The following is a 57,671-nucleotide window of genomic DNA, read 5'->3' on the forward strand; positions in this document are numbered from 1 at the left end:
ACAAAGAATCAAAGAAAAGACTATCAACATAAGTTGAGTCTGGAACTGGCAAGGGAATATGATGTAGTCTGTGTAGAAGACTTAAACATGAAAAGCATGAGTAGGAGCCTCCATCTGGGAAAAGGGGTGATGGATAATGGATTTGGGAACTTCTGTAATCTCTTGGAATATAAACTGAGAGACAGGGGAAAGAAGCTCTTAAAAATCAATCGCTATTATCCTTCCAGTAAAACCTGTAGTAAATGCGGAAAAATAAAGAGGGAACTTTCCTTAGCAGAGAGAAGCTATCGATGTGAATGTGGGAATCAGTTAGACAGAGATGTAAATGCTGCAATCAATATCCGGGAAGAAGGAAAAAGAATGCTAAGTGCGTGACTGTACGAAAATAAAAGAACACAAACCGTAGGGCATACGGGGATAGCCTGCAGATACTTATTCCATTGGGAATATTGAACAGGAAGCCCCCACTTCAGAATGATAGCATTCAAGTGGTGGGAGCATGTCACAAGCAAGAAGGATATGATTGCTGTAAATATGGGTTGTGTACATTGGAGCATCGATACCTCTGAGGAGGGAAGATGGGTTAAAGCCTTGTTTTGGAAAAAGTAAGCCAAACAGGTACAAAAGAGAGCGAGGTAGATGATTACGAGCCACGCATCGAGACGAATGTCTTTCAGAATCTGAATACGGTCGAAGGCTAAGGCGCCGCATAAACTTAGGAATGCTGTCATACCGCTTTGCAATGCGGATATTGTGACAGCATCTATTTTTTTCTTTCACGTGTTTCATGGGTTTATTTTACCATATCTTTTGGAGTCTGTGGTATACTAAAAAATAAGGAAAAATCAGAGAGGTCTAAGAGATGATTAATAAAACAGTAAAGAAGGTGTTAAAAGCCTTATCTTATAACGACGTCGAGCTTGAAAAGTCCAGAAGTATTGCAAATATTAAAGCTCTTGATCCTATGAAGCTGTTTCATACAAAAGTAGATTTACGGATTCATAATGAAGGACATCAAATTCCGATTCGTATTTTCTTTCCAGATAAAAGTATTCATTTGGAAGAGGATGGGGTATCGGATTTTCCGGCAGTTCTCTTCCTTCATGGTGGAGGGTGGGTAACAGATAGTGTTGATAATTACGAAAGAATTTGTGCCCGGCTTGCGAAAAACATCAATCAGATTGTTATAGCGGTGGAATATAGTCTGGCGCCGGAACATCCATTTCCGGCCGGATTAATGGATTGCTATTACGTAGCAAAATCAATTTTCCAAAAGCGCTTTTTTCTCAATATCAATCCGGAGCAGGTGACGCTTATGGGGGATAGTGCAGGAGGCAATCTGGCGGCAGCACTGTCTCTTATGGCAAGAGATAAGAAGGAGTTTGAGGTGAAAAGACAAATTCTAATCTATCCAGCAGTGAATAGCGACTATTCAGAAACATCGCCTTATCCATCGGTTCAGGAAAATGGAAAGGATTATATCTTGACAAGGGGAAGACTACGGGATTACATAAACTTATATGCAGGAAAAGAAGAAGATAAAGAGAATCCTTACTTTGCCCCAATTAAGGAAAAAGATTTGACAAATCAGCCTGAGACATTGATTATTACAGCAGAGTTAGATCCTTTAAGAGATGAGGGAGAGGACTATGGTAAAAAGTTAAAAGAAGCTGGAAACAAAGTGGAGGTACATCGTATAAAAGACGCACCACATGGATTTTTTGCTTTAGGAATTAAGGCTTTCCATGTGAAAGAAAGTTTTGAAATTATAAATGAATTTTTGCAAAGGACCCGTTTGAAATAAATATGAAAATCAGAAAACCAAAACCATGGAGAAAACTGGATAATAATGCACTGTTATTTGTTGCTAATAACAGTAAAAAGGATACAAAGGTATTTCGTTTTTACTGCGACCTTAAGGAAGATATCCGACCAGACAAACTACAACAGGCATTGGATAAGATAATCGAAATATATCCGTTGTTTTTAACCACATTAAGGAGGGGGCTTTTTTGGCATTATCTGGAAGAAAGTGACTTACATCCGAAGGTAGTGGAAGAATACAAAGACCCCTGTGCACCTCTCTATATTAAGGATAAATTTAACCTTCTTTTTGAGGTCACTTATTATAAAAAACGAATTAATTTTGAAGTGTTTCATGCTCTGACTGATGGGACAGGAGCAATGGAGTTTTTGAGAGAGTTAATCAAGCAATACCTGCTCCTGTGTCATGAAAAAGAGGGATTGCAGGATATTATGCTGACAAAAGAAAAAGTAACAATCCAAGATCAGGAAGATGATGCTTTTTCAAGGTATTATACGAAGACCTATAAAAAGAGTGGGCAAAAAAAGAAAAAAGCATATCAGGTCCAAAGAAATGCACCATCTTATAAGAAATTGCAAATCACGGAACATGTATTGTCTCTAAAGGATTTACTGGAAAAATCAAGAGAATTGGGTTGTTCATTAAGCGTGCTGTTAACGACAATCTATATCTGTGCCATTCACGAAGAGATGCCGAAACTACAAGAAAAGAAACCCCTTGTTATAATGGTGCCGGTAAACTTAAGAAAATTTTTCGCATCGGCATCTATGCTGAATTTCTTTGCTTTTATTGAACCAGAATATAATTTTAGTGAAAACAGTGATGATTTCATGGAAATTTTGGAGGCAGTGAAAAGGTACTATAAGGAAAACTTGACAGAAGAAAAGATGCTGACTCATATTAATAAATATTTTTCTCTGGAAAAGCATCCAATATTACGTTTCTTTCCATTGCTAATTAAAAACTGGGGAATCTATATTGGTGCAAGAAAAAGTAAAGATGATGTAACGGCTATTTTTTCAAATATGGGGGCAGTGGTGATGCCGGAAGAATACTGTGCCTATATAGAGAGCTTCGGAGTCTACACCAATACACCTAAGGTAGAACTTACGATGTGTTCCTTTCAAGATGAAGTTACCTTGAGTTTTACTTCTCGTTTTGATACAACCAATATAAAGCGTAATTTTTATCGGATTTTAGACTCCCTATCCATATCAGCGGAAGAAAAAGAAAGTGAGTTTCCGGAGAGCGATACACCAGAGCTAAAAGGGCTTATGATTTATAAGTGGTTTTCCTTTTTCTGTATTTTAGCCTGCGTTATCTGTCTTGGAATTAACGTTTTAGTTACAAAGAACAGCTGGTGGTCAGTCATTGTAATTGCAGGAACGGGAAGCTTTTGGATGGCTTTATCAATCGGATATTATAAACGGCATAATCTTTTAAAGGATATTATGTGGCTTTATATATTGATTACTTGTGGAAGTATTGTATGGGATGTATACTATGGATTTTTGGGATGGTCCGTGGACTATGTATTTCCTGCAATTAGTATTGTGGTTTTAATCGGAATGTTAATTGTTTCAAAAATACAGGCTCACTCCGCAAAGGAATATATGATTTATTTTCTAATGGCGGCAAGCTATAGTGTAGTTGTTTCTATCGTACTAATGGCAGTGGGAATCATAAAGAAATTACAATTTTCGGTGGTTTCATCAAGCATTGGATTCTTAGTTGTTATCGTCTTGATGATTTTCCGTTGGAAAGATTTTAAGGAAGAGCTACAAAAGAAATTTCATCTGTAAAAGAGGAGAGATTTGTGTTAAAAGAAATTATTGAAAAAATTTTTGGAAAAAAGAGTCGGTTTATCACGACAAAGGAAGAGTTAGAAAAAGAGTTTGAAGAAGTTACTTTTCAGGGAAAAGGAAGCTTTTTTGAATCGGATTTGCAAAATATTTATCTTTACTTAATTGAGTCAACAACCAGGATTAAGGAAACCTCTTATGTAAGAGGAAAATACAAAGGAATTCTTTTTGAAAGAGGGGATATTAGTTTTCCGGGATATGAAGGTGAGGTTTATAAAATAGAACTTATGGATAGCTACGAGGAAGCTTATCTGTTAAGTGCCCATTTACAGAATACACGTTTTATTGATTACAAAAAGGTGCCAGCTAAGCCATTTCCACAAGTGGATATAGGAGATGAAGTTTGGAAATACGTTGGAACGCCCCTTACAGATATTAATACCTTGATTTTTCAAAAAGAAGGAAAAATTCAAGCCCCCATTTTGAAAGGAATCCAGAGGATCCGAAATTATGTGAAAACACCCATTGGAGCCTATTTGAAGGAAAAGACACTTTATCTATTTATTCCCAATGGAGAAGAACCTATTTTAGAGGGGACGAAGCATATTAAAAGAATAATCGACGCATTAAAAATCGAATCCTAATTTAGGATTCGATTTTGTGTATCAGTAGTCCGCTTAACAGCTTTGGTTCAAACCAAGTGGATTTGGGGGGCATTAGCTTATTGGCATCTGCCACGGCAAACAGATCATAGATTGAGGTGGGATACATGGCAAAGGCACATACGCAGTCTGTATTTACCCGCATCTCAAGCTCTTTCAATCCGCGGATTCCGCCGATAAATGCGATTCGTTCGTCTGTTTTTGGATCTTCAATCCCAAAGAGAGGGGCAAGAATTTCCCGTTGTAAAAATGCTACGTCCAGGGCTTCAACAGCATCACTCTTTTGAAAGGACTCTTTTTCCTGCAATAAATACCAGGTGTTGTCTAGGAGCATTGAAAAAGTTCCAGGCTTGCTTGGAGCAATTTTTTTTGTGTCCATCTGGAGTACATCGCACACTTTTTTGATACCCTCTAAAATCGAGGATGCCATATAATAGGGTTGCTTTTTCAGGACACGGTTGTAATCCATGATATAAAGCTCATCTGCAGGGAATAAAACAGACAGGAAGTAGTTAAATTCCTCTGTTCCAGTATAGTGGGGATATTTTTCTCTGCGCATTTTAGAGACAGCAACTGCCGAAGCTGCCCGGTGATGTCCATCTGCAATGTAGGTGGAAGGGATTTCTCCAAACAAATCAACAAGAAGTTGAATTGTGGAGGTATCTGATATTTTCCACATACGCTGGGTTACCTGGTCCTCTGACACAAAATCATAGAGAGGAGTATTCATCTTTGCCTTTGTGACGATCTCTTTGATTCTCTGATTCGGAGGATAAGCCAAAAAGATTGGTCCGCTCTGGGCGTTGCAAGTGTTTACGTGGTTTATTCGATCCTTTTCTTTTGAGGAGACCGTTTTTTCATGTTTCTTAATTACATTATTTAGGTAGTCATCTACAGAAGAACAAACAGCAAGACCGGTTTGAGTTCTTTCGTTAAAAGTTTGTTCGTAGATGTAAAAGCATTCTTCTTGTTCCATTTGGAAGAATTTTTTTTCTTCCATTTCCTTCAAAAGTCTTCCACCTTCCTGATAGACTTTCTCACTATACATATCCACGTTCCTATCAAACTGAGTTTCTGGTCGGTCAATATTTAGAAAGGAAAGAGGATGCTCTTTGGTGTAGGAATAAGCTTCTTCCCTGCTATATACATCGTAAGGAAGAGCCGCAATTTTATCTGTATATTCGGTAGTGGGTCTTAGAGCCTTAAAGGGTTTAATGACTGCCATATTGATTCTCCTTTTAAAGTATTTGTACTTAACTTATCACAGTAGATAAAGTTTCGCCACAAAAATTATGAATTCGAATAAAATTTTAGATTATGATATAATGACCCAGAAGAAAGGACGTATGTGAAAATGAGGTCTTTGTTAAAATATTTGAAGGGGTATAAGGTTGAAAGTGTTATTGCCCCACTCTTTAAAATGTTAGAAGCAAGTTTTGAATTAATTGTGCCATTGATTACGGCAAGAATTATAGATATTGGAATTGCAGACCGGGATAAAAGCTTTATCTTACACCAGTGCATAATACTGGTTTTACTAGGGGTTGTGGGTCTGATCTGTTCCTTGACTGCACAATATTTTGCAGCAAAATCTTCTATGGGGATGGGTGCAAATATTCGAAAAGCGATGTATCATCATGTGAATACTTTTTCTTATGAAGAGTTAGATTTGATAAAGCCATCGACTCTGATTAATCGTATCACGGGAGACGTGAATCAAGTGCAAAATGGGGTGAATCTCTTTTTGCGTCTCTTTATGCGTGCTCCGTTTATTGTGATTGGAGCAATCTTTATGGCAAGTACAATTAGCCTTCGTCTAACGGGCATCTTTCTGTTGGCGATGATTTTAATTGGGACATCTATTTTTTTAATTGTGAAAATAACAGTAAAGCTGTATACGAAAGTCCAGGAGCATTTTGACGCAATTGTTCTTCATACAAGAGAAAGCTACAGTGGAGCGAGAGTGATTAGAGCTTTTCACAAGGAAAGGAAGGAGCAGGAAGCTTTTAAGGAAGAGGGAGAGCTTTTAAACAGGTTTCAAATTCAATCGGGAAGAATATCGGCTCTTCTGAATCCTTTGACGACCAGTATTACGAATATTGGTATCATCAGTCTTTTGATTTTAGGAGGAAAAGAGGTTTATCGCGGTGCCTTGAGCCAAGGTGAAGTGGTTGCTCTTATCAACTACATGTCACAAATCCTTCTGGCTCTTTTAATTCTGGTGAATCTTGTTGTTTCAATCACAAAAGCCTTGGCAAGTGGGAAAAGGGTAGCAGAGGTTCTGGCATTACAGCCAAGGATGCAGGAAGGCAAAGAGACGACAGGACTGGGAAAGGCAGAAGGGATTTCTTTTAAGGGAGTAAGTTTTTCTTATCCAAATTCGGATGAAACCGCTATTGAGAATGTAGAGTTTTCCATCCCTAGGGGAGAAACAATAGGTATAATAGGTGGAACAGGCGCTGGTAAAACCACATTGATTAATTTAATTCCAAGGTTATATGATGCGACCAAGGGAGAGGTTCTATTAGATGGGCGAAAGGTTCAAGAGTATACGTATAAACGATTAAGGGCAAGGGTGTCAATCGTACCTCAAAGATCAGTTTTGTTTTCTGGTACAATTCGGGAGAATATGCAGTGGAGAAAAGAGAGTGCTTCAGATGAAGAAATATGGGAGGCATTAGAAATCGCTCAGGCAAAAGAGTTTGTTATGGAAAAGCAGGAAGGCTTGGATGGAATTGTACAGGGAGGAGGCAGGAATTTCTCGGGGGGACAAAGACAGAGGTTATGTATTGCAAGAGCATTGATAGGGAAACCAGATATTTTGATTTTAGATGATAGTGCATCAGCGTTGGATTATGCTACAGATGCAGCCCTTCGAAAAGCGTTGCGGAGAGTAGGGAAAGAATTAACAACCATTATTGTGTCACAAAGGGTTGCATCAATCAAGCATGGAGATGTGATTTTTGTAATGGATGAAGGAAGAATTCAGGACATTGGAAATCACGAAGAGTTACGAAGGACAAGTGAAATATATCAGGAATTGTGTCGGACGCAATTAGGAAAGGGGGAAGCCTTATGAGAGGAAAAAGAATACAGTCTCTGCTAAAGCCTTTTCGTATTCCAATATGCTTAATGATTTTATTTTCCTGTATTTTTGTAGGGACTACTCTTTACACACCTATATTGATTGGAAAAGGAGTGGATCATATTTTTGGTCCTGGGCAGGTGGATTTTCCGGGGCTGTCTAAAATTGTAATCCTCTATTTGGTGACGATTGGAGTAGCAGCACTTAGTCAGTGGTTTATTGGTCTTTTGACGAATCATATCACATATAACATAACAAAAAACCTGCGAAACGATGCTTTTGCACACATGGAAAAGTTGCCAATGGAATACTTAGACCAGCATCAACCAGGTGAAATAATCAGTCGTATTGTGACAGACGTAGAGCAGTTTGGAGATGGCCTGCTTATGGGATTCACCCAGTTGTTTACAGGAATCCTGACAATTGTAGGCACGCTGTTGTTTATGCTGCTTTTAAATCCTAAGATTACTCTTCTGGTAGTAATGATTACACCGGTGTCATTTTTATTTGCAGGACTTGTTGCCAGAAAGACTTATTTTTTATTCAAGGATCAGTCGAAAAGCCGCGGAGAACTGACGGCTTTTACAGAAGAAATGATTGGTAACCAGCATGTTGTGAAGGCGTTTTCAAGAGAAGAGAAGAATGAAACGATCTTTAACCAGATCAATGAGAAGTTGAGAAAGGTGAGTGTATCAGGAACCTTTTTCTCTTCGGTAGTAAATCCAGGAACTCGCTTTGTGAATGGTTTGGTATTTACAGGAGTTTGCATATACGGAGCCTTTGTGGTTATGAGGGGCGGGATTAGTGTAGGTGAGCTGGTGAGCTTTATGAATTATGCCAACCAATACACAAAACCCTTTAATGAAATCTCCGGAGTGGTAACAGAGTTTCAGAATGCATTGGCCTGCATAGGAAGAGTATTTGATTTTCTCGATGAGGACGTGGTAAAGCCAGACGGATCAGAGGCGAAGATACTTACAAATATAGAAGGGGAAATTGAATTTGAAAAAGTGGCTTTTTCTTATGTAAAGGAAAAGGAATTCATAAAGGATTTGGATTTCCTGGCAGAGCCAGGTGAACGTATTGCCTTGGTGGGACCGACCGGGTGCGGAAAAACCACCTTGATTAATTTGTTAATGCGCTTCTACGAGATCGATGAAGGAAAGATTTACATTGATCAGCAAGACACGAAGGAAATAAAGCGTGGGGCACTACGTGAGAGCTTTGGTATGGTTTTGCAAGATACATGGCTAAAGAGCGGAACCATTGCTGAAAATATTGGATATGGGAAGGAAGGTGCTACAGAAGAAGAAATAATAAATGCAGCAAAGCTGGCAAGAGCCCATAGCTTTATTCAGAAAATGCCAAGAAAATACGACACTCTTATTTCCATGAATGAAGAAAATCTTTCCCAGGGACAAAAGCAACTGTTGTCAATTGCCCGTGTTTTTCTGGCCAAGCCTCCAATGCTTATTTTAGATGAAGCTACGTCTTCCATTGATACATTAACAGAAATACGTGTTCAGAGGGCTCTGGAGGAGTTGATGAAGGGAAGAACCAGTATCGTTGTTGCGCACCGCCTTTCGACGATTGAGAATGCAGACAAAATTTTGGTCATGAACAAGGGAAACATTGTGGAGACGGGAAGACACAACGAACTGCTTCGTAAAGATGGATTTTATGCAAAGCTTTACAACAGTCAATTTGTTGTTGAGTAGAATTCATACAAAAATAGGAGAGTATATCTGAGGAGTAGACAAATTGAGGATGAATGAAAAAGACTTTCTCTATATACTTTGGAAGGACATATCCAACTTCTTATATCCTGTAAGAAATGCATTCGCAATCGTGCAGTCGCACAGTTTGAATTTCTTCTGAAAAAATAACAAGGGATCGGTACTGCTTTATCAAGCAATACGGATCCCTTGAAGTTATTTCCCTAAACGAATGTTTTCCAGCTCTGCATTTAATTCCTTTGGAGCGTGATCCAACAGATAGTTTTTCGTTCCAGAGGAGAAGGAGTCTGTCTTTTTTTGAATCTCTTTTCTTGTGTTTTCGATCTCTTCGTATAGTTCAGAAGCAGAAAAGAGATAACTTCCTTTGCCCCTTGTAATAATCTGTTCCAGGTAATCGGAGGTGGCAACCGTTACTTTATGCTTTCTTCCAATTTTGTGAACGGTTTTTTCAATGTATTGGTCAGCAGTTTCCGCTTCTTTCGTGTAAACAATATAAAGGTTTTTATATTCCAGGATTTCCTCAGGATGGCCAGCAAGCTTATAAGCATCAAAAACAACGATGGTGGTTATTCCTTTATACCCTTGATAATTGCTGATGATATCAATGAGCTTTTCTCTGGCAGCATCCAGATTTTCTTCGGCAAGTTCTTTTAGGCTGTCCCAGGCGTAGATGATATTATAGCCGTCAATCAGGAGATATTCCTCCAGCTTTTTTGGCTCTTGATAAACGGGCTCTTTGGGAGGAGAAAGACGGAGAGATTCTCTGCTGGGCTTTTTAGGTTCCCCATAGGTACGAATAAAGATTTCTTCTAACTCGGCATCCTCTTCCTGGGTGCTTCGGTGCACAGGAGGCGTCATAGAAGCTTTTTGATTAGGGGTATCGATTGGTTTGGAGTCCTCCTTTATCTGGATATGCATGGAAGCGTCTGCTTTATCCCAGGGAATCGTTCTGCCGGCACCGTGATGGGTAAATACAGATGAAGACGGAGAGTCTTTTTCAATATCATAGTCTGCATTCTCCAAGACCTCCTTTTCATTATGGCAGGGGAAATATCCAAGAAAGGAGAGAAAAAGCTTTCCTTCTCCACCAGTGTAGGAAGAAAGAGTAATTCCATAGTGGTGGATGGTAGCAAGAGGTGCTTTTCCTTCAATGACAGCGCGATCTTGCTCGGTTATTGGGGGGGGATATGTTCCGCTCATCCCATCAATATCCGATAAGGCTCTTCCTAAATAAGAAAGAGGTAAAGAAATCTGAAAACGTAAAAAAGGTTCTAGAAGGAGAGCCTGGGATTTCCGCAGGCCCTGTCGGAGAGCCCGATAGGTGGCCTCTCTAAAATCTCCGCCGGAGGTGTGTTTGATATGAGCCCGTCCGGCAATTAAGGTGATTTTTATATCTGTAATAGGATAACCAGCTAAAACTCCGGCGTGTTCCTTTTCTTTTAAGTGGGTCAGGATGAGGTTTTGCCAGTTTTTATCTAATTCATCTTCGTTTACCTTGGATGAAAATGACATTCCTTCTCCAGCTGGGGCAGGTTCCATTAAAAGATGAACTTCAGCGTAATGACGGAGAGGCTCAAAGTGTCCGGAACCAATTACGGTATCTGTAATGGTTTCTTTGTAAAGAATAGAACCTTCGGAAAAGTCTATATCGATTTGAAACCGTTCTTGCAGCAGTGCTTTTAAAATTTCGGTTTGAATTTCGCCCATTACGTGTACAAGAATTTCTTTTTTCTCTTCTTGCCACTGCAATTTCAGAGTAGGTTCCTCTTCTTCTAATAGGGAAAATTTCTCATATATTTTAAACGGATCTACATCTGGTGAATGGATAACTTTGTAGGTAAGAAGGGGTTTCAGGCTTTGGAAATCAGAAGGGGGATGGGTTTCTTTCAAACCAGTAAAGGCAACAATCATTCCGCTATAGGCGACAGGCATTAATTCGTATTTATCACCAGAGTAGAGGCGAATCTGATCGATTTTTTCATTCTCGATAAAAGATTTCACAGAGAATTCCCCTCCTGTAATTTTTGCATGGGTAAGGCGGGTTCCTTTTTCGTCTCTTGATATTTTGTAAACCACCATTTGAGCCGTTGAGCCATAGGAAGGAAAAAAGAGGAAATCCTTTAGCCCCAGAAGGAGCTCTTGGATGCCGGAATCTTTTAAGGCAGAGCCACTGTATACAGGGAAGAATTTCCGCTTTTGAATACCTTCCTGAATGATTCTGGTGTTTAGCTTTCCGGTTTGTAAAAAGGAATCCAAGTATGCCTCGTCAGAAAGGGCGAGACTTTCATAAAAGACTTCGTCATGATCTCCATCAAAATAAATACATCCCTCATCCAGATTTTCGCGAAGATCGGCTAAAAGAGCCGTTTTAGATTGCGCAGTCAAATCCATTTTATTTAAAAAGAGAAAAGTAGGTATTTGATGCTTTTTCAAAAGCTCCCACAAAGTTTTCGTATGGCTTTGGACGCCTTCATTTCCGTTTATTACCAAAAGAGCATAGTCTAATACCATAAGGGTACGCTCTGTTTCAGTTGAAAAATCCACATGTCCAGGAGTATCTAAAAGAGTAATTTGATAATCTCCCAAAGGGAAAACTGCTTGTTTGGAAAAGACGGTAATGCCTCTTTTGCGTTCAATCGAATTGGTATCTAAAAATGTATTTTTATGGTCCACCCTGCCCTTTTGTGCGAGAGCGCCACAGGTGTAAAGTATACTTTCTGAAAGTGTGGTTTTTCCAGCATCTACGTGGGCAAGGATTCCGAGTGTAATTGGTTTCATGTTTTATCCCTTCTTGTTTGTTCTAGTCTATAGTTTAGACAAAGTTATTCGATTTGTAAATGGACAGAAGAACATTTATAATGAGTACAAAGAATGGGAGGTGGTTCCATGAGTAAAGAGGTATACATTGAAAGAGAGAATCTGCCCTTTCAAAGTCTTCTAAGAGATGAGGAATTGGCAGAAGAGATGCAAGAGGTATTGGACAAGTACCAAATCTTGATGGAAAAGCTAAGAAAAATCAAAGGAACATTTCGTCAGATGTATTTGCTAGGGGAAGATTATTTGCCTGCAGAAGTAATTGAGGAGCTTGGCGGTATAATGAGAAAGGAGGATGAGAGACATCCAATTCGACTTGGGGAAGCGTATCCATTTTTAAATGAGAAAAGCTGGAGAATAGGAGCAGAGGAAATCAGCTATTTTAAAGTGACATTGTGGAAGGGGGAAGAGACGTTTTCTTTAAGAGAGATTATACAAGAAGAAAATTCAAAGTTTACCCTGATATTTTCCACAATAGAGGCAGGAGAAATCCATCACACTTTTTTGAACGAGGAGGAGATGCTTGTGGCAATAAAGAGTTTATTTCTGAAAGGTGAAGTGACAATATAGAGCTTTAAAAAAGCGATTACTAAGCCGTGATAGCGTGGCAAAAAAACATTTCCGAAAACAAAAGAAAAAATATTAAAAGATAGAATTGATATTATAAATGACATATGATAATCTTAAAAAGAAGCAGATAGTGTATGTTGTGGATAGTAACTAAGGTGATACAGCGTAAAGATAAGGGGTTACTAATTTTAATTGGGAGGTTCTTAACATGAAAAATAAAAATATTTTTTTGGTAATAGGTATTTTAATATTTGTTATTTCATATATGATTAATCGGTTCGTTGTGAAAATAATAGATCCGGTATACATCGTTATATTGCTTGTTTCCATTTTTTTTGTGATAGTAGGTATGGTAAGTATAAGAATATCATAAGAATATATACCTTCGATCTTTTGACGTTTGAATAAATATCCTTTGATTACTTTGGTTTTCTATGCTATGATGACTTAATGTGTCTTGAAACGAAGCAATAGTAGAAAGTGAGAAATATGCAAGAATTATTATTTGAATCATTAAATGTAAAAGAAGAGTTAAAAAGAGCGGTAAAGGATATGGGGTTTGTAGAAGCGACTCCAGTTCAGTCAAAAAGCATTGCGCCAATGTTAGAAGGTAGAGATATGGTAGTGCAGGCGCCTACAGGAACAGGAAAGACTTGTGCCTTTGGGATTCCAATTATGGAAGCAATGAAGGAAGAGGATTCTTTTGTAAAAGCCTTAATCCTGAGCCCTACAAGAGAATTGGCGGTACAGATAACGAATGAACTGATGAAGCTTAATAAATATATGTCTTCCATCAGAATACTGGCTGTTTACGGGGGACAAAGCATTGACAGACAGATTATGGCATTGAGAAAAAAACCACAGATTATTGTGGCAACTCCAGGTCGGTTAATGGATCATATGAGAAGAAAAACCATACGATTAGACCGTTTAGAGCAGCTTATCCTGGATGAAGCAGATGAAATGCTTAATATGGGATTCCGGGAGGATATTGATGAGATATTAGAGTCCGTGCCAAAAGAGCGTCAGACAGTATTGTTTTCCGCTACAATGTCACAAGATATCTTAAGAATATCCAATCGTTACCTTACAGATCCAGTAAAAATACAAATTACAAAATCGGAGATAACAGTACCTTCGATTAAACAATATTATCTGGAAGTCAGCCCAGATGATAAGATGGATTTACTGGCACGATTAATTGATGTAAATGATTTTAAATTATCTATGGTTTTCTGTAATACGAAGAGAATGGTAGATGAGCTCTCCCACGAAATGACTGCACGAGGCTATCTTTCTGAGGGAATCCATGGTGATATGAATCAGGCGCAAAGAGACCGGGTAATGAGAAATTTTAAAGAGGGAAGAGCTGATATACTTATTGCAACTGATGTTGCAGCCAGAGGAATTGATGTTAAGGGTGTGGAAGCAGTCTTTAACTATGATATTCCTGATGATGTAGAGTATTATGTGCATCGAATCGGGCGAACAGGAAGAGCAAAGGAAGAAGGCGTTTCTTACTCTTTCGCTACAAGACGTGACATGTATCGTTTAAAGGAAATTATGAATTATACCAAAGCGAAGATTGTATTTGTTACAGCGCCTAAGGTATCAGAGATTGCCGATGTTCGTACGCAAAGAGCACTAGCGGATATCCGAAAAGTAATGAAGAAGGCAAAGCTTGACCGTTATGCGAAATCCATAGAGGAATTCTTAAGTGAAGAAGAAAATCAGGATTATACCATTTTGGATTTGGCGTCAGCATTTCTTTCCAGGGAAGTAGGTGCAGAGCAGCTTCGTGAAATAGAAGGACCTGGTAAGAAAAGAGATCGGGATCGTGGCGGCAACAAAAAGAGTGTGCGTCTCTTTATCAATATTGGTAAATTGGATAAAATCAAGAAGAAACACATTGTTTTGCTGATCAGTGAGAAATGTAATGTAAAAGAAAAAATGATTGGTGATGTAGCTGTAATGGACAAGTTTTCTTTTGTAAATGTGCCGTCATCAAAGGCTCAAGAGATTCTGCATACCTTAAAAGGCCTTCGTTACAATGGCAGAAAATTAAATGTAGAAATTTCAAATAAACGTAAATAGTCATTTTACAAGTTGTTGGGGGAATGAAGTGATGGAAGCGTATATTACAATTTTAAAAGAAGAATTGGTGCCTGCGATGGGATGTACGGAGCCAATTGCATTGGCCTATGGCGCAGCTAAGCTCCGAGAGGCTCTGGGGGAAATACCGGAACGAATTGAAGTAGGAGCCAGTGGAAGTATCATTAAAAATGTAAAATCTGTAATCGTACCGAATACAGGGCACTTAAAAGGGATTGAAGCAGCGATTGCAGTTGGGATAATTGCAGGAAATGCCAGTAAGGAATTAGAGGTCATCCAGAAAGTATCCAAAGAACAAAAAGTTGAACTCAAGAACTATTTAGATAAAACTCCAATTTCTGTGAACTATCTGGATACGGATTTGAACTTTGATATTCAGATCAAAGGTTTTGGAAAGAAGGATGAAGCAGCAATTCGGATTGCAAACTATCACACGAATGTAGTCTATATCGAAAAGAATGGAGAGGTTTTATTTACGAAACCCTTTATTGGAGAAAGTGAAGAGGGACTAACAGACCGAAGCATTCTCAATATGACAGGAATTTATGAGTTTGCTACGACTTGTGAATTAACAGATGAAATAACGGGGTTGTTGGATCGTCAAATTCAATACAACATGGCAATTGCACAAGAGGGAATAGATGGCTCTTATGGTGCGAATATTGGCTCCGTTTTGTTGGGTGCTTATGGCAATGGAATCGAAAATAAAGCGGTGGCATATGCTTCTGCAGGTTCAGATGCCCGTATGAATGGGTGCGAAATGCCGGTTGTAATTAATTCTGGTTCAGGAAATCAAGGAATTACATGCTCGGTGCCAGTAATTGTGTATGGGCGGGAAACGAATGCATCGGAGGAGAGCATTTATCGGGCGCTTCTATTATCGAATCTAACAGCAATTCATCAGAAGACAGGAATTGGAAGACTCTCAGCATTTTGTGGAGCAGTCTGTGCAGGTGTGGCAGCAGGCGGTGGCATTGCTTATCTAAAAGGTGGGAAAAAGGACGAAGTATTTCATACAGTTGTCAATGGTCTTGCCATTGTATCTGGAATGGTTTGTGACGGGGCAAAAGCTTCATGTGCAGCAAAAATAGCCATGTCAATACAGTCAGGACTTTTGGGTTATCACATGTTTATTTGTGGCGAGGAGTTTAAAGGTGGTGACGGTATTATATCAAAAGGGATTGAGAATACGATTGTTAACATTGGACGCCTCGGGAAAAAGGGTATGCAGATAACAAACCAGGAGATTATACATATTATGTTGAACGATGGAAAGGAGAACTGTGGAGATGAAGGTAGTTGCGATTAATGGATCACCAAGAAAAGAAGGAAACTGTGAACAAAGCTTACAGATATTAGGAAAAGTTTTTGCGAAAGAAGGAATCAACTTTGAAGTGTTTCATCCTGGAACAAAGGTGAAGCCTTGTCTGGCCTGTTATCACTGCGTGAATAATCATAAGACAAGATGTGTGCAGGATAATGATGGTGTGAATGAGATTATTGAGGCCTGTAGTAAAGCTGACGCAATCGTTTTGGCATCACCAGTCTATCATGGAGGCATTGCAGGAAACATGAAATGCGTTTTAGATCGCCTGTTTTTAGCAGGTGGATGCGTGGATAATCAATTCCATCATAAGGTTGGAGCGGCTCTTGTGACTCTGCGGCGTTCAGGAGGAATGGAGACTTATCAACAATTGCTTGGAACAATGAATGCAATGGAAATGGTATTGGTGACTTCCGACTACTGGAATGCGGTTCATGGTGCGAATCCAGGAGAAATTCATGAGGACACAGAGGGCGTGGAAGTAATCGAGAAGCTTGGACGTAATATTTCATGGATGGTTAAAGTCCTAAAGGATACAAAGATACCAAAGCCTGAGACAAAGCCAAGGACAATGACGAATTTTATACGGTAAATAAGAGTGGAAAGTCTGGAGAAAAAGCTCCGGACTTTTTTTAGAAGTGCATTGACCGAATCGGTCAATAGTGGTATAACAAAGATAGAAGGCAAGGGGATAATGAAAGGACAGTAGACATGTATGAGAATTTTTTAAAGGCTCAAAAAGAGAAACAGGAAGAGGTGTTAAAGGCAGCATATAAAGAGTTTGGAATCTATGGATACCGAAAAACCTCGATTGAGCAGATCGCAAAGAGTGCAGGTGTATCTAAAGGGATGATATTCCACTATTTCTCGAATAAAGTAATGCTATTTGAATATTTGGTGGAGGAAGGAAATCGAACCATGATCTGGTATTTTGAAAAGATAGATGACAAAGTACTGAAAACAGATTTTATAGAGCGGCTTCGAAATGCGACGAAGCTGAAAATGGATTTGTACATTCGGTATCCCTATATACTGGAATTTTATACAATGCTTTATATGCATCCGGAGAATTTGAAGGTATCAGATAAGGTGGCAATGCAATATCAGGAGTTAATGGATTTTCGAGAAGAGAAAATGAAGATTATTTATCAAAGTGATAGCGATGCAGTGAAAGCGAAAAAATACATTCAGTACATCATAGATGGATTCTCCAGAGAGGTTATTGAGGTTGTAAAGAGCAAGCCACTGGCAGAGATCAATTTGGAGCCGTATTGGACAGAATTTGATGAGATATTAGATGATATGAAAAGCTTTTTATATCTGGCAAAGGAAGGGAGTAGAGTAGATGAATAATTCAATTGTAGAAGTAAAAGATGTAACAAAGAGGTTTGGGAAATTCAAGGCATTGGATGGAATTAATATGACACTGGAGCAAGGAGAGATATGTGGGTTTATTGGACCAAATGGCGCAGGGAAAACAACGACCATCCGTATTCTTATGGGGATGATTAATGCCAGTGAAGGAAGGGCTGAAATATTTGGAAAAGATGCATGGAAGGATGCAGTGGAACTTCATAAGCGTATTGCCTTTGTGCCGGGAGATGTTAATCTTTGGCCCAATTTAACGGGTGGAGAAGTGATTGACTTATTCTTGCGCTTGCGAAAAGGAAAGAATAAAAAGTATCAGGAAGAGCTTATTGATAGGTTTGACTTTAATCCCCGAAAGAAATGCCGTACGTATTCAAAGGGAAACAGGCAAAAAGTGGCACTAGTTGCAGCTCTTTCAGCAGAGGCAGACCTTTATATTTTAGATGAGCCAACATCAGGACTGGATCCGCTTATGGAAAGTGTATTTCAAGAGACCATGCGAGAGGTTAAAAAGGCAGGAAAGACCGTCTTATTATCGAGCCATATACTCTCCGAAGTAGAAGAACTCTGCGATAAAGTGACGATTATAAAGCAAGGGAAAATAATTGAATCGGGCAGCTTGGAAGAACTGAGACATCTTACACGAACCTCAATTGTTGTGAAGACAAAAGAAGACCTGACAGAGATGAAAGGTATTCAGGGTATTTATGAGCTTCAGGAGGATGAAAAGGGAAGCCTTCATTTTAGTGTAGAAAGTGAAATGTTAGGTGAGGTGATACAATACTTAGGAAGCCGGCAGATTACAGATTTGAAATGTATGCCGCCAACATTGGAAGAGCTCTTTATGAGTCATTATAAGGAGGTGTAGCTATGTATAAAGACTTGTTTGCCGGAGGCAGTATACTGACAAAGCTGATTATGAGACGAGACCGCATACGACTGGTAATCTGGATTTTTGGAATTGCAGGATTTGTGGCAGCTCTGGTACCAGTAATTAAAGAGTTTTTTGCGGAAGGAGACGAAGTAAGGGTGATGCTTGAAATGATGCAAAACCCGGCAATGATTGCTATTATTGGACCAGTATATGGAGCAGAGCATTATACGACTGGGGCGGCCCATGCCAATATGATGTTATTGTTTTCTGTCATCATAGGCGCTATAATGAACATTTTTCTTATTGCACGGCATACGAGACAGGATGAAGAATTAGGGAGATTGGAAATCATTCGCGCACTTCCCGTAGGCAGATTATGTAATCTGGCATCCTGTTTGTGGACAGCACTTTGCATCAATGGAATATTAGGTGTGACAACAGGATATGCACTGAACTGTTTTCGGGAGGCAGGGATGGACTTGGGTGGATGCATGCTTTTTGGAGCCGGTATCGGAAGTGTAGGTATGTTTTTTGGTGCTTTGACAGCAGTATTTGCACAGATTTCATCCAATAACCGAAAAGTTATGGGATTTTCCTTCCTAAGCCTTTTTCTTTTCTATATTCTGAGGGCAATAGGAGACGTAAAGATAGAAGAGCTATCTTTGATTTCTCCACTGGGTCTGGTGCTGCGCACGAAAACTTTTGTGGAAAATAACTGGTGGCCAATTGTGATTATTTTGGGAATGTCAATCATACTCTCTTTAGTTGCTTTGCTGTTGGCAATGAGAAGAGATCTTGGAAGTGGACTGATTGCAGAGAAAGAAGGAAAGAGCCATGGAGGAGGGCTACTCTCCTCGCCTATGGGATTGTCCTTAAAGCTAATGAGCACAGCCATTATCATTTGGATGCTTGTAGTTTTTATCTTTGCAGCTATGTATGGGTCTATATTTGGAGATTTGGACGAATTTCTTGCAAATAATGCACTCCTAATGGGGATTTTTGCTGGAACGGATTTTAGCTTGATTGACCAGTTTATTACTTTGTTGGTTGCGGTGATGAGCATGATAGCTGCAATTCCAGTAATTTCTTTTATGAATCGTATTTCCAGTGAGGAAAGGCATGGATATGCAGAACAGATTCTGACAAAGTCTGTGTCAAGAGGAGCTCAATTTTTTGCATATTTAATCCCGACATTGGCTGTAAGTGTGGTTTTTCAACTGTTAACAGCTCTTGGGTTCTATGTGGCAGGAAGCGCGGTAAGCGATGAAATACCAAGCCTTAAACAGTTTGTGCAGGCAAGTCTTGCATATCTTCCGGCTTTTTTCGTAATCATCGGAGTTGCCGGAATGTTAATTGCTTTTCTACCGGGAAAAACATCCCTTTCCTACCTTTATTTAGGATATTCTTTCTTTGCAGTTTATTTTGGAGAACTGATTAAGTTACCGGAATGGATGAAGAAATTAACTCCATTTGGACACGTTAGCCGCTATCCGGTGGAAGAGATAAAAGTTCTCCCCTTAGTTATTATGACATTGCTTGGTGTTGGATTGCTGGCAATTAGTTCTATTGGATATCGAAAAAGAGATATGGAGTTTTCTTAAAATCTGATATATAATAGTAGTAATAGTGAGCAAGGAGGAGCGAATATGCAGGTGGGCGTAGGATATAGTGACAGTCCGGAAACGACAAAAGCCGGAACAGAAGCGGCTCTTATGGCGCTGTCAAAAGTGGGCACGGATAAGAGCTGTGATTTTGTGTTGCTGTTTAGCACGGCAATGCATGAAGCTATTATCCTTAAAGAAGCCGTACTGAGTGTGGTGGGAAGAGAAATTCCTATTTATGGCGGTGGTGCGGCAGGAATTATAACAAATGATTTCTACGGTTATGCAGGAGGTCAAGTTGGTGTTGCTTGTATATGGCTAGAAGAAGTTCAGTCAACGGTTGTAACAAAGGGTGACTTAACCTTGGGTGAGGAAGAAGTAGGACGTGGCTTGGGACGACAATTAAGTGATTTGGATGTGGAAAAGATTACGCCATTAATTTTATTCTATGATGCAGTCAATGAAGCCGGTAAAGATTCACGTCTTACGATGGCAACACACTTGCTAAAGGGAATAGAGAAAGAGCTGGGTTTTTTACCCAGAATTATGGGAGCTGGATTACAAGGGAATCATTCCGGGGCCTCATATCCTCAATTTTATAAAAATGAATTAGTAGAAAATCAGGCGATGATTCTGAAATTTTCTAAGAATCTTCAAATTGATCGGGTAATTATGCATGGATGTAAACCTGCCAGTAGGTATTACACTGTAACGAAAGCAGATGGACCCGTAATTCTGGAAATCAATGGACAAAAAGCACTCCCCTTTATGGAGAAGTTATTTGACAACAAAATAGAAGGAAAGGATTTTCCGTTTTTCTTGATTTTAGGAATCAATCATGGGGATAAATGGGAAGAATATGTAGAAGAAAACTATGCCAGCCGTCTTTGTCTGGACATTGACAAAGAACGTGGCGGCATTGTGATGTTTGAACCAGATATGGTGGAGGGTACGAAGTTTCAGATTATGTACCGATCCCTCAATCTGGACTATATGAAGCCTAAAATTGATGAGGTGTTTCACAAGCTGGGAAATAATAAGCCAGTATTTGCTATGTACATTGATTGTGCGGGACGGTGTGCCGGATATGGTGGTACGGAGCTAGAGGATGCAGATGTACTTCAAAAGATTATCGGCGAGAGAGTTCCACTTCTGGGAATGTATACAGGAGTAGAAGTTGCTCCCTTAGGCGGAGAACCAAGAGGTTTGGATTGGACAGGAGTTTTTTGTCTGTTTTCCGTCAATGAAGATGGCAGTGAGAATATAGGGGATGAAAAAGCTTGGTCTGAAAAGAAATATCGGGATGAGGACTACAGTCCCAGTACAGAAGATGCTCTTCTGATGAGTGAAAAGAACCTTACGAAGATATTAGAGCTGGACAAGCAGTTTATGGGGATTCGCCATGAGCTGGAATTAAAGCGTAGAGGCTTCCAGCTTCTTTCAGAGCTTTCTGTATTTCTTCAAGGCAAATCCAGCTACAACAGTGTGTTTGTACCGGTTGCAAAACAAATCAATGCCGCCCTTAACATGGAAAAGACGGCAGTTTTGATACCGAAAGGAAAAACAGGTCTTTTTGTGACGAACGTACTACAAGGATTTACGACAGATGAAAAAGTTCAGATGGCAGGACAGCTGATTTCTATTGATGCAGAAATTCAGCAGGCAAAGACCCCAATCATAATAACAGGTGCAAGTGACCCGAAGAAGTTCGCAAACATCCGTGAGACCTTGAAAATGCCCTATTTTATATCCATACCAATCATCAGTCAGAATAAGTTGGTAGCAATACTTATTACAGGGAGAACCATAGAGCAAGAGCCTTTCTACAGAAGGCTGGGAAATGGTGAGGCAGAGACCATTCAGTCGATAGGTGCTCTTTTGGCAGCAGTTATTACAAATCAAAGTCTCGAATCAGCAGAAGAACGAGCAAGAGTTATGTTAGATAGTATGCCAATACCTTGTCTTTTTTGGGATGAAAACGGGCATTTAACAGATTGTAATGAAGCAGCCTTGAGGTTGTTTGCTGTCAGTCAAAAAGAAGAGGTAATTGATAATATTGAGTTTTTTTCTCCGAAATTTCAAAAGGATGGAAGACTTTCGAAAGATGCCTCCAGGGAATATGTGCTGAACGCCTTTTTCCAAGGTGGTATGAAATACGAATGGACTTTCCGGAATAATAGAGGAGATCGTATTCCGGCAGAAGTAACAACGGTGCGTGTGCCAAAGGGTGATGGATACACAATTGCTGGATATATCCAGGATCTCAGAAATCAACATGCAGCAATTGAAGAACTGCAAAGATCCAAGGATCTGGCAGAGGAAAATGCCCGAATCAAAAATGAATTTCTCACTTCCATTAGTAAAGAGGTTCGTACTCCAATGAATGGAATTGTGGAGATGACAAGAATTGCAAGTACAATGGATATTCCAGAACGACACAAAAGCGTCTTTCATTTAGGGGCACAGTCAGTGGAATTACTGCTTACTACAATTAACAGTATTATGGATTATTCGAATTTAGAAACGGGAAAAATCGAATTAGAGGATAAGCTCTTTTCTATCAAAGATGTGATATATGGAATTCAAAAGCTATGGGAAGAGGAAGCAAAGAGTAAAGGTCTTTACTTTAAAGTTCTTGCAAGTGCCGGTACTCCAGAATTTGCTTACGGTGATGATGTGCGCCTCCAGCAAGCCATCTTTAATCTAGTGGCGAATGCGATTCAGTATACAAGAGAAGGTGGAATCACGCTACGTATCAGTACTTATGATGTGGAGTTAGAAAATCGGAAAATGTTTATTTTTGAGATTGAAGATACCGGCGTAGGAATTGACCCGGATCATCAAAAAGAACTTTTTCTGCCGTTGTCATCAAAAGGGATGACTCACAGACGGGACCGGGGAGGTCTTGGGATGGGCATAGCAATTGCAAGAAGCATTGCGATTTTGATGAATGGAGATATTGATTTGGTGAGTGAACCTGGAAAGGGAAGTACTTTTTCAATATCAGCTATGTTAGAAGTGCCAGAGCAATATCAAAAAGAACCCACTCAGGGAAATGTAGAGGCGGATTTTTCGGGGCTGCGTATTTTGGCTGTGGAAGATAATAGGATGAACCAGATGATTTTAAGAGAAATTATTGAAAGTGCTGGTGGAGAAGTTATAATTGCCGGGAATGGATTAGATGCTTTGAAGGCAGCAGCAAAAGAGTCCTTTGATTTGATTTTGATGGATCGGGATATGCCGGGAATGGATGGATTGACAGCTGCAACGAAGATAAAGGAAGACTCCCGCTACAAAGATGTGCCCATTATTGCTCTTTTGTTAAACCCGAGTGAAGAAGAAATAGAAGAAGTGAAAAATAACCACATGCAGGATGTGATTACAAAACCGGTAGAGGTTGAAGAGGTATATGGTGTAATTAACAAATGGCGTTAGGGTGAAAATATGAAGAAAAGATTTACGTATTTGTCAAGAGATCGAAGAACTAAAATTCATGCTATTGAGTGGATTCCATCTGGAGAAATTCAGGGAATATTAATGGTTTGCCATGGAATGGTTGAACACATAGCACGTTATGATGAGTTTGCCTCTTATCTTGCCGCGTACAATATTCTTGTGGTAGGACAAGACTTATTGGGACATGGAAAGTCGGTAAGAGAAAAGAAGTATTTGGGCTATTTTAGTGAAGGTGACGGAAATCAAATATTGGTGGATGATTTACGCTTTCTTCAAAGGATGGTGCAAAAAAAATATCCTCATATCCCATGTTTTTTCATGGGACATAGCATGGGTTCCTTCTTGGTTAGACAGTATATGGGAACTTATAGTGAAGACCTTTCGGGGGTGATTTTAATGGGAACAGGATTTTATCCAACACCCCTATTACTTGCTGGCAGAATGCTTTGTCAAATTCTTATAAAGCTGAAAGGGAGTTACTTTAGAAGTCGATTTATTAACCAGCTGGCTATGGGCAGCTATAATCGACACTTTAAGCCGAACACTTCCAAAGTAGACTGGGTCACATCCGAGAGGATACAAAGGGTAAAGTATAAAAATGATCCTTATTGTAATTTTGTTTTTACGGTAAATGGATATGATCAAATGTTTGCAGGAATGATTCGCATGAATCGAAGAAGGGCACGCAAGCACATACGAAATACATTTCCTCTTCTCTTGGTATCCGGTAAAATGGATGCTGTGGGAAATTTTGGAAAAGGTGTAAAAAAAATAAGCCGCCTTTATCAAAAGGCTGGCTTAAAGGATGTCCGAATGATACTCTATCCAAAAGTCAGGCATGAGATTATAATGGATCGTTCCAAACACATTGTATACCAGGATATATTAAGTTGGCTGAGGCTACGCCTTAATGCCGCCAATTAATAAATTGATATAGTTTAAAACGATGGAATCAAACTGTTCTGATTCATAGAGCTTATTTTCTAAGCAAGATACAATGAAGCCAGTCATGGAACTTAAAATCATCCAAGTGGTTCCGGCGACATAAGGTTTAAACTCCATAGAGTGAGATCCTTGTTTAAGTTGCTCGTCAAAGATTTCCATCCCAGACATGTGTGGCATTGAATTCTGATTTCTTGCGGCGAACATTTCGTTTACACCACTGTACATAATCGCTTTTGTCATCTCAGGTTCGCGGATGAAGTTGTAAATAAACATTTGCATTTGGGCCCGGATCTGATCCTCGTGAGTGGTTTTTGGATACCCTTTAGATAAAGTTATTGCATCAAGCATTATCTTGTAATATAAGGTGTCGGCCATATCTGCGATAACATCTTTCTTGGTTTTATAAAACAAACGAAGTGTGGGAAGTTGTAAGTCAAGAGTCTGAGCAACTTTTCTTAAAGAGAAGTTCTCATAACCATCTTGTGTAATCAACGCTACAGAAGTATCAATAATTTTTTTTCGAAGCCCTTGTTTTTCATCAAGGGTAATAGCAGTGTTCCCCATTTTTTACCTCCAATTTTATGCCTAGGGATACCTTACAACTGGAAAATGGGATAGTCAAGAAAAAAATAACCAAATAAATCGTATAATACGACGAAAGGATTGTAACTATGGATCAAAGTGGATTTACGGATCTGATGTCTGCATTTTGGGTCAGTACCATGGAAAAACTAAACAATAATGTGAATCGAATGGAGGTGATAACAGATGTAATCAAAGATGTCTGCCGTTACTTTAACTTTGGATGCAGCTTTGTTTATACAGGAGACTTCAAAAAAGAAATCACCTTGTTTAGTTCCTATCGAGCTTATCTGAATTTCGAGCATTTAAAAACAACAATTTGTTTAAAGGAAGAGCTCTCAAAAGAAGAGTATCGTGAGTTTAACCGATCAAAACGAATTATGTATAACCGAAACAATGAAGTGACAAATTTAGCGGAAAAATTTTCAACACTTTTTAATGCCAAAAATTTGATTGCTGTTCCAATTCGTGGGAGTAACAATGAATTGATTGCTCTTATTGGTATGGCTGACCGAAGAGTAGAAAGCCGTGAAGGAGATCAAGATGCAACTTTTGCATACTACATATTAAAAGTATTAGGAAATTACTTAAAAGTACATTTGTCAGAGGAAGAAGCAAAAGGTACATTGAATGTGCTCAATAGTGTGATTAATAATACCGGTGTGGATGTTTATGTGGTAGACTATCATAGTAATGAAATTCTATATGCGAACCAATCAGCAATGAAGCAAATGGTTCACAAAGGGAATATAGTTGGTGAGTTGTGTTATAAAATTTTGTTTGATGATAAGAATGATGTGTGTGATTATTGTCCCAAAAAAGAAATTGTGACAAAGGATTTCAAGCCAGGGAAAACAAAGATTTGGGATATGGCTCAGTCAGATGGAACATGGAGAAGATATATGAGCACGACCTTTTATTGGATTGATGGACGACTTGCTCAATCCATTAGCAGTGTTGATATCACCGATCATGTTCGCAACAAAGAAAAGCTAGAGAGATACTCCAGGTATGACACTTTAACCAATCTAAAAAATCGACATATGCTTCTGTTAGACTGTGATGATGGACTGGAGCGTTTGAAGAAGGAAGGGCGGGAAGGATACATACTATTTTGTGATTTTAATAAATTTAAGATTATAAATGACGAATACGGCCATGACATAGGAGATCGATTATTAGAGGAAGTAGGACGCTATTTAGGCAGTAATGAAAAGACAAAAGATCGTACTTACCGCTATGGCGGAGATGAATTTGTCGTTCTATGTTTTGAAGAAACCGAAGAAGAAGCAATAAAGATTCGTGAAGAGATTATCAAGAAATTTGACGGTATGTGGAATATTGATGGAAAAAGCTTCTTTTGCAGTGTGAGTGTTGGAATAACATCTTATCCAAAAGATGCGAAAACAACTTCAGATTTGATTAATGTGGCTGATTTAGCAATGTATCAAGAGAAAAAGAGGAAGTATCAATGAAACTATTTAACAGTGATGAAATCTCAAATTTGTGGACAGAAATTATGGATTTGTTGGACGAAGAAGTGGGAAATGGTGCTAAAATCAAGGAAGTTCAAAAGAGATTGTGTGAGAACTTCGATTTTGAATTTAGCTTTATCTATCGTCAGAATCACGAAATGAATTTTATACAGGACAGAATTTATTATGTTGACTCTAGCGATAAAGGATTGCCCTATCTTGTCCCGGCATTTGGAGAACTGCAAGAATCCTATCTTTTGAGAGGGCGGTTGCTTTATATTCAAGAAGGACGTAAACACAGTGATGAGGAAAATGGATTTTTGGAAATTTTTGGGACCAATACTCTCGTGCTTTTCCCAATCATAGGTGACAATCAGCAAATGATAGGAATATTGGGAATGGGTGACAGAAGAAAAGAAAGAAGAACTGCTGAGTTAGATAAAAGCATGTTGTACTCTGTTTTTGTGCTGATTGCGAATTACTTTCGGCTGAAAGAAAATCTTACCAAAATAGAGAGTACGCAGCTTGCCCTACAAAGCATTGTGGATAATATGGGTGTGGATATATATGTGAATGATTTCTTTACCCACGAGATTCTTTTTGTAAACAAATCAATGGCAAAACCCTATGGTGGAGTGAAGGCAATTACAGGTGAAAAATGTTACCGCGCTCTTTATGATGATAAGGTTGAGGAGTGTGAATACTGTCCGCAAAAAAAATTGGTGGATGATAATGGAAAACCAACAAAGATTTATTCGTGGGATTATCGCAGACCTTTTGATGGAACTTGGTTTCGTGTGTTAAGTGCGGCATTTCGCTGGGTAGATCAGCGTGTTGCACATATTGTCAGTAGTATTGATATTACAGATAGTAAAAAAGTAGAAGAATCCCTAAGGCAAGTGGCGGATTATGATCAGCTGACTCAGATCCCCAATAAGAGGAAGCTGAATGCAGACTTAGAGAAATTAAAGAGTGAAAATGGGACTTCTTACTTTATTATGTTTTTGGATATTAACAAATTTAAATCCATAAATGATGAACATGGACATAGAGTCGGAGATATGGTATTAAGTATAACGGCAGATTTCATATCGAAGAATTTGGCAAAAGGGCAAACCTGTTATCGATTTGGAGGAGATGAATTTGTGATTCTCTGCAAAGGTTCTTCGAAACTGCAAGCGATTAAAACAGCAAAAACAATTGAAAAAAGAGGCAGGGAGCCTTTGGCAACAGGGGAGTTGTGTTTAGACTGTAGTTTTAGTATTGGGATTGCATCTCCGGAAGATAAGGAGGATACTCCTGAGGAAGTTCTTAAATGGGCGGATATGGCCATGTATAAATCAAAAGAAAAAAAAGACGGTGGAATCTCTTTGTATAATCAAGGAAATGTAACAAATATCGAGTGGTATTTTAACTTCCTGGCATAGGGGGGCTTGACAAAGAAAGAGGAACAAGTTATACTGATTGTAACTTGTTGAACAAGTTATTCTTGGTGTGATTACAGTAAATGGCAGGTCGGATTTTCGATTATACGAAAAATTGACCTGCCATTTGCTGTTTTGCCATTTTATTTAACATAATTAAGAAAGCGTAAGTGGAAATGATTAGAAGATGTACAAATAAAGACGTAGATAAGCTGATGAAATATCTTGAAGAGGAGGAGGCCTATAAGAGATTTCTCGTAGCAAATATGGAAGAAAATGGGTTGGATAGTTCGATGCAAAAGGTGTATATTGATGATGATACAGGAATTATTAAAGGTGTATATCTTTGTTATTATAAAAATCTAATGGTATATAGTAAAGACAACACAGTAAACCAAGAATTTCTAAAAGACCTTTTTGTAGAAACCCGTTTTGATTTGATTTGGGGAAAAACAAAAACAATGGTAAAGATTGGAGAAGAATACAAGGAATATACTCTTTTTACAGACAGTATTTATCCTCTCACGAAAACAAAGCTGCTAATGTCTGACTGCAAAAGTACTCGTAGAGCAATTTTTAGATTTATTGAAGAGCATAATGAATCAAAAGTATCTGAGGAAGAGGACTCATGGGCGGCACTTATTTATGAAAAGCGTGTGAACGAGAAGGCATCCTATCTCTCGATTTATAATTGGCTGCGGGAAGATATTGTATCAGGTCAGTATCAAACAGGCAGCCGGTTACCTTCGGAAAATATTCTGTCAGACAAATATAATGTCAGTAGAAATACAGTGCGTCAAGCCTTGACTGTATTGAATCAGGACGGATATATTGAAAAGAAGCAAGGAAAAGGAACTTACGTAGTATATAATCAAGAGACGAAAGAAAAAGGCAAATTTTATAATTACCTTTTTGAGGATGTTCTTGAGGAGATTACAGATGTAGAATCAAATCCAAAGATTATACGAGGGGACAAGCAATCCAGATTTATCCTAGGACTAAAGGAAGAGGAAAAGTTAATTGAGAGTCAGGTGGTATGCTGGAATTATGACAAGGCAATTGGAATGGCGTGTGTGCAGGTACCAGTATCCATATTAAGCATGTCTGGGGTGGATATAGAGAGTAAGGATGAAATCGATACCTTTATCACAAGAAATCTATATTATAGAATAAATGAGTCAGATTTTACGATTGAAGCGAGAAAACCTACAAAGGATAGTGCACATCTGTTAAATCCAGGAAAAGATTCTTGTGTTCTTTATATGGAGCAGGTGGCCTATGATAGTAATCAGCGTATTATTGGTCGAATTCGTTACTATTTTCTTTCCGATAAATACTGCATTCAATATAGGAGATAGTTATGATCATACTGGAAGAATTCAGGGATATGTTGGATTCCATTGAAGAAGAGATTCCAGAAGAGTTCTTTAGAGAGTTAAACGGGGGAATTCTTCTGATGGAAAATGAAAAGATTCACCCCAAAAGCAAGGGTGATGAACTCAAGATTATGGGAGAATACGTAAGAAGCCATACGATGGGGCGATTGATTTATATCTATTATGGCTCTTTTAAAGCAGTTTATAGAGATGCGTCTTATGAGGTGTTATACAAAGAGGTTAAACACACACTTTTACATGAATTAACCCATCACTTGGAGTCCCTGGCAGGATACCGTGATTTAGAAGTGGAAGATGAAATTGGAATACACAACTATCTTAAAAGCAAAGAGGAGATTCAATGAAAAAAGCAAAAAGAAAAGTAGTAGAGACCAATCTAATTCGGCGAAGAGACATTCAAAGAACGACGCCAGATACATCGGTGGGACTCTGCTATGAAGAAGTACAAGTTCGAAAAGAAAATGGTTGGGAGAATACCAGTGTAGAACCGCCTTCTCCCACAACAAAGGAGATTATAAAGAGTAATACCTTTACTTACTTTAATCTGATTTTTCTGGTATTGGCAATTCTTCTTATTTTGGTAGGCTCTTTTCGGAATTTAACCTTTTTGCCTATTATCATTACCAACACGCTCATAGGAATTATTCAGGAATTAAAAGCAAAGAAAACTCTTGATGAGTTATCAATGCTTAATGCACCAACGACAACAGTTATTCGGGAGGGAGAGCGTAAAAAAATCCCGTCAGAACAGCTGGTAATTGATGAAATAGTAGTATTTCAGGCAGGAAATCAAATTAGTGCAGATGGGAAAGTAGTAGAAGGCGAGGTACAGGTTAACGAATCTCTTTTAACTGGTGAAGCCGACGAAATTGTGAAAAAGCCAGGTGATAAACTACTTTCGGGAAGTTTTGTTACTTCAGGTGAGTGTAAGGGGATTTTGGAAAACGTAGGAAGAGATTCCTATATCTCGAAGCTTACCTTAGAAGCAAAGGCAATGCCTAAAGGAGAGCAATCTGAAATGATGCGTTCTCTAAATAAGCTATTAAAAATTGTTGGTATCTTGATTATTCCAATTGGACTGATACTATTGCTGCAAGGATTTTTTGTGAATCACGAAAGTGTGCGGGATAATGTGACTTCAATGGTAGCAGCACTAATTGGGATGATACCGGAAGGACTCTATTTGCTGACAAGTGTGGCACTGGCTGTCAGCTCCATTCGTTTGGCTTCAAAGAAGGTGTTGCTTCATGATATGAAAAGTATTGAGACACTGGCACGGGTCGATGTGTTGTGTGTGGACAAGACGGGAACAATTACTGAAAATGTTATGAAAGTACAGAAAGTAGTTGTGACGAAGAATTTTAAGGCGAAAACAATGGGAAACATTGTGGAAGTGATTGGTGATTTTGCCCTTGCCATGGGGGATGAAAATATTACGATGCATGCACTGAAGGAGAAATTCTCTAAAGGGACTGGAAAGACTCCGGTTTCCACGACTCCCTTTTCCTCTTCTGTAAAATATAGCGGAGCAACGTTTTCCGATGCGGCATACGTATTGGGAGCACCAGAGTTTACTCTTCGGGGAGATTATAAGGAGTATAAGGAAACCATTGAAAAGTATGCAGGAATGGGATATCGTGTTCTGGTTTTTGGAACCTATGAGGGGACTTTGGATGGAAAAGCATTAGTGGATAAAGTGATTCCATTGGCATTTATTTTATTGGCCAACCCAGTTCGAAAGGCAGCGCCGGAAACTTTCCGCTACTTTGAGGAACAGGGAGTTGAAATTAAGGTTATTTCGGGAGATAATCCTAAAACGGTATCTGAGGTAGCAAGGAAAGCATGTATTCGACATGCAGACAAGGTGGTAGATGCAAAAAATCTTCATACCTATGAGGAAATTGAAGATGCAATTCTGAAAAACACCGTGTTTGGTCATGTGACTCCAGCACAAAAGAGACAATTTGTTCAGGCGCTAAAGGCCAACGGAAGAACCGTTGCAATGACAGGAGATGGAGTGAATGATGTTTTGGCTCTTAAGGATGCCGATTGTAGTGTGGCAATGGCATCGGGAAGCGATGCAGCAGCTCAAGCATCTCAGCTTGTTTTGTTAGAGTCGGATTTTTCAAGGATGCCGGAAGTCGTATTAGAAGGTAGACGGGTGGTTAATAATATTCAAAGATCTGCCAGCTTGTTCCTGGTAAAGAATATTTTTTCGCTGCTGTTGGCGTTGTTTTCTATGGCATCCGCATTTACCTATCCCCTGGAACCTTCACAAATTTCTTTGATTAGTACCTTTACCATTGGATTGCCGGCATTTTTCCTGGCGCTTTTGCCAAACAAGGAGATTATAAAGGGACAGTTTTTACCAAATGTATTATTAAAGGCTTTGCCAGGAGGGCTCACAGACGTACTTATTGTTGCGGCGATGGTAGTGTTTGGAAAAACCTTTGGTGTAAGTCCATCGGACATTGGAACGGCCTCCACCATGCTTCTTTCCATTGTCGGGTTTATGATTCTGTTCTCCATCTGTAAGCCAATGAACAAGATACGTTTGGGAATATTTGCAGGATCTATTGTGGGATTGTTATTCAGCAGTTATTTTCTGCCGGATCTCTTTGCAATTACAGAGATGTCCAGAGAGTGTATCATGCTATTTGTGATATTCTCCATCGCAACGGAGCCAATGCTTCGGTATTTGACGCTGCTGATTTCGAAGATAAAAAGTATCTACAGACTTTCAGAGGAGAGAAGTAAAAAGAAAATACGAAGAAAATCAATATAAAGAACGGGCAGTTTACCTCTTCATTAAGGTGAACTGCCCATTTAAATTAGTCTATTGAAAAACGACAAGATGCGCCACAAGGGAGCACGAGATTCGTGTTGGTAACGGGCAGCCCGATTTCGTCCGCTGTTATGATGCCGTCGTATCTCTTGAGTTCCAGTGACAACATGTAAGTTAAAACGGATGGAGCGAGCCCGGTAGTATAAGAATTAATTAAAAAGAAAAGAGGATTTTTGCTTAGCAGTTTGGAGCATTGCTGAACAAGAGGATAAATCGCATCTTCAATTTTCCAAATTTCTCCTTTGGGTCCACGTCCGTAAGAAGGAGGATCCATAATAATTGCGTCATAAGTATTTCCTCTTCGGAGTTCTCGTTCAACGAACTTCATACAATCATCTACAAGCCAGCGAATGGGACGATCAGATAAACCAGAGGCAGCAGCGTTTTCCTTTGCCCAGTTTACCATGCCTTTGCTGGCATCCACATGAGTCACACTTGCACCGGCGCTGGCAGCAGCTAAGGTGGCACCACCAGTATAAGCGAAAAGGTTTAGTACCTTGATGGGACGATTGGCCTTTTTGATTTTAGCAGAAAACCAGTCCCAGTTTGTGGCTTGCTCAGGGAAAATCCCAGTGTGTTTAAAATTGAAAGGTTTCAGACAAAATGTCAGATCTCCATAATGAATATCCCATTGCTTGGGAAGATCTATAAATTCCCAGTTACCACCACCTTGCTTGCTGCGATGATAGTGAGCATTTTTTTGCTTCCAGCCACGGTGTTCCTTTTTAGTAGACCAGATGACCTGAGGGTCGGGTCGTACCAATAAATATTTTCCGAAACGTTCTAGTTTTTCGCCAGTGCTTGTATCAATTATCTCATAGTCTTTCCAATTTTTAGCTATCCACATATAATCATCCTCGTTCTTTGTAAATTTCATCTTAGTATATCACAAAGGAGGTTCAGACAAAAGAGATAGATAAAAACTATAAATAGGGAAAGATATACAAAAACCCTATTTGAAGTGCATTCATGAGGGAAATATAATAATAGTATAGGAACGAATGACAAGCATTAGTAAAGGAGTAATGATATGCTTATTGATATGCATATGCACGAAAGAACGTATTCCTCCGATAGTTTTCTGGAATTAAACAGAATGGTGGAGATTGGAAAGAAAAAAGGGTTAGACGGTATCTGTATTACAGATCATGATAGCATGGGACTGAAAGAGTATGCTAAAAAGTATAGTGAAAAGGTTGATTTTCCAATATTTGTGGGCATAGAATATTATTCTTTGGAAGGGGACATTTTAGCCTTTGGGATTGAGGAATACCCCAAGGAAAGGAAATCTGCTCAGGAGTTTATTGACTGTGTGAAAGAGCAGGGAGGTATTACCATTGCTGCGCACCCCTTTCGAAATAATAACAGGGGTTTGGAAGAGAATCTTTTAAGGGTAAGAGGTCTGGACGGGATTGAGGTGTTGAATGGGAGCACATCCATTGAAGCATGCCGCAAAGCAAGAAATTATGCAAGATACTTGGAGGTTCAAGCTACAGGTGCGAGTGATTGTCACGTAGAGGAAAAGATAGGGGTGTATGCTACTTATTTTCCCTATGACGTAAAGGATGTAAATGAGATGGTTGACGTTTTTAAAAAGGAGAAAGTAATGCCGGTATATTTTCGGGAAGAAAATTACCATTTACCTTTCTCACCAACAATGATAGAATGTGTCTATAAGTAGAAGGAGGACGAACATGATTGTAGTGGATGCACGTGGGGACGTATGTCCTGTACCGGTTATTAAGACAAAAAAAGCATTGGAAGAAGCAAGTGAAAGAGAACGAGTTGAGGTGCTGGTGGACAACGATATAGCATTTCAGAATGTGCAGAAATATGGAAATGAAGTTGGAAATATTTTAAGTGCAGAGAAAAAATCTGAGCAGGAATATCACATTGTAATTGAGGGAAAAGAGAAAGAGGATGAGCTAAAGAAGCAGGAAACAAACTGTATCTATGTGATTCGAAGTAACGCCATGGGTGTGGGAGATGAGGCATTGGGGAAAACGCTGTTAAAGGGCTTTTTTTATGCACTAACTCAGGTGGAAGGTTTACCAAAGAAAATCCTCTTCTACAACAGTGGAGCCTACTTGACAACCAGTGAATCAGAAAGCTTGGAAGATATTAAATATTTGGAATCTCAAGGCGTGGAGATATTAACATGTGGGACTTGTCTGGATTTTTATGGTTTAAAGGATAAGCTAGAGGTAGGAAATGTAACAAACATGTATGCTATTGTTGAGGCAATGAATCAGGCGGATAAAATTGTAACGCCTTAGTAAGGAGACTTTAAATTGGACGAGATTAAATTAACATCGTTAAGTAAAACTGCGGGCTGAGGTGCGAAATTTGGTCCGGAGACCCTTGCTCAAGTTTTGAGCAAGCTGCCAAAGTTTGAAAATCCAGATCTTCTGGTGGGAATTGAGACATCAGATGATGCTGCGATTTATAAAATAAATGATGAAATAGCAATGATTCAAACACTGGATTTCTTTACACCAATTGTGGATGATCCCTACATGTTTGGACAAATTGCTGCTGCAAATTCCTTAAGTGATGTATGGGCAATGGGTGGAGAACCAAAGGTTGCACTTAATATTGTGGCATTTCCAAGTTGCCTGGATCCGGAAATTTTAGGAGAAATTTTAAGAGGGGGCGCAGATAAGGTAAAAGAGGCTGGAGCGGTTTTAGTTGGCGGCCATACGATTCAGGATGATGAGCCAAAGTATGGTTTATCTGTATCTGGATTTGTGCATCCGAACAAGATTTACAAAAACTACGGATGCCAGGTGGGAGACGTTCTGATTCTGACGAAACAGATCGGAAGTGGAATTATTAATACTGCCATTAAAGCAGACATGGCATCGAAGGAAGCCATAGAGGAGACCCAAAGAGTAATGGCGTCACTGAATATGAAGGCAAAAAGAGTGATTGAAAAATATGAGGTACATGCTTGTACCGATATCACAGGTTTTGGTTTGATTGGCCATTGCCTTGAGATGGCAGAAGCATCGAAGGTGGGATTTGAATTGAATCCTGCTGAGATTCCTTTCATGAGGGAGGCGGCTCGCTATAGTAAAATGGGATTAATTCCAGCAGGTGCGTATAAAAACAAAGGCTATTCTATGGGCAAAGTGGAGTTTGATAAGTTAGAGGAGCATATAGTGGACTTATTGTGTGATCCTCAAACATCTGGCGGACTCTTGTTTAGCGTAAAACAAGAGGACAAAGATAAAATCTTAGAAGAGCTTAAAAATGCAGAACTTGAAACAACCTGTAAAATTATTGGTGAGGTCACAGAAAACAGAGGAAAAGTAATTACTTTTATTTAATGGAGACGGTATGAATAAGAATGAGTGGTTTAAAAGGATTCCGAAAGTGGATATTCTTTTGGAAACAGAAGAAATAGAAAATTTGATTGAAAGTTATGGAAGGACCAGTGTTCTGTCGGGCATTCGTGAAGAAATGGATATTCTGCGAAAACAGATTTCCCAGTGTGAGACAGAAGAGGATGCAATTCAAAGGATTGAAGAGCTGGTTGATAAAATACAGGAAGGGGTAGAAAAGAAACACACCCCCAATATGGAACTCGTTATCAATGGAACAGGTACAGTATTACATACAAACCTGGGACGGGCACCTATCTCGAAAAAGCATATGGAGCGTCTTGCGTTGATTGCTTCAGGTTATGGGAATCTGGAATATAATCTGAAGGAAGGAAGAAGAGGGGAAAGATACTCTCATTTCGAAGAGCTTTTATGTGAGATAACTGGAGCTGAGGCGGCAATGGCTGTAAATAATAACGCCTCCTCCGTATTATTAATTCTCAACACCTTGGCAAAAGGTGGTGAAGCAATTGTATCGAGAGGTGAACTGATTGAAATCGGAGGGAAATTTCGTATTCCAGATGTGATGGAAGCCAGTGGAGCTGTTATGGTAGAAGTGGGAACAACGAATAAGACCCATTTGGAAGATTATGAGAAAGCAATTACGGAAGAAACGAAAGCAATCCTAAAGGTTCACACCAGTAATTACCAAGTGGTTGGTTTTACAGAGTCAGTATCTATGGAGGAACTGAGTGCTATTTCAAATGAACGGGACATTCCTCTTGTTGAAGATTTGGGAAGTGGGGTTCTAATTGATTTAAGTAAATATGGCTTAACTTATGAACCAAGAGTGCAGGATTCCATTGAGAAGGGTGCAGATGTGGTTTGCTTCAGTGGAGATAAGCTTTTAGGAGGCCCTCAGGCTGGTATTATTATTGGGAAAAAGAAATACATTGATCAAATGAAAAAAAATCAGCTTACAAGGGCGCTTCGAATTGATAAGTTTACAGCAACAGCTTTAGAGCTTACACTCCTTGAATATTTGTCGGAGGAAAATGTGGTAAAAAATATTCCGGTTTTGGAAATGATAACAATGCCTTATGAGGTTGTGGAGAAAAAGGCAAAGAAATTGTTAAGGGAATTGAAAAAGCAAAATATGCCGGGGGATTATAAATTATGTGGATGTGAGTCTCAGATTGGTGGGGGATCTCTTCCTCTTGAGAGATTAAAAAGCGCAGGTGTCTCTATTGCTTCAGAAGGAATTTCGGCAGCAGAAATAGAAACCCGTTTAAGAAAGCTTCCAATTCCAATAATAGTACGCATTGTAAATGATGAGATTTTAATTGATGTAAGATGTATTGAAGAAAAGAATATGCAGATGATTGCAAAAATGTTAAAAGAAAATAGAGTTTTTGAATCAGTTAGTTAAGGGGAGAGAGCAATGAATCATATTATTGTAGGGACAGCCGGTCATATTGATCATGGAAAAACATCTTTAATAAAAGCGTTAACAGGTAACAACACAGATCGGTGGGAAGAAGAAAAGCGAAGAGGAATTACCATAGACTTAGGCTTTACATATTTTGATCTTCCGAGTGGAAACCGAGTGGGGATTATTGATGTACCGGGACACGAGAAGTTTGTCAATAATATGACTGCCGGAGTTGTAGGCATGGATGTCGTTCTCCTGGTAATTGCTGCAGATGAAGGGATTATGCCTCAGACCAGAGAACATATGGATATTCTACATCTGTTGGGAATTAAAAAGTGTATTGTTGTTTTAAACAAGTGCGACTTAGTCGATGAAGAGTGGTTGGAGTTGGTAACAGAAGAAACTCGTGAGGAACTTAGCGGAAGCTTTTTGGAAAATGCACCGATTATTCCTCTTTCTTCGAAAACAGGCCAAGGAATTGAAACTTTGATTCAAACCCTAGATGAAATGACTGTCGAAGAAGAGCAGGAAAAGGAAATGGGAACAATTCCGAGATTGCCAATTGACCGGGTTTTTAGTTTGTCTGGATTTGGTACAGTGGTTACTGGAACGTTGATTTCAGGCAAGATTAAAAAAGAAGATAAATTAGAGATGTATCCTCTGAACAAGGAATGCAAAATCCGAAGCATCCAAGTTCATGGTGAGGATGTACCGGTTTGTTACGCTGGACAACGTGTTGCAATTAATCTTTCGAATGTTAAAAAGAGCGAGTTAAAAAGAGGAAATGTGTTAGCCGTTCCAAACAGCATGAGAAATACAGACCTTTTAGATGTGAAAATGGAAATCTTGCCCTCATCACTCCGGATTTTAACCAATGGAATGCGTCTCCACCTATATACAGGAACCACAGAGGTGCTTTGCAGAGCAATTTTACTGGACAAAGAAAATATAGGACCGAAAGAAGAAGGGTATGTGCAGCTAAGATTGGATGAAGAAATTGCACTTCGAAAAGGAGACCCCTTTATTGTTCGTTTTTATTCTCCTATGGAGACAATAGGTGGTGGGGTGGTTTTAGACCCAAACCCAAAGATTAAAAAACGTTTTCGGGAAGAGGTAATTGAGGAGTTGCGTCAAAAGGAAAAAGGCTCTTCGAAGGACGTCACTCTTCTTAGAATCAAGGAACACAAAGCAGAGATGATTAATACGGTCACTCTTGCTAAGCTTTCTGCAAGAAGCCTGGAAGAAATTGAAAAAGATATAGAAGAGCTCCAAAGAGAAGATGAAATTGTAGTATTTGAAACAAGAAAAGAAAAGTATGTTTGGCCAAAAGAGGCCTATATTCATGCTTTAGAAAACCTGCAAAAATTGCTGAAAGAGTATGAGGAAAAACATCCTTATCGATTTGGATTTAGTAAGGCTCAGTCCTATACTTCTATGTTTAAGGGCTTAAAGCAAGCTGCTTTCGATCAGTTTATTGAGAAGGCTGTGGAAGACGGAGAAATGGAACGGAGAGGAGAATTTATACACACCGTTGGGTTTGCGCCGAAGAAAGATGATGTCTACGAGGGAGTACGAAAAAAAGTACTGTCTGATTTCAAAAAGGCAGGCTATGATTTTCTGCGCTATAAGGAATTAGAACTGCCTGTTTCAGATATAGAAAAAAGAGATGATATATTTAATCTATTACTAGAGGAAAAAGAAGTGGTAAAGGTTAGTGAAGATATGTACACTTTAAAGACGTTAATGGATCAAGGGACAGAAATGGTGAAAAAGGAGCTGGCAAAGAATCCTGTTATTACCATATCTCAGGTGCGGGATATGTTCCATACCTCCAGAAAAAGTGCAAAACCAATCCTGGAGTATATGGATAGTATCAAGGTAACGAAAAAGACCGGAGGGGAAAGCGAGAGGACAATCTATCATGAATCTTAAACAGCTAGAGGCGTTTATATGTGTGGCAGAATTAGGAGGATACTCCAAAGCAGCCAAGAAAATGTACCTGACACAGCCAACGGTCAGTGCCCATATTTTCGCGTTGGAAAAGGAACTCAATGTCAGACTGTTTATAAGGAACACCAAAGAAGTTTATTTGACAGACAACGGAAAAAGACTCTATAAATACGCCAAAGAAATGGTGGATATAGAGAAAGCGATTTACGAAGAGTTTCTGGAAAATGAAGAGGAGGAAAAAAACGAGCTTTGTATTGCGGCTTCGACAATTCCAGCCCAGTATTTGTTACCCCAAATTCTTAGGAACTACCGGGTAAAATATCCGGATGAGCATATTCGAATACAGGAAACAGATTCTTCTCAAGTGGTTTCTAAAATTGTAAACCATGAGGTGGATCTTGGGTTCACAGGAACGAAGCTGGAAACAAAACACTGTAAGTATATTCCTTTTTACAAGGACGAATTGGTAATTGTAACGCCTCGCAACGAAAAATATTTAGACATTCAACAGAAAGAAGAAAGGCTTATAGATTGGATAAAAAAAGAGCCCTTCATCTTGCGCGAAGAAGGTTCCGGCACTCGAAAAGAGGCAAATAAGCAGCTTAAGAACATAGGAATTATTATGGATGAGCTGGAAGTGGTGGCGGTTATCGAAAATCAAGAAACAATAAAAAAATCCGTTATATCTGGATCTGGGATTTCTATTTTGTCTAAGCTGGCAGTTAGAGAAGAGGAAAAAAGAAAGGAGCTTTTGGTTTTTCCAATTCCAAAGGCTGGATCTGGCAGGGATATAAATTTAGTTTACAATAAAAACTATCCGATTGTAAAAAATGTACAACGACTTATTAATATAGTAGAAGGAATGAGCTGGCTATAGATGAAAACTATAGCTGGCTTCTTTTATTGGATTATTCGATTGGCTTTATAATGTTCTAATGAGTATACTGAAAATGACAGGGGGAAACACATATGATCTATTTTGATAATGCAGCAACTACGCTTTATAAGCCACAAGAGGTTATGGATGCGGTTCTGACTTCCATGAAAAGTAGTGGAAATGCAGGACGGGGAGTGAACGAAGCATCTCTGAGTGCATCGAGAGTGATTTATCAGGCAAGAGAGGCTTTGTGTGATTTGTTTAATGGAGAAGATCCCAGACAGATTGTGTTTACAATGAATTCGACTCATAGCTTAAATATGGCTATGAAAGGATTGTTACGGACAGGAGATCACGTGATTACTACTGTTTTAGAACATAACAGTGTATTACGTCCCCTTTATGAATTGGAGCAAGAAGGAATTGAGCTGACGATTCTGCCATGTGATGCTTTGGGTCGAATTGAGTACGAGGAAATCCCAAAAGAAATTAAAAAGAACACGAAGGCAATTGTAACCACACATGGATCAAACTTGACTGGAAACCTGTTAGATATTCATAGAATAGGAGGAATTGCCCGCGAATATGGAATTACGTATATTGTAGATGCATCTCAGACAGCAGGAGTGTATCCGATTGATGTAAAGGCATCCAATATTGACATTCTTTGTTTTACGGGACATAAAGGGCTTTTAGGTCCTCAGGGAACAGGAGGAATGTATGTCAGAGGTGGACTTCGACTGAAGCCTTTATTGAGTGGAGGAACGGGAGTGCAGACATTCTCGAAAGAACAGCCGGCAGAAATGCCCACACATCTAGAGGCTGGAACATTAAATGGCCATGGGATTGCAGGGCTTTTGGCTGGAGTAGAATATATAAATAAAAAGGGGATGTCTCTCATTCGAGAAAAAGAAATGCTTCTTATGAAGAGGTTCTATGAAGGGATAAAGGAAATCGAAGGAATCACCTTTTATGGGGACTATGATACGGAAATCCGCTGTCCAATTGTCACGTTCAATTATAAGGATTATGATTCAGGAGAAGTGGCAGATGAATTGTTGGAACGGTATGGAGTTGTGCTTCGTGCCGGTGGCCATTGTGCCCCGCTTATGCATGAGTCTTTCGGAACGGTGGAACAAGGGGCATTGCGTTTTAGTTTTTCTCATATGAATGAAATAGAAGAAGTGGATAAAGTGATACAAGGACTGAAAGAAATGACAACTGAATGAGGAGGTATTAACAAATGAATTTTATGAATTCAAAAGGAAAATTATTGGGACTGGGAGCGATTTGCGGTGTGATAGCAGCAGCTTTGGCGTATTTTGGAAATCCAGCCAATATGGCATTTTGTATTGCGTGTTTTATTAGGGATACAGCAGGGGCTTTAGGGCTTCATCAGGCAGAGGTGGTTCAATACGCACGACCTGAGACAATTGGACTCGTGATAGGAGCATTTTTAATTGCCATCGGAACAAAAGAGTATAAATCCACAGGTGGTTCTTCACCGATGACAAGATTCGTTCTTGGGATTTGTATGATGGTTGGAGCGTTGATTTTTCTTGGCTGCCCCCTTCGGATGATTCTACGCATGTCCGCAGGAGACTTGAATGCATGGGTTGCTTTGATAGGATTTGTTCTTGGAATTGTTACAGGAGTTTTCTTCCTGAAAAAAGGATTCACTCTGGGAAGAGCATATGAAACACAGAAGATGAGTGGAAGTGTTATTTCAATCTTGGCTTTGGGGATTTTGATACTGGCAACTTTTACAAGCTTATTAAAGGTAAGTCAGGCGGGACCTGGAAGTATGCACGCCCCAATTATTCTGTCATTAATAGGTGGATTACTGTTTGGCGCTATTGCACAGAAATCCAGAATGTGTTTTGCGGGAAGTATTCGTGATGTGGTAATGCTTAAGAATTTTGATTTGTTTTTTGGTGTATTAGGTTTATTCATCGTAATGCTTATTTACAATGTTGTGATGGGCAAATTTACAATAGGATTTGATACACCTGGAATTATTGCACACTCGGATCATTTGTGGAATATACTTGGCATGTATATTGTAGGGTTTGCGGCAGTACTTCTGGGAGGGTGCCCATTAAGACAGCTAATCTTAGCGGGACAAGGTTCTTCGGATTCGGCTATAACGGTATTGGGAATGTTAATTGGATCTGCAATCTGTCATAACTTTGGATTGGCATCCAGTGGAACGGCACTCAACCCGGAGACACAGGAAGTTGTAAAAGGTGCAGTTACTGCAAATGGAAAAGTGGCGGGCATTATTTGTATTGTGGTTTTATTTGTAATAGCCTTTACAAATAAGCGAAAGGAGGTATAATAGATGAAAGAAGTAGATGCAAGAGGCTTGGGGTGTCCTGAACCAATACTTCTTACTGCCAAGGCTTTGAAAACCGAGAACCAGGTAAAGGTCCTGGTTGATGAGGTACATCAAAGGATGAACGTAGAGAAGTATGCCAAGGATCAAGGGAAGAAAACCAGCTTCACAGAAAAAAACGGATATTTTGAATTGATAATTGAGTAGGTAAGAATGAGAAAAAAAGAGTTGAAACTTGTTGTGACATTTCATACAACTGCAGATGCTATGGCCATGGAAAAGGCGGCGAAGGACTTTGGTTTAAAAGGAAGAATTATTCCTGTTCCAAGAGTGATTTCCTCTGGATGTGGAATGTCCTGGACCTCTGATTTGTTGGAAAAAGAGCAAGTATTAGCGGTTATGGAAAAAGCAGGAATTGACGTGGAAGAACTCCATGAAGTACTAATCTAAAAAAAAGAAGCTGTTGCCAGCTTCTTTTTTTATACTCCGGTGATAAATGTATCTAATAGATGAGGGAGTAATCGATCACTGTATTCAGTTAATGAAAACTTTCCTTTGTAAAGGGAGTAATCATACAAAAGCGCCCGTTCAAACATAGCATAATAGTGCATGAGTTCTTCGGCACTGCTAGAATGGTGGAACTCCTTTTTTGACAATCCCTCCTCCATGATCTCGGTTACCCACCGAAAGTAAATTCGTTTTTGATCGGAAAGAGAACGTTTATCTTTTGTGATGAGTTGTGATGAGTAGAGATAGGCAAGCAGTTCGATATTTACACTTTTCTCTATCATATAAAACAACTCGTGATTTAGGAACAAAAGTTTATCATAAGCAGATAAATTTGGATCAATCACTTCACGTAGCTCTTCGTAATGCTGGTCAAACAAATAAGACAAAGAGTTTAGAAGGGACTCTTTCCCCTTGAAATAATGATAGAAAGTGCCCTTGGAAGTTTTTGAGGCAGAGATAATTTCATCTACCGTGGTATTATCATAGCCATTTTTATAAAATAAATTCCATGCAGCCTTTACAATTCTGCTTTTGGTTGACTGTCTTTTCCTGGGCATTTTAATTATCCTTTCTTTTTATCCCACTACGAAGCCGTATTCCAAAGGATCGTCACCGTCGATTACGTAAGTGGCTTCTCCTGTTACATAAGCACTTCCTGTAATTTGTGGAATCACTGCTTTAAAGTCTCCTACTGTAGTTTCTTCTAAAATAACACCTTTAAATTGTGAGCCGATGAAGCTTTCGTAGACAAAAGGCTCTCCAATACCGATTTCTCCTCTTGCATAGAGAGTAGCAAGCTTTGCACTGGTTCCAGTACCGCAAGGTGAGCGGTCTGCCATACGGTCTCCGAAGATAACGACATTTCGCTTGTCAGCACCTGGGGTATCAGTACTTGTGTAGATTTCACACAAATCCACTGAGGTAATATCAAGAGTAGGGTGTTTCATTTCTACTTCCTTGTTAACCTGTTCAATCATTTTCATGCCAAAGTCTGTCAATGCAGGGATATTTTTTGCATCGATGGTCCATCCAAGCTTATCTGCATCTACCAATGCAAAAAAGCTTCCGCCAAAAGCGATATCATAAGTGATTTCTTTTCCGTCAATAATGGTTGTTAAGTTTTCCTTGTATAGGAAGGCGGGAACATTAGTAAGGGTAACGTTTAAGACTTTACCGTTCTTAACTTCTGCTTTTGTTTTAATAATTCCGGCAGGTGCTTCTAAAGTGACTTCTGTAAAAGGCTCTTTTGCCTCAACTAGCCCACTTTCAATGATTGCTGTAACAGATCCGATCGTTCCGTGTCCGCACATGTTTAAGTATTCGCCAGTATCCATAAAGAATACAGCAAAATCTGCTTCCTTATTAATTGGCTCAGTTAAATATGCCCCAAACATATCGTGATGACCTCTTGGTTCAAACATTAAAGCTTGACGATATTTGTCATAGTTTTTGGCCAAGTAATGTTTTTTCTCGATTGGAGTGTTCCCAATTAATTCGGGAAAACCGGAAGTAATAATTCTGGTGAATTCACCAACTGTGTGAGTGTCGATAGCCTTAAAGCTAGCTTCGTACTTGTCAAGGTTTAATTTGGGATTGATTTCCATGTGACAATACCTCCTTCAATGAAATTAAGATTTCTCTATAGAAAAAATCTATAGATTGATTTGTTTCGAAGAGATTAACCTCTAAAATCCCCTCATGATTCTCTCGGAACCCAGCCCTTTCTCGTCAGAAAATTAACGAATAGACCGCAGTCTAGGACGTAGTTCACTTTTATGGTTTTATTATCCTTCAAAAACGACGGAATGTCAACGTTTTTTCACAATTATAAAATAAGTATAATATGGTTGAAAAAAGAAATAAAGTATGCTATGTTAAAAGTGCGAAAGCAACATAGCGAGGGGGTAGATGGGTGACTGGTGTGCCTCCTAGTCTTCAAAACTAGTGTGGGGCGTTAGGAGCGTCCCGGGTGGGTTCGATTCCCACATGCCCTCGCCAAAAAAAGAAGTGAAATTAATAACAAATATATATAGGGGTTTTCTATAAATGATTCATATAAATTATTAAGAAAAGGAGAAGGGTTATGGAAAATGTACAGATTTTGCTATGTCAGCATGTCGGCGCACCGTGTGCACCGATTGTACAAGTGGGAGACTCAGTAAAAAAGGGTACGCTGATTGCAACTCCTACGGGTCTTGGGGCCAATATTTTTTCCAGTGTTTATGGAGTGGTGGAAGAAATAAAAGAAGACCGCATTGTCATTAAACCTGACGAAGAGCAGCCAGAAGAGTTTGAGCCAATCAAAGAGGGTGATAAGCTTGAGATGATTAAAGAAGCTGGCATTGTTGGTATGGGTGGTGCAGGATTTCCCACAGGTGTTAAGCTGAGTACACAGCTGGAAGGGGGCTATGTCTTGGTTAATGCGGCGGAATGTGAGCCGGGATTATACCATAACATACGTCAGATTGAAGAAAATGTGGAAGCAACAGTGAGAGGCTTAAAGTATTGCATGGAAATCACGACAGCGAAAAAAGGGATTTTTGCAATCAAAGAAAAGAATGATAAAGCAATAAAAATATTAAGAGAAGCAATTAAAGATGAAGAAAATATATTCATTCATCTATTGGCAGACATCTACCCTATGGGTGAGGAACGTGCAGTGGTAAGAGAGTGCCTTGATATCTTATTAGGAGTTGATAAACTTCCAAGTGCAGCAAACTCCGTTGTAATTAATGTAGAAACATTGCTTCGTATTACCGAAGCAGTTGAAGAGAAAAAACCTTGTTTCAGCAAAAACCTTACGGTCAACGGTCTTTTGAAAGATGGACATAAGCCCCACGTATTCTTTGATGTTCCAGTAGGAACGTCTGTGGGAACTTTGATTGAAATGGCTGGCGGTATAGCGGAAGATGAGAAGCTGGGAGAGATTATCCTTGGCGGACCTTTTACAGGAAAATCCACAACCTTGGATGTTCCGATTACGAAAACAACAGGTGGTGTAATCCCCACAATGGAATTCATGGATTTCCACGGAGCGAATGTAGGTCTTTTGGTATGCGCCTGTGGAGGAAATGAAGGGAGAATGAGAGAGCTTGCAGATAAATATAATGGAAAAGTTGTTTCTGTTGTGAGATGTAAGCAAGCAGTAGAAATGAAAAATGGCGCATTGAAATGTGAGGATCCTGGAAACTGTCCGGGACAAGCAGAAAAATGTATTAAAATGAAAAAAGATGGTGCCCTTTATACAATTATAGGAAATTGTTCGGATTGTTCGAATACGGTTATGGGTTCTGCTCCGAAGCTGGGATTAAAGGTAGTTCACCAGACGGATCATGTAATGCGAACAATTGGACATCCGTTATACAGACATCTTACCATATCCAAAAAGGCCGACCAATTGCCAAATGGTAAATAGAACCGGTATTACTGTTATGATGGCGAAGTAAACTACCCCGATTGATTTACTGGGACGAAAACTTATAATCTGAGAGGTTTGTCCGCTGCCATTGATAACTGTTATATACAAAACACTTTTAGTATGCATTGAATCAAATTAAGGAGGGAAACAATATGTCAATCACAGCTGAAACAGCAAAAGAACACGCAAAAGATCCTGCGGTACTTTGCTGTAGAAGAGAAGCGGGAACGGTGATTTCGGCTTCGGACCTGGAAGATCCTGCAATTTTTGATGATCTTGTGGATTCAGGACTATTGAATCTGGATGGAGCGCTTACTATTGAACAGGTTATAGGAGCGAAACTTACAGAAACAAGAGACTCTCTCAATCCGATTACAGCAGATGTTGTAGAAGGAGCGAAGGTGGTAGCGGAAGCTGAAGATGAGCCAGCGGATATACCAGCAGGAGAGGGAACACCAACAGCTGCACCTCAGGCGCCTATTCCTACAATGGCAGGGCCAGGTGGAGTGCTTAAAATCCATATTGGAGAGGGAAAAGATATTAATCTTGAGATTCCAGTAGGTGGATTAGGAAATGGTGTCCCAGCGGCGTTGCCACAAAGCGCTGACATGGTGGGTTCGGCAGAAGCTGCCATAAGTGCACCAGAAGTGGCAGGAGAAGAGAAGGTTGTAAGAACCTTAACAAGAAAACACTTCAATATTACAGAAGTTAAAAGAGGACCGGAAACGAAAATAGAAGGAACGACTCTTTACATCCGTGAAGGAATTGAAGCAGAATGTGTTGAAAATCAAAAATTGGTAACGGATCTTAAATTAGAGATTATTACACCTGCTGATTATCATACTTATTCTGAAACAATTATGGATGTTCAGCCAATTGCGACCAAAGAAGAGGAAAGTGAAGTTGGCAGTGGTGTTACCAGAGTACTTGATGGAGTAATTATGATGGTAACAGGTACTGATGCAAATGGTGTTCAAATAGGTGAGTTTGGTTCATCAGAAGGATATTTAGATGAGAATATCATGTGGGGACGTCCAGGTTGTCCTGAAAAGGGAGAAATCTTTATTAAAACTCAGGTAACCATAAAAGAAGGAACCAATATGGAAAGACCAGGTCCTTTGGCTGCTCATACTGCAACGGATATTATTACTCAGGAAATTAGAGAAGTAATGAAGAAGCTGGAAGAGTCTTTGGTAGTTGAAACAGAAGAGTTTAAACAAATCAGAAGACCTGGAAAGAAAAAAATTGTTATTGTAAAAGAAATCATGGGACAAGGCGCGATGCATGACAACCTGCTTCTGCCGGTTGAGCCAGTTGGTATCTTAGGCGGAAAGCCAAACGTTGATTTAGGAAATGTACCAGTTGCTGTGTCTCCACTGGAAGTACTGGACGGCTGTGTACATGCACTTACCTGTATTGGACCGGCTTCAAAAGAGATGAGTAGACATTACTGGAGAGAGCCTCTTGTTTTAGAAGCACTTCATGATCCGGAAGTAGACTTGTGTGGTGTGATTTTTGTAGGAAGTCCACAGATTAATGCAGAGAAGTTCTATGTATCAAGAAGAGTTGGTATGATGGTAGAAGCGTTAGATGTTGATGGTGCTTTTGTTACGACAGAAGGATTTGGTAATAACCATATTGACTTTGCGGCACATCATGAAGAGATTGGCAAGAGAGGAATTCCTGTTGTAGGTTTATCCTTCTGCGCAGTTCAAGGTGCGTTGGTTGTTGGAAATAAATACATGACAGCTATGGTTGATAATAACAAGTCCGAATCAGGTATTGAGAATGAGGTTCTGGGTTGTAATACTCTTTGTCACGAAGATGCTCTTCGCGCACTTGCAATGCTAAAGGCTGCAATTGCAGAGGCAGATATTAAAGGTGCTGAGAAGAAATGGAATCCAAACGTTAAATCTACAAACATTGAACTTGTATCAAACGTAACGGGACAACCGATTGAATTGGTAGAAAATGAACAGTCCTTACCAATGAGTCAGAAGAGAAAAGAAAAGTACGACTAGGAGATACTATGAAATACGGTGACAAGATAATTAAGATGGAAGGTGTAATTGTAGAAGTGACAGACGGAGCAGTTGCAATTGATTTAAAAGGTCGTCTGGGCTATTTAAAAGTTCCGATGCGCATGCTGATTACGGATTATCCTCTTAAGGTGGGACAAGAGGTTGCATGGAATATGAGTTTTGTGGAACAAATTGGTCCTGATGTCAACGAAAAGTATATTAGTAATCTGGATACATATAAAAAGCGCCAAGAAGAAATGCGCGAAAAGAATAGTAAGGAGGAATCATAAATGAGTTTAACAGTAGTTAAAGGGATGCAATCGGAAATATTTGTTCCTATTACTCCGCCTTCTGTTTGGACTCCCGTGACGAAAGAGCTAAAAGATATGTCGATTGCTTTAGCGACAGCAGCCGGAGTGCATAAGAAGAGTCAGGAGAGATTTAATCTTGCTGGTGACTTTACTTGGAGAAAAATTGAGAACACTACACCTTCCAGTGAGTTGATGGTATCTCATGGTGGGTATGATAATGGTGATGTTAATAAGGACATCAACTGTATGTTCCCGATTGATCGAATTCATGAATTAGCAGCAGCTGGTTTTATCAGAGCTTGCGCACCTGTTCATGCAGGATTTATGGGTGGCGGTGGAAATCAGGAGAAGTTTAAGCATGAAACTGGACCTGCCATTGCGCAAATGTTCAAAGAAGAAGATGTGGATGCAGTTCTTCTAACGGCTGGCTGAGGTACCTGCCACCGCTCTGCAGTTTTGGTGCAGAGAGCGATTGAAGAAGCTGGTATTCCAACAATTATTATAGCAGCTCTTCCACCTGTTGTACGTCAGACAGGTACCCCACGTGCTTCCGCTCCACTTGTTCCTATGGGAGCGAATGCGGGAGAACCAAACAATGTTCAGCAACAGACAGAGATTGTGAAAGCAACTCTTGAGTTATTGGAAACAATTGAAACACCAGGAAAGATTGTGCCATTGCCTTTCGAGTACGTAGCAAAAGTTTAATTACTTTTAGGGCAGATGTTGATAAATGCATCTGCCCGTTTTTTTATATAGGAGGAGTGGAAGTTGAGTCAGAAAGCGATAGACTTAAGAAGACTTGTGATTAAAGCGTTTCATATTGATCAAGTAGAGTTTGGTGAAGAAAACAGAGTTACTACCGATGGGAAACTGGTTCTTGATAAGGGGATTTTAGAAGAGATTACCAGAGAAGAGGAGTATATCGAATCAATAGACATTCAGATTATAAAGCCAGGAGAGCACGATAGATTTACCAATACAATTATGGATATTATCCCTGTTTCTACAAAGGTTTTGGGGAAAATAGGAGAAGGAATCACCCACACTTTAACCGGAGTGTACTTTATGCTGACGGGAGTGGATACAGAGGGGAAACAGACTCATGAATTTGGCTCATCGGAAGGGAATTTAAAGGAACGGCTCTATTTGAACCGGGCTGGAACGCCGAGTGAGGATGATTTTATTATATCCTTTGATGTTGTGTTAAAGGCTGGAATGGGACAGGAAAGACCAGGGCCTACGGCAGCCCATAGGGCATGTGATAAGGTAATACAGATTTTCAGAGAGCAGTTAAAAAAGTTCAAAGGTGATTTGGCAGGAGAGCGCCATGAATATCATGACGTGGTTCGCCCGGGAAAAAAACGAGTGGTGATTGTAAAACAGGTGGCAGGTCAAGGGGCTATGTATGACACTCATTTGTTTGCAAAAGAGCCCAGCGGAGTAGAAGGCGGTCACTCAATTATTGATTTGGGAAATATGCCGGTTGTGTTGACGCCAAATGAGTACCGTGACGGAATTATACGTTCTATGCAGTAGGAGGAGAAAAAATATGGGAATTGGGCCATCGACAAAAGAGACGTCCCTGCATCATTTCAGAGATCCCTTGTTGGATGTGGTTTCAAAAGATGAGGAATTGGATTTAATGGGAATCATTATAGTGGGAACTCCAGACGGAAATGAAGAGAAAATGCTTGTTGGCACAAGAACGGCAGTTTGGGCTGAATGCATGCGTGCGGATGGGGTTATTATATCCTCTGATGGATGGGGAAACTCGGATGTGGATTTTACGAATACATGTGAACAGCTGGGAGTCCGTGGAATTCCGGTTACTGGATTGAATTTCAGTGGTACAGTTGCTCAATTTGTGGTTACAAATAATTATTTGGATGGAATTATTGATATTAATAAAAGTGAAGAGGGTATTGAAACCAATGTTGTAGGTGAAAATAACATGGTAGAGCTGGACTGTAAGAAGGCCACTGCCCTTTTGAAACTAAAAATGCGGCAGAAGGATAATGGATAATTATGTACCTGGTTTCGATTTTATGAAAAAGAAAAAGCACGACTAATGTCGTGCCCTTTCTTTTTGGTATGTCATTGAGAGGTTTTCTGTTGTATTGCAGTTAATATATATATATATACAAAGCTGGGGAATGCTCCTACAAAGAGGACGTATATTTTTTGGAGTCAACCAATGCAAGATGCTCTTGGGGGAAGCAATCGGCAAAGGTATCACTGCAATAACAACCGTTACTTAAAGGTAATCCTTTAAGTGAGCTAACTATACCATTTTTGTACAACATTGTCAATATTAGAATTATAATTATGCATAAAAAGGATTATTTAGTTAAAAATATACAAAAAACATGTGGGAAAACACTTTGTTTTTGTAAAGCAATAAAATCAAAAGTTGCCAAAAGAAGTAGTATATACTATAATTTATAGAAAAAGTGAAGAGAAAGAGGGAAATATGACTATATTATATAGAGTGGTTACGAAACATACGAAGGAGATGCTCCTTGATTTTATTCGATTTAGTTATAAAGTACGACATCCAAAGTCGGCTTATCGTATGGCGGTAATGGGAGTGGGGTTCATTTTGATAGGATTTCTTGCAAGAGAAAGCAGTAAGCCTCTAATGGTAATGGCTTTTGTTTTGGGAGTTGCAACAATTGCATTAGTTTTTTTGAGAAGGTATATTGCTTTGGCACGGCTAACCTCAAAAGATTATTTATACCAGAAAGAGATAGCTATTACCTTAGGGTTTGGTCAAGGGGGATTTTGGATTCAAGAAGGTGATAATCCCGGTGCAACAATGAAATATGGTGAGATTACACAAGTGTATAAAGATAAAGCGAATTTTTTCATATCGATTAATAATGAGGAAGTACAAGTATTGCCCTATGGTGACTTCGCAGAAGGAAATGTGGAGAGGTTTGAAGGTTTCATTCAGGATAAAACGAAAAGGCAGATAATACATTTGGATATTTCTTTTAAGGAAAGGATAAAGATGATAAAGAATCAGATGAAGATTGCTGAGGTAGAGCATGATCAGAAAATTGAAGAGATGAAAAAGAAAAAATAATATAAAAACTCCGACCAATCAGAGTGTTCAAGATGGGTCGGAGTTTTTTGTGAATATTAATTATGCCTTTGATGCATCTTTAAAGAAAGTAAATGATGTAAAGAGCATTACTGCAATGATAACCCATGTAAGGATAGTTAAAGGCAGACTCTTAACAATGAAGTATGCAATGAATACACCGATAACACCAAAGATGGTCAGCATGATGGAAGCTTTTCTGTCGTATTTTCCTTCACGAATAAAGCGGATACCTGCTGATGGCATTAAAAATGCACAAGAGCCCATCATGATTGGGAAAGCGGCGGAAATATTCATCCCAAGAGCGCCCACTAAAGCCATACAAGGTGCGTAAAGTCCAACGCCGATAGTCATAAGAGCACCTAAGAGGCAGTTTATAACAACACCGATTACAAGTTTGACACCAGTAAGTGCAGTAGCAGTTCCTTGTGCGCCGAATGGACCAACACCTAGCAGCCTAGCAGCCATTACGATTGCGAGAAAAATAAGAGCGGCACCAAGAGCGATACGTACTTGCTTAACTGGCCATTTAGATACGATACCAGCACCTACAACAGCGCCTATTACTGCAGCAGCGAGCAAAGCGATTAATGTAATTGGATCGATATCGATTAATCCGAAAAATAGTAATGCTTCGGTAACGACGGGAATTGTATCTCCAACGTTGAGTGTACCTGGCATTGTTTCGTCAGGACTTGAATTTGTAAATTTAAATCCAGCCTGTGTAGTAGCAAAGCTTCCAATTCCTAAGGTATCAAGGAAGTTGGTTACAGCTCCGATGATAGCAAGAGCTACCATATGTTTTCCATCGAAATCTTCTTTATGTTTAATACAATCTTTGATTAAATAGACTGCAAACACAAGCGTCCATGCACTAAGGACGATTCGTAAAATTGTTACAGAATTCATATTCATCCCTCCAGATTTTGAAATTATTTAACTAGTTACTAGTAAATAAAAATGAACAGTGCTATGTCTTTATACGTACAATCACCCCGATTGATTGTACAAATGGCTTCCTACTGTTCTTAGTTAATTCTACCAATTTGTCAGGAAAAAGTCAATCTTTTTCGGTACAGTTGACGATGGAAAAAGAAGGAAAAAAAGCAAAAAAAGCCTTGCATTCCGTATGGGATTGAGATATACTAGTAGAGCTGTGACATGATAGCGTAGAAGCGAGAGGTTGCTACTTATAATAGTAGGTTTTCCGTGGAGCGAATGTCAAGTTATGAAACTTAACGACAAGTCACTGTACGAATTCATAGAAGTCCACCATAGTAGTGGAAACAACGTGTGAGTAACTCACGACACACACGGAAGAGTGTACAGTCACCGCTTGTCGTACTGAATCAAAGTACGAAAAGGAGGCGACTTTTTTTATGGCAAGTCAAGTAATGAGAATCACATTGAAGGCTTATGATCACCAATTGGTAGATGCATCAGCGAAAAAAATCATCGAAACTGTAAAGAAAAACGGAGCACAAGTGAGTGGACCAGTACCACTTCCAACTAAGAAGGAAGTAGTTACAATCTTAAGAGCGGTTCACAAATATAAAGATTCCAGAGAACAGTTCGAACAAAGAACTCACAAAAGACTTATTGATATTGCAACACCTACTCAGAAAACAGTAGATGCATTATCAAGACTGGATATCCCAGCCGGTGTCTATATCGACATCAAAATGAAAAACAAATAAAAGCAGTAATCTACATAATGTAGGATGAACAACCTATATAATAGGATGTTCCGCTGTATATTAATGGAGGTAATAATAATGAAGAAAGCAATCTTAGCTACGAAAATCGGCATGACACAGATTTTCAGCGAAGACGGAACATTGACACCTGTAACAGTACTTGAAGCTGGTCCTTGTGTAGTAACACAGATTAAGACAGAAGAAAACGACGGCTACAATGCAGTACAAATCGGGTATGTTGATAAGAAGGACAAGACTGTAAACAAAGACAAGAGCGGTAAAAAAGAAGTGGTTCATCGTCATGGTGCAACAAAGGCGGAACAAGGACACTTTAAAAAAGCCGGTGTTTCAAGTAAGCGTTTCGTAAGAGAATTTAAACTTGATGGTGAGTATGAAGTTGCTCAGGAAATCAAAGCGGACATTTTCGAAGCGGGAGATAAAATTGATGCAACTGCAATTTCTAAAGGTAAGGGATTCCAAGGTGCAATCAAAAGACATAATCAACACAGAGGGCCAATGACACATGGTTCAAAATTCCATCGTCATGCAGGGTCTAACGGATCGGCATCCGACCCAAGTAAGGTGTTTAAAGGAAAGAAAATGCCAGGACACATGGGAAGCAAGAGAATTACCATTCAGAACCTTGAAATCGTACGTGTGGATTCTGAAAACAATCTTCTCTTAGTAAAGGGATCTGTACCGGGACCAAAGAAATCTTTAGTAACTATTAAAGAAGCAGTAAAAGCGAACTAGGCTTTGACGAGAAAGGAGGATAAGATCAGATGGCTAACGTATCTGTTTATGATATTAACGGTAAAGAAGTTGGAACAATCGATTTAAACGATGCTGTATTTGGTGTGGAAGTAAACGAACATCTTGTACATAGAGCAGTTGTAAGCCAACTTGCAAATAATCGCCAAGGAACACAGAAAGCAAAAACGCGTTCTGAAGTTCGTGGTGGAGGAAGAAAACCATGGAGACAAAAAGGAACAGGTCATGCAAGACAAGGTTCTACAAGATCTCCTCAATGGACAGGTGGTGGAGTTGTATTTGCTCCAACCCCAAGAGATTACTCTTTCAAAATGAATAAAAAGGAAAAAAGAGCAGCTCTTAAATCTGCACTAAGCCAAGCAGTGGCAGATAAGAAGTTTATCGTATTAGACGAATTCCAGTTGGATGAAATCAAGACAAAAGCATTTGTTGGTGTTTTGAAAAACCTGGAAGTAAATAAAGCATTAGTTGTATTGGAAGATGGAAACAAAAACGTGGAATTATCCGCAAGAAACATCGCTGATGTGAAAACTGCAAAGGTAAACACAATCAACGTATACGACATTTTGAAATACAACACAGTAATTGCAACAAAAGCAGTTGTGGCAAATATTGAGGAGGTGTACGCATAATGGCTGATATAAAATATTATGATGTAATCCTTGCGCCGGTTGTAACGGAAAAAAGTATGGAGCTTATGGGTGAGAAGAAATATACATTTCTTGTACATACAGACGCTACAAAATCTCAAGTGAAAGAAGCGGTTGAGAAAATGTTCGCCGGAACAAAAGTAAAAGGTGTTAACACGATGAATCTTGAAGGAAAGAAAAAAAGACAGCGTGGAAGCATGCAGTATGGTAAAACTGCGAAGACAAAGAAAGCAATCGTACAGTTGACAGAAGAAAGTGCTGATATCGAGATTTTCCAAGGACTATAGGTTGCATTCTTAAACATACGGTGCAATTCCGTGATAAGAATAATTAGGAGATTGAAAGGAGATTTACCATGGGAATTAGAACATATCGCCCATATACGCCTTCCAGAAGACAGATGACGGGTTCTGACTTTGCAGAAATTACAAAGACAACACCAGAAAAGTCATTGCTTGCGAAAAAGACTAGAAAGGCCGGACGTAATAACCAAGGAAAAATTACTGTTAGACACCGCGGAGGCGGAGCTAAGAAACAATATAGAATCATTGATTTCAAAAGAAAGAAAGATGGTATTCCTGCAAGAGTTGTTGGAGTTGAATATGATCCAAACAGAACTGCAAACATTGCATTGATTTGCTACGAAGATGGTGAAAAGGCTTATATCCTTGCACCGGAAGGTATCAAAGTTGGCATGAAAATTGTAAATGGACCAGAGGCTGAAGTAAGAGTAGGAAATTGTCTTCCTCTTGCAAACATTCCGGTTGGTACACAGATTCATAACATTGAAATGTACCCTGGAAAAGGCGGACAGTTAGTTCGTTCAGCAGGAAACTCAGCACAGCTTATGGCGAAAGAAGGAAAATATGCAACACTTCGTCTTCCTTCCGGAGAAATGAGAATGGTGCCAATTATCTGCCGTGCATCTATCGGAGTGGTAGGAAATGGAGATCACAGCTTGATCAACATTGGTAAAGCAGGACGTAAACGTCACATGGGTATCAGACCGACTGTTCGTGGTTCCGTTATGAACCCGAATGACCATCCACACGGTGGTGGTGAAGGTAAAACCGGAATTGGACGTCCGGGACCAAGTACTCCTTGGGGTAAACCTGCACTGGGTCTTAAGACACGTAAGAAAAACAAAGCTTCTAACAAGATGATTGTAAGAAGAAGAGATGGTAAAGCGATTAAATAATTACGTAAAAGGAGGTAAAACCTATGTCACGTTCTATTAAAAAAGGACCATTTGCAGATGCAAGTCTGCTTAAGAAAGTTGATGCAATGAACGAAGCCGGCAGTAAAGCAGTTATTAAGACCTGGTCTCGTCGTTCCACAATTTTCCCGACTATGATTGGACATACAATTGCAGTACATGACGGAAGAAAACATGTGCCTGTATACGTTACAGAAGACATGGTAGGACATAAACTGGGAGAGTTCGTTGCAACAAGAACTTACCGAGGACACGGAAAAGACGATAAGAAATCAAAAGTTAGATAGATAGCTATGTGAAAGGAGGGTTTATCCATGGCAAAAGGACATCGTTCCCAAATAAAAAGAGAAAGAAATGCGAATAAGGATACCAGACCATCTGCTAAGTTATCTTATGCTAGAGTTTCGGTTCAGAAAGCATGTTTCGTATTAGATGCCATCAGAGGTAAAGATGTGACTAGCGCACTTGGACTTCTTACTTACAATCCAAGATATGCTTCTAGTTTAATTAAGAAATTATTAGAATCTGCAATCGCCAATGCTGAGAACAACAATGGTATGAACGCAGAGAACCTTTATATCGCAGAGTGTTATGCAGATAAAGGACCAACTATGAAAAGAATCAGACCGAGAGCACAGGGTAGAGCTTATAGAATCGAAAAGAGAATGAGCCATATCACACTTGTGTTAGACGAAAGATAGGAGGGAAATAATGGGACAGAAAGTTAATCCTCATGGCCTAAGAGTCGGAATTATTAAAGACTGGGACTCCAAATGGTATGCAGAAAAAGATTTTGCAGATTACTTGGTAGAAGATCATGAAATCAGAACATTTCTTAAGAAGAAGTTATTTAGCGCTGGTATATCCAGAATCGAGATCGAAAGAGCATCTGATCGCGTTAAAATTATAATCTATACAGCAAAACCTGGAGTAGTAATCGGAAAAGGTGGATCTGAGATAGAAAAAGTAAAAGCTGAGTTAACACAATTCACAGATAAGAAATTAATTGTAGACATTAAAGAAATCAAAAGACCGGATAAAGACGCACAGTTAGTTGCTGAAAATATCGCACAACAGTTAGTAAATCGTATTTCATTTAGACGTGCTATGAAGTCAAGCATGGCTAGAACAATGAAAGCGGGAGCACTGGGTGTAAAAACATCTGTATCAGGCCGTTTGGGCGGAGCGGATATGGCTCGTACCGAGTTCTATAGTGAAGGAACTATTCCTCTACAGACACTTCGAGCTGACATCGATTATGGCTTTGCAGAAGCTGACACAACCTACGGAAAAGTTGGTGTGAAGGTTTGGATTTATAAAGGCGAAGTTCTTCCGGAAAAAGCAGGTAAGGAAGGGAGCGATAAATAATGTTAATGCCTAAAAGAGTAAAAAGACGTAAACAATTCCGTGGTTCCATGCGTGGAAAAGCAACTCGCGGAAATAAGATATCATACGGTGAATATGGTATTGTAGCAGCAGAACCATGCTGGATTCGTTCCAATCAAATCGAAGCAGCACGTATTGCTATGACACGTTATATCAAGCGTGGAGGTAAGGTTTGGATTAAGATTTTTCCAGACAAACCAGTAACTCAAAAACCAGCTGAGACACGTATGGGAAAAGGTAAAGGATCTTTGGAATACTGGGTAGCGGTTGTAAAACCGGGCCGTGTAATGTTTGAGATCGCAGGTGTACCTGAGGATGTGGCAAGAGAAGCCCTTCGTCTTGCAGTGCACAAGCTACCTTGTAAATGTAAAATAGTTTCTCGCGCAGACTTAGAAGGCGGTGATAACAGTGAAAATTAATGCATTTGTAGAAGAGTTAAAAGCGAAATCAGCTGCAGAACTCAATGAAGAATTAGTAGCTGCTAAAAAGGAGCTTTTCAATTTAAGATTCCAGAACGCAACAAATCAGTTAGAAAACACAAGCAGAATTAAAGAAGTTAGAAAAAATATTGCTCGTATTCAAACTGTGATAACGGAAAAGGCAAAAGTTGCGGAATAATCCGGAAAGGAGTATAGACTGTGGATAGAAATCTTAGAAAAACCCGTGTGGGTAAAGTAGTAAGCAATAAAATGGATAAGACTATTGTCGTTGCAGTTGAAGATCATGTTAAGCATCCACTTTATAAGAAAATCATTAAGAAAACTTATAAATTAA

The 57,671-nt window shown here is 39.3% G+C and carries 57 protein-coding genes and 1 tRNA gene (1 of these 58 running past the window's edge); 50 read left to right on the plus strand and 8 right to left on the minus strand.

All coding sequences use genetic code 11. From position 1 onward, the window contains the following. The coding region (locus NHH15_RS10600) for an RNA-guided endonuclease InsQ/TnpB family protein (protein ID WP_262066647.1) at window positions 1-375 on the plus strand (375 nt) is incomplete at its 5' end. Here NHH15_RS10600 and NHH15_RS15880 read toward each other — a convergent pair. Beyond that, the gene (locus NHH15_RS15880) at window positions 306-731 is read right to left on the minus strand and encodes an EamA family transporter (RefSeq protein ID WP_416386580.1); all 426 of its coding nucleotides are present in this window, start codon (window positions 729-731) and stop codon (window positions 306-308) included. The genes NHH15_RS10600 and NHH15_RS15880 overlap by 70 nt on opposite strands. A 131-nt stretch (window positions 732-862) precedes the next feature. Between NHH15_RS15880 and NHH15_RS10610 the strand changes: the two genes are divergently transcribed. From NHH15_RS10610 to NHH15_RS10620, 3 genes are read left to right on the plus strand one after another with little or no spacing between them, the layout of a single operon-like run. Then, window positions 863-1,804, plus strand: coding sequence for an alpha/beta hydrolase (locus tag NHH15_RS10610; protein ID WP_262066649.1), 942 nt, complete (start codon window positions 863-865; stop codon window positions 1,802-1,804). Window positions 1,805-1,806: 2 nt separating this feature from the next. Then, complete coding sequence (locus NHH15_RS10615; protein WP_262066650.1) at window positions 1,807-3,627, plus strand: DUF6320 domain-containing protein; 1,821 nt, start codon at window positions 1,807-1,809, stop codon at window positions 3,625-3,627. A gap of 14 nt (window positions 3,628-3,641) precedes the next feature. Then, a complete protein-coding gene (locus NHH15_RS10620) occupies window positions 3,642-4,271 on the plus strand; it encodes a hypothetical protein (protein ID WP_262066651.1) in 630 nt (209 codons plus the stop codon). Window position 4,272: 1 nt separating this feature from the next. Here the strand turns inward: NHH15_RS10620 and NHH15_RS10625 are convergent, their stop codons facing one another. Further along, window positions 4,273-5,514 carry a DUF1015 domain-containing protein gene (locus tag NHH15_RS10625; RefSeq protein ID WP_262066652.1) on the minus strand — a complete coding sequence of 414 codons (1,242 nt, stop codon included), beginning with the start codon at window positions 5,512-5,514 and terminating at the stop codon, window positions 4,273-4,275. Between the two features lie 129 nt (window positions 5,515-5,643). Here NHH15_RS10625 and NHH15_RS10630 point away from each other — a divergent pair, with 129 nt between their 5' ends. Both NHH15_RS10630 and NHH15_RS10635 read left to right on the plus strand, forming a co-directional pair. Further along, entirely contained in the window at window positions 5,644-7,368 is a 1,725-nt protein-coding gene (locus NHH15_RS10630) for an ABC transporter ATP-binding protein (RefSeq protein ID WP_262066653.1), read from the plus strand. Continuing rightward, complete coding sequence (locus tag NHH15_RS10635) at window positions 7,365-9,092, plus strand: ABC transporter ATP-binding protein (protein ID WP_262066654.1); 1,728 nt, start codon at window positions 7,365-7,367, stop codon at window positions 9,090-9,092. Before NHH15_RS10630 ends, NHH15_RS10635 begins: the two co-directional genes overlap by 4 nt. 213 nt (window positions 9,093-9,305) lie before the next feature. Here NHH15_RS10635 and NHH15_RS10640 read toward each other — a convergent pair whose 3' ends face one another. Next, window positions 9,306-11,888 carry a translation factor GTPase family protein gene (locus NHH15_RS10640; RefSeq protein ID WP_262066655.1) on the minus strand — a complete coding sequence of 861 codons (2,583 nt, stop codon included), beginning with the start codon at window positions 11,886-11,888 and terminating at the stop codon, window positions 9,306-9,308. A 108-nt stretch (window positions 11,889-11,996) separates the two neighbouring features. On the opposite strand from NHH15_RS10640, the gene NHH15_RS10645 reads away from it, so the two are divergent. From NHH15_RS10645 to NHH15_RS10685, 9 genes are all read left to right on the plus strand, one after another. Continuing rightward, a complete protein-coding gene (locus tag NHH15_RS10645) occupies window positions 11,997-12,494 on the plus strand; it encodes a hypothetical protein (protein WP_262066656.1) in 498 nt (165 codons plus the stop codon). A gap of 489 nt (window positions 12,495-12,983) precedes the next feature. Further along, window positions 12,984-14,588: a DEAD/DEAH box helicase gene (locus tag NHH15_RS10650; RefSeq protein WP_262066657.1), complete on the plus strand. Its 1,605-nt coding sequence runs from the start codon at window positions 12,984-12,986 to the stop codon at window positions 14,586-14,588. 31 nt (window positions 14,589-14,619) lie between these two features. Continuing rightward, a complete protein-coding gene (locus NHH15_RS10655) occupies window positions 14,620-15,915 on the plus strand; it encodes an L-cysteine desulfidase family protein (RefSeq protein ID WP_262066739.1) in 1,296 nt (431 codons plus the stop codon). Next, entirely contained in the window at window positions 15,896-16,522 is a 627-nt protein-coding gene (locus NHH15_RS10660) for a flavodoxin family protein (protein ID WP_262066658.1), read from the plus strand. Before NHH15_RS10655 ends, NHH15_RS10660 begins: the two co-directional genes overlap by 20 nt. A 119-nt stretch (window positions 16,523-16,641) precedes the next feature. Beyond that, complete coding sequence (locus tag NHH15_RS10665) at window positions 16,642-17,283, plus strand: TetR/AcrR family transcriptional regulator (RefSeq protein WP_262066659.1); 642 nt, start codon at window positions 16,642-16,644, stop codon at window positions 17,281-17,283. After that, window positions 17,276-18,166: an ABC transporter ATP-binding protein gene (locus NHH15_RS10670; protein ID WP_262066660.1), complete on the plus strand. Its 891-nt coding sequence runs from the start codon at window positions 17,276-17,278 to the stop codon at window positions 18,164-18,166. Before NHH15_RS10665 ends, NHH15_RS10670 begins: the two co-directional genes overlap by 8 nt. Window positions 18,167-18,168: 2 nt before the next feature. After that, a complete protein-coding gene (locus NHH15_RS10675; protein ID WP_262066661.1) occupies window positions 18,169-19,773 on the plus strand; it encodes an ABC transporter permease in 1,605 nt (534 codons plus the stop codon). A gap of 45 nt (window positions 19,774-19,818) precedes the next feature. Continuing rightward, on the plus strand, window positions 19,819-23,208 hold the full coding sequence (locus NHH15_RS10680; RefSeq protein WP_262066662.1) for an ATP-binding protein: 3,390 nt from the start codon (window positions 19,819-19,821) through the stop codon (window positions 23,206-23,208). A gap of 9 nt (window positions 23,209-23,217) precedes the next feature. Further along, window positions 23,218-24,153: a lysophospholipase gene (locus NHH15_RS10685; RefSeq protein WP_262066663.1), complete on the plus strand. Its 936-nt coding sequence runs from the start codon at window positions 23,218-23,220 to the stop codon at window positions 24,151-24,153. Here the strand turns inward: NHH15_RS10685 and NHH15_RS10690 are convergent. Then, the gene (locus NHH15_RS10690; protein ID WP_262066664.1) at window positions 24,130-24,738 is read right to left on the minus strand and encodes a TetR/AcrR family transcriptional regulator; all 609 of its coding nucleotides are present in this window, start codon (window positions 24,736-24,738) and stop codon (window positions 24,130-24,132) included. The two genes, NHH15_RS10685 and NHH15_RS10690, sit on opposite strands and share 24 nt — an antisense overlap. Before the next feature lie 107 nt (window positions 24,739-24,845). On the opposite strand from NHH15_RS10690, the gene NHH15_RS10695 reads away from it, so the two are divergent. The 5 genes from NHH15_RS10695 to NHH15_RS10715 all read left to right on the plus strand — a co-directional run bounded on the left by NHH15_RS10695 (window position 24,846) and on the right by NHH15_RS10715 (window position 31,837). Beyond that, a complete protein-coding gene (locus NHH15_RS10695) occupies window positions 24,846-26,231 on the plus strand; it encodes a GGDEF domain-containing protein (RefSeq protein ID WP_262066665.1) in 1,386 nt (461 codons plus the stop codon). Beyond that, window positions 26,228-27,658 (plus strand): sensor domain-containing diguanylate cyclase, encoded by a 1,431-nt coding sequence (locus NHH15_RS10700; RefSeq protein ID WP_262066666.1) that lies wholly within the window; start codon window positions 26,228-26,230, stop codon window positions 27,656-27,658. Before NHH15_RS10695 ends, NHH15_RS10700 begins: the two co-directional genes overlap by 4 nt. 173 nt (window positions 27,659-27,831) lie before the next feature. Next, a complete protein-coding gene (locus tag NHH15_RS10705) occupies window positions 27,832-29,013 on the plus strand; it encodes a GntR family transcriptional regulator (RefSeq protein ID WP_262066667.1) in 1,182 nt (393 codons plus the stop codon). Window positions 29,014-29,015: 2 nt separating this feature from the next. Continuing rightward, window positions 29,016-29,396: a metallopeptidase family protein gene (locus NHH15_RS10710; RefSeq protein WP_262066668.1), complete on the plus strand. Its 381-nt coding sequence runs from the start codon at window positions 29,016-29,018 to the stop codon at window positions 29,394-29,396. Further along, window positions 29,393-31,837, plus strand: coding sequence for a cation-translocating P-type ATPase (locus NHH15_RS10715; protein ID WP_262066669.1), 2,445 nt, complete (start codon window positions 29,393-29,395; stop codon window positions 31,835-31,837). Before NHH15_RS10710 ends, NHH15_RS10715 begins: the two co-directional genes overlap by 4 nt. 46 nt (window positions 31,838-31,883) lie before the next feature. On the opposite strand, the gene NHH15_RS10720 is transcribed toward NHH15_RS10715, so the two are convergent. Beyond that, the gene (locus tag NHH15_RS10720) at window positions 31,884-32,744 is read right to left on the minus strand and encodes a class I SAM-dependent methyltransferase (RefSeq protein WP_262066740.1); all 861 of its coding nucleotides are present in this window, start codon (window positions 32,742-32,744) and stop codon (window positions 31,884-31,886) included. 183 nt (window positions 32,745-32,927) lie between these two features. Between NHH15_RS10720 and NHH15_RS10725 the strand changes: the two genes are divergently transcribed. The 10 genes from NHH15_RS10725 (at window position 32,928) to NHH15_RS10770 (ending at window position 42,264) form a co-directional block, all read left to right on the plus strand. Beyond that, window positions 32,928-33,578, plus strand: a complete 651-nt coding sequence (locus NHH15_RS10725) for a PHP domain-containing protein (protein ID WP_262066670.1) — start codon at window positions 32,928-32,930, stop codon at window positions 33,576-33,578. A gap of 13 nt (window positions 33,579-33,591) precedes the next feature. Beyond that, window positions 33,592-34,173 carry a sulfurtransferase-like selenium metabolism protein YedF gene (gene yedF, locus NHH15_RS10730; RefSeq protein ID WP_262066671.1) on the plus strand — a complete coding sequence of 194 codons (582 nt, stop codon included), beginning with the start codon at window positions 33,592-33,594 and terminating at the stop codon, window positions 34,171-34,173. 15 nt (window positions 34,174-34,188) lie between these two features. Further along, window positions 34,189-35,226, plus strand: coding sequence for a selenide, water dikinase SelD (gene selD, locus NHH15_RS10735; protein WP_262066672.1), 1,038 nt, complete (start codon window positions 34,189-34,191; stop codon window positions 35,224-35,226). Window positions 35,227-35,236: 10 nt separating this feature from the next. Next, a complete protein-coding gene (selA, locus tag NHH15_RS10740) occupies window positions 35,237-36,649 on the plus strand; it encodes an L-seryl-tRNA(Sec) selenium transferase (protein ID WP_262066673.1) in 1,413 nt (470 codons plus the stop codon). A gap of 12 nt (window positions 36,650-36,661) precedes the next feature. Next, window positions 36,662-38,584, plus strand: coding sequence for a selenocysteine-specific translation elongation factor (selB, locus tag NHH15_RS10745; protein ID WP_262066674.1), 1,923 nt, complete (start codon window positions 36,662-36,664; stop codon window positions 38,582-38,584). Beyond that, on the plus strand, window positions 38,574-39,479 hold the full coding sequence (locus tag NHH15_RS10750) for a selenium metabolism-associated LysR family transcriptional regulator (RefSeq protein ID WP_262066675.1): 906 nt from the start codon (window positions 38,574-38,576) through the stop codon (window positions 39,477-39,479). The genes selB and NHH15_RS10750 overlap by 11 nt, the downstream gene beginning before the upstream one ends. A gap of 92 nt (window positions 39,480-39,571) precedes the next feature. After that, window positions 39,572-40,708, plus strand: coding sequence for an aminotransferase class V-fold PLP-dependent enzyme (locus tag NHH15_RS10755; protein ID WP_262066676.1), 1,137 nt, complete (start codon window positions 39,572-39,574; stop codon window positions 40,706-40,708). Window positions 40,709-40,722: 14 nt separating this feature from the next. Beyond that, the gene (gene yedE / locus NHH15_RS10760; RefSeq protein ID WP_262066677.1) at window positions 40,723-41,817 is read left to right on the plus strand and encodes a YedE family putative selenium transporter; all 1,095 of its coding nucleotides are present in this window, start codon (window positions 40,723-40,725) and stop codon (window positions 41,815-41,817) included. Window positions 41,818-41,820: 3 nt separating this feature from the next. Further along, on the plus strand, window positions 41,821-42,021 hold the full coding sequence (locus tag NHH15_RS10765) for a sulfurtransferase TusA family protein (protein WP_262066678.1): 201 nt from the start codon (window positions 41,821-41,823) through the stop codon (window positions 42,019-42,021). Between the two features lie 6 nt (window positions 42,022-42,027). After that, window positions 42,028-42,264 carry a putative Se/S carrier protein gene (locus NHH15_RS10770; RefSeq protein ID WP_262066679.1) on the plus strand — a complete coding sequence of 79 codons (237 nt, stop codon included), beginning with the start codon at window positions 42,028-42,030 and terminating at the stop codon, window positions 42,262-42,264. Window positions 42,265-42,293: 29 nt separating this feature from the next. Here the strand turns inward: NHH15_RS10770 and NHH15_RS10775 are convergent, their stop codons facing one another. Both NHH15_RS10775 and NHH15_RS10780 read right to left on the minus strand, forming a co-directional pair. Then, entirely contained in the window at window positions 42,294-42,881 is a 588-nt protein-coding gene (locus NHH15_RS10775) for a TetR/AcrR family transcriptional regulator (protein ID WP_262066680.1), read from the minus strand. A gap of 18 nt (window positions 42,882-42,899) precedes the next feature. Then, window positions 42,900-43,928, minus strand: coding sequence for a proline racemase family protein (locus NHH15_RS10780; protein ID WP_262066681.1), 1,029 nt, complete (start codon window positions 43,926-43,928; stop codon window positions 42,900-42,902). A gap of 296 nt (window positions 43,929-44,224) precedes the next feature. On the opposite strand from NHH15_RS10780, the gene NHH15_RS10785 reads away from it, so the two are divergent. The 9 genes from NHH15_RS10785 (at window position 44,225) to NHH15_RS10820 (ending at window position 51,159) form a co-directional block, all read left to right on the plus strand. Then, window positions 44,225-44,322, plus strand: a tRNA-Sec gene (locus tag NHH15_RS10785). Window positions 44,323-44,407: 85 nt separating this feature from the next. Further along, complete coding sequence (gene prdC, locus NHH15_RS10790; protein ID WP_262066682.1) at window positions 44,408-45,739, plus strand: proline reductase-associated electron transfer protein PrdC; 1,332 nt, start codon at window positions 44,408-44,410, stop codon at window positions 45,737-45,739. Between the two features lie 155 nt (window positions 45,740-45,894). Next, window positions 45,895-47,763 (plus strand): D-proline reductase (dithiol) proprotein PrdA, encoded by a 1,869-nt coding sequence (prdA, locus tag NHH15_RS10795; protein WP_262066683.1) that lies wholly within the window; start codon window positions 45,895-45,897, stop codon window positions 47,761-47,763. 8 nt (window positions 47,764-47,771) lie between these two features. Then, window positions 47,772-48,053 carry a CBO2463/CBO2479 domain-containing protein gene (locus tag NHH15_RS10800; RefSeq protein WP_262066684.1) on the plus strand — a complete coding sequence of 94 codons (282 nt, stop codon included), beginning with the start codon at window positions 47,772-47,774 and terminating at the stop codon, window positions 48,051-48,053. After that, window positions 48,054-48,506, plus strand: a complete 453-nt coding sequence (locus NHH15_RS15935) for a glycine/sarcosine/betaine reductase selenoprotein B family protein (RefSeq protein WP_465221040.1) — start codon at window positions 48,054-48,056, stop codon at window positions 48,504-48,506. A 27-nt stretch (window positions 48,507-48,533) separates the two neighbouring features. Then, window positions 48,534-48,779 carry a hypothetical protein gene (locus NHH15_RS15940; protein WP_465221041.1) on the plus strand — a complete coding sequence of 82 codons (246 nt, stop codon included), beginning with the start codon at window positions 48,534-48,536 and terminating at the stop codon, window positions 48,777-48,779. 63 nt (window positions 48,780-48,842) lie between these two features. Continuing rightward, window positions 48,843-49,610, plus strand: a complete 768-nt coding sequence (gene prdD, locus NHH15_RS10810) for a proline reductase cluster protein PrdD (RefSeq protein WP_262066686.1) — start codon at window positions 48,843-48,845, stop codon at window positions 49,608-49,610. A 13-nt stretch (window positions 49,611-49,623) separates the two neighbouring features. After that, a complete protein-coding gene (locus NHH15_RS10815) occupies window positions 49,624-50,097 on the plus strand; it encodes a glycine/sarcosine/betaine reductase component B subunit (RefSeq protein WP_262066687.1) in 474 nt (157 codons plus the stop codon). Window positions 50,098-50,544: 447 nt separating this feature from the next. Next, complete coding sequence (locus NHH15_RS10820; RefSeq protein WP_262066688.1) at window positions 50,545-51,159, plus strand: YcxB family protein; 615 nt, start codon at window positions 50,545-50,547, stop codon at window positions 51,157-51,159. Window positions 51,160-51,219: 60 nt separating this feature from the next. On the opposite strand, the gene NHH15_RS10825 is transcribed toward NHH15_RS10820, so the two are convergent. Beyond that, the gene (locus NHH15_RS10825; RefSeq protein ID WP_330639201.1) at window positions 51,220-52,092 is read right to left on the minus strand and encodes a sulfite exporter TauE/SafE family protein; all 873 of its coding nucleotides are present in this window, start codon (window positions 52,090-52,092) and stop codon (window positions 51,220-51,222) included. Window positions 52,093-52,556: 464 nt separating this feature from the next. On the opposite strand from NHH15_RS10825, the gene rpsJ reads away from it, so the two are divergent. From rpsJ to rpsQ, 11 genes are all read left to right on the plus strand, one after another. Next, window positions 52,557-52,874 carry a 30S ribosomal protein S10 gene (rpsJ, locus tag NHH15_RS10830; RefSeq protein ID WP_262066690.1) on the plus strand — a complete coding sequence of 106 codons (318 nt, stop codon included), beginning with the start codon at window positions 52,557-52,559 and terminating at the stop codon, window positions 52,872-52,874. 78 nt (window positions 52,875-52,952) lie between these two features. After that, window positions 52,953-53,627, plus strand: coding sequence for a 50S ribosomal protein L3 (gene rplC, locus NHH15_RS10835; RefSeq protein ID WP_262066691.1), 675 nt, complete (start codon window positions 52,953-52,955; stop codon window positions 53,625-53,627). 29 nt (window positions 53,628-53,656) lie between these two features. Continuing rightward, on the plus strand, window positions 53,657-54,277 hold the full coding sequence (gene rplD / locus NHH15_RS10840) for a 50S ribosomal protein L4 (RefSeq protein ID WP_262066692.1): 621 nt from the start codon (window positions 53,657-53,659) through the stop codon (window positions 54,275-54,277). Beyond that, the gene (gene rplW, locus NHH15_RS10845) at window positions 54,277-54,582 is read left to right on the plus strand and encodes a 50S ribosomal protein L23 (protein ID WP_262066693.1); all 306 of its coding nucleotides are present in this window, start codon (window positions 54,277-54,279) and stop codon (window positions 54,580-54,582) included. Before rplD ends, rplW begins: the two co-directional genes overlap by 1 nt. A 68-nt stretch (window positions 54,583-54,650) precedes the next feature. Further along, entirely contained in the window at window positions 54,651-55,493 is an 843-nt protein-coding gene (rplB, locus tag NHH15_RS10850) for a 50S ribosomal protein L2 (protein WP_262066694.1), read from the plus strand. Between the two features lie 23 nt (window positions 55,494-55,516). After that, the gene (rpsS, locus tag NHH15_RS10855) at window positions 55,517-55,798 is read left to right on the plus strand and encodes a 30S ribosomal protein S19 (RefSeq protein ID WP_262066695.1); all 282 of its coding nucleotides are present in this window, start codon (window positions 55,517-55,519) and stop codon (window positions 55,796-55,798) included. Window positions 55,799-55,825: 27 nt separating this feature from the next. After that, window positions 55,826-56,212 (plus strand): 50S ribosomal protein L22, encoded by a 387-nt coding sequence (gene rplV, locus NHH15_RS10860; protein WP_262066696.1) that lies wholly within the window; start codon window positions 55,826-55,828, stop codon window positions 56,210-56,212. Between the two features lie 10 nt (window positions 56,213-56,222). After that, on the plus strand, window positions 56,223-56,879 hold the full coding sequence (gene rpsC / locus NHH15_RS10865) for a 30S ribosomal protein S3 (protein WP_262066697.1): 657 nt from the start codon (window positions 56,223-56,225) through the stop codon (window positions 56,877-56,879). Beyond that, entirely contained in the window at window positions 56,879-57,316 is a 438-nt protein-coding gene (gene rplP / locus NHH15_RS10870; RefSeq protein ID WP_262066698.1) for a 50S ribosomal protein L16, read from the plus strand. Before rpsC ends, rplP begins: the two co-directional genes overlap by 1 nt. Next, window positions 57,306-57,515 (plus strand): 50S ribosomal protein L29, encoded by a 210-nt coding sequence (gene rpmC, locus NHH15_RS10875; protein ID WP_262066699.1) that lies wholly within the window; start codon window positions 57,306-57,308, stop codon window positions 57,513-57,515. Before rplP ends, rpmC begins: the two co-directional genes overlap by 11 nt. Window positions 57,516-57,535: 20 nt before the next feature. Next, a protein-coding gene (gene rpsQ, locus NHH15_RS10880) for a 30S ribosomal protein S17 (RefSeq protein WP_262066700.1) crosses the window boundary here: on the plus strand, window positions 57,536-57,671 show its 5' portion. It continues 119 nt past the right edge of the window; the window shows 136 of its 255 coding nt (coding positions 1-136); the start codon lies at window positions 57,536-57,538; its stop codon lies off the right edge, out of view.

Source organism: Aequitasia blattaphilus (genome assembly GCF_024721305.1).
GTDB lineage: Bacteria > Bacillota > Clostridia > Lachnospirales > Lachnospiraceae > Aequitasia > Aequitasia blattaphila.

Bases quoted from the DNA above. Each gene is read 5' to 3' on its own strand.
- NHH15_RS15880 (WP_416386580.1), bottom strand. From the start codon at position 731: ATGACAGCATTCCTAAGTTTATGCGGCGCCTTAGCCTTCGACCGTATT.
- NHH15_RS10610 (WP_262066649.1), top strand. From the start codon at position 863: ATGATTAATAAAACAGTAAAGAAGGTGTTAAAAGCCTTATCTTATAAC.
- NHH15_RS10615 (WP_262066650.1), top strand. From the start codon at position 1,807: ATGAAAATCAGAAAACCAAAACCATGGAGAAAACTGGATAATAATGCA.
- NHH15_RS10625 (WP_262066652.1), bottom strand. From the start codon at position 5,514: ATGGCAGTCATTAAACCCTTTAAGGCTCTAAGACCCACTACCGAATAT.
- NHH15_RS10630 (WP_262066653.1), top strand. From the start codon at position 5,644: ATGAGGTCTTTGTTAAAATATTTGAAGGGGTATAAGGTTGAAAGTGTT.
- NHH15_RS10635 (WP_262066654.1), top strand. From the start codon at position 7,365: ATGAGAGGAAAAAGAATACAGTCTCTGCTAAAGCCTTTTCGTATTCCA.
- NHH15_RS10640 (WP_262066655.1), bottom strand. From the start codon at position 11,888: ATGAAACCAATTACACTCGGAATCCTTGCCCACGTAGATGCTGGAAAA.
- NHH15_RS10645 (WP_262066656.1), top strand. From the start codon at position 11,997: ATGAGTAAAGAGGTATACATTGAAAGAGAGAATCTGCCCTTTCAAAGT.
- NHH15_RS10650 (WP_262066657.1), top strand. From the start codon at position 12,984: ATGCAAGAATTATTATTTGAATCATTAAATGTAAAAGAAGAGTTAAAA.
- NHH15_RS10655 (WP_262066739.1), top strand. From the start codon at position 14,620: ATGGAAGCGTATATTACAATTTTAAAAGAAGAATTGGTGCCTGCGATG.
- NHH15_RS10660 (WP_262066658.1), top strand. From the start codon at position 15,896: ATGAAGGTAGTTGCGATTAATGGATCACCAAGAAAAGAAGGAAACTGT.
- NHH15_RS10665 (WP_262066659.1), top strand. From the start codon at position 16,642: ATGTATGAGAATTTTTTAAAGGCTCAAAAAGAGAAACAGGAAGAGGTG.
- NHH15_RS10670 (WP_262066660.1), top strand. From the start codon at position 17,276: ATGAATAATTCAATTGTAGAAGTAAAAGATGTAACAAAGAGGTTTGGG.
- NHH15_RS10675 (WP_262066661.1), top strand. From the start codon at position 18,169: ATGTATAAAGACTTGTTTGCCGGAGGCAGTATACTGACAAAGCTGATT.
- NHH15_RS10680 (WP_262066662.1), top strand. From the start codon at position 19,819: ATGCAGGTGGGCGTAGGATATAGTGACAGTCCGGAAACGACAAAAGCC.
- NHH15_RS10685 (WP_262066663.1), top strand. From the start codon at position 23,218: ATGAAGAAAAGATTTACGTATTTGTCAAGAGATCGAAGAACTAAAATT.
- NHH15_RS10690 (WP_262066664.1), bottom strand. From the start codon at position 24,738: ATGGGGAACACTGCTATTACCCTTGATGAAAAACAAGGGCTTCGAAAA.
- NHH15_RS10695 (WP_262066665.1), top strand. From the start codon at position 24,846: ATGGATCAAAGTGGATTTACGGATCTGATGTCTGCATTTTGGGTCAGT.
- NHH15_RS10700 (WP_262066666.1), top strand. From the start codon at position 26,228: ATGAAACTATTTAACAGTGATGAAATCTCAAATTTGTGGACAGAAATT.
- NHH15_RS10705 (WP_262066667.1), top strand. From the start codon at position 27,832: ATGATTAGAAGATGTACAAATAAAGACGTAGATAAGCTGATGAAATAT.
- NHH15_RS10710 (WP_262066668.1), top strand. From the start codon at position 29,016: ATGATCATACTGGAAGAATTCAGGGATATGTTGGATTCCATTGAAGAA.
- NHH15_RS10715 (WP_262066669.1), top strand. From the start codon at position 29,393: ATGAAAAAAGCAAAAAGAAAAGTAGTAGAGACCAATCTAATTCGGCGA.
- NHH15_RS10720 (WP_262066740.1), bottom strand. From the start codon at position 32,744: ATGTGGATAGCTAAAAATTGGAAAGACTATGAGATAATTGATACAAGC.
- NHH15_RS10725 (WP_262066670.1), top strand. From the start codon at position 32,928: ATGCTTATTGATATGCATATGCACGAAAGAACGTATTCCTCCGATAGT.
- yedF (WP_262066671.1), top strand. From the start codon at position 33,592: ATGATTGTAGTGGATGCACGTGGGGACGTATGTCCTGTACCGGTTATT.
- selA (WP_262066673.1), top strand. From the start codon at position 35,237: ATGAATAAGAATGAGTGGTTTAAAAGGATTCCGAAAGTGGATATTCTT.
- selB (WP_262066674.1), top strand. From the start codon at position 36,662: ATGAATCATATTATTGTAGGGACAGCCGGTCATATTGATCATGGAAAA.
- NHH15_RS10750 (WP_262066675.1), top strand. From the start codon at position 38,574: ATGAATCTTAAACAGCTAGAGGCGTTTATATGTGTGGCAGAATTAGGA.
- NHH15_RS10755 (WP_262066676.1), top strand. From the start codon at position 39,572: ATGATCTATTTTGATAATGCAGCAACTACGCTTTATAAGCCACAAGAG.
- yedE (WP_262066677.1), top strand. From the start codon at position 40,723: ATGAATTTTATGAATTCAAAAGGAAAATTATTGGGACTGGGAGCGATT.
- NHH15_RS10765 (WP_262066678.1), top strand. From the start codon at position 41,821: ATGAAAGAAGTAGATGCAAGAGGCTTGGGGTGTCCTGAACCAATACTT.
- NHH15_RS10770 (WP_262066679.1), top strand. From the start codon at position 42,028: ATGAGAAAAAAAGAGTTGAAACTTGTTGTGACATTTCATACAACTGCA.
- NHH15_RS10775 (WP_262066680.1), bottom strand. From the start codon at position 42,881: ATGCCCAGGAAAAGACAGTCAACCAAAAGCAGAATTGTAAAGGCTGCA.
- NHH15_RS10780 (WP_262066681.1), bottom strand. From the start codon at position 43,928: ATGGAAATCAATCCCAAATTAAACCTTGACAAGTACGAAGCTAGCTTT.
- prdC (WP_262066682.1), top strand. From the start codon at position 44,408: ATGGAAAATGTACAGATTTTGCTATGTCAGCATGTCGGCGCACCGTGT.
- prdA (WP_262066683.1), top strand. From the start codon at position 45,895: ATGTCAATCACAGCTGAAACAGCAAAAGAACACGCAAAAGATCCTGCG.
- NHH15_RS10800 (WP_262066684.1), top strand. From the start codon at position 47,772: ATGAAATACGGTGACAAGATAATTAAGATGGAAGGTGTAATTGTAGAA.
- NHH15_RS15935 (WP_465221040.1), top strand. From the start codon at position 48,054: ATGAGTTTAACAGTAGTTAAAGGGATGCAATCGGAAATATTTGTTCCT.
- NHH15_RS10815 (WP_262066687.1), top strand. From the start codon at position 49,624: ATGGGAATTGGGCCATCGACAAAAGAGACGTCCCTGCATCATTTCAGA.
- NHH15_RS10820 (WP_262066688.1), top strand. From the start codon at position 50,545: ATGACTATATTATATAGAGTGGTTACGAAACATACGAAGGAGATGCTC.
- NHH15_RS10825 (WP_330639201.1), bottom strand. From the start codon at position 52,092: ATGAATATGAATTCTGTAACAATTTTACGAATCGTCCTTAGTGCATGG.
- rpsJ (WP_262066690.1), top strand. From the start codon at position 52,557: ATGGCAAGTCAAGTAATGAGAATCACATTGAAGGCTTATGATCACCAA.
- rplC (WP_262066691.1), top strand. From the start codon at position 52,953: ATGAAGAAAGCAATCTTAGCTACGAAAATCGGCATGACACAGATTTTC.
- rplD (WP_262066692.1), top strand. From the start codon at position 53,657: ATGGCTAACGTATCTGTTTATGATATTAACGGTAAAGAAGTTGGAACA.
- rplW (WP_262066693.1), top strand. From the start codon at position 54,277: ATGGCTGATATAAAATATTATGATGTAATCCTTGCGCCGGTTGTAACG.
- rplB (WP_262066694.1), top strand. From the start codon at position 54,651: ATGGGAATTAGAACATATCGCCCATATACGCCTTCCAGAAGACAGATG.
- rpsS (WP_262066695.1), top strand. From the start codon at position 55,517: ATGTCACGTTCTATTAAAAAAGGACCATTTGCAGATGCAAGTCTGCTT.
- rplV (WP_262066696.1), top strand. From the start codon at position 55,826: ATGGCAAAAGGACATCGTTCCCAAATAAAAAGAGAAAGAAATGCGAAT.
- rpsC (WP_262066697.1), top strand. From the start codon at position 56,223: ATGGGACAGAAAGTTAATCCTCATGGCCTAAGAGTCGGAATTATTAAA.
- rplP (WP_262066698.1), top strand. From the start codon at position 56,879: ATGTTAATGCCTAAAAGAGTAAAAAGACGTAAACAATTCCGTGGTTCC.